Origin of the sequence: Streptomyces liliifuscus (assembly GCF_016598615.1) — a bacterium.
Taxonomy (GTDB): Bacteria; Actinomycetota; Actinomycetes; order Streptomycetales; family Streptomycetaceae; genus Streptomyces; species Streptomyces liliifuscus.
On the sequence record NZ_CP066831.1, the window covers coordinates 3450984 to 3508654 of the forward strand.

Below are 57671 nucleotides of genomic sequence, written 5' to 3' on the forward strand. Positions count from 1 at the left end.
AGCCGATCAGCGCGATGGCGATGACCTGGGCGAGGGCCGCGGAGCCGATGTCGTAGCGGTGCCGGATGGCCTCGACCGCGCCGTTGATCACGGCACTGTCGTAACCGAAGAGAAAACCGCCCATCGCGGCCGCCGCCGCGATGAAGATGACGTGCCCGAGGTGTTCGGGGTGAGCCTCGCGGGCTCCTGACTTGAGCGGCTGCGCTGAGCTGGTCACGTGTAACTCCTCGGGCCACCGGCCTCACTGCCGGGGGTGGGGGCGAGCCCTTCAGGACGGTGTTTCCAGTGGCGCACACGTTTACGCCGCCCACCACCTGAAGGTAAAAGCAACGCCGTCGAGACTATGCCTTCAAGTTTCGAAGTCAAGAGGGGGTGGATGTGACCAACGAGACCCATGGTGACGAGGATGTGTTCAACTCTTGAAGATACGGAAACGAGACGCTCCGTAGGGGGCGCGGGGAACTGCGCGACCAGCCACAACGAACCCGCACCCGAAAGACGACCGACCGCCCGGCGCTACCGCAACCGCTGACTGATCACCTTGGAAACACCATCCCCCTGCATGGACACGCCATACAGCGCGTCAGCGACTTCCATCGTCCGCTTCTGATGCGTGATCACGATCAACTGCGAAGCCTCCTGCAGCTCCTGCATGATCCGGATCAGCCGCTGAAGATTCGTGTCGTCCAGCGCCGCCTCGACCTCGTCCATCACATAGAACGGACTGGGCCGCGCCTTGAAGATCGACACGAGCATGGCCACGGCGGTCAGCGACCGCTCCCCGCCGGACAGCAGCGACAGCCGCTTGACCTTCTTCCCCGGCGGCCGCGCCTCGACATCGACGCCCGTGGTGAGCATGTTGTCGGGATCGGTGAGGATCAGCCGCCCGTCCCCACCCGGGAACAGCCGGCTGAAGACCCCTTCGAACTCCCGAGCCGTGTCCCAGAACGCCTGCGTGAAGACCTGCTCGACCCGCTCGTCGACCTCCTTCACCACCTGAAGAAGATCGGCACGCGTCTTCTTCAGGTCCTCCAGCTGCTCGCTGAGGAACTTGTGGCGCTCCTCCAGCGCGGAGAACTCCTCCAGGGCGAGCGGATTGACCTTGCCCAGCTGCTGGTAGGCCCGTTCGGCGGACTTGAGCCGCTTCTCCTGCTCGGCGCGGTGGAAGCGGCGGGGCTGGTTGCGCGGATGCTCGGGATCCTCCGGCAGCTCCTCGCCCTCGGCAGGCAGGGAGGGCGGTACGAGCTGGTCGGGCCCGAAGTCCGCGATCAGTCCCGCCGGTTCGACGCCCAGCTCCTCCAGCGCCTTGGCCTCCAGCTGCTCGATCCGCATCCGCTTCTCGGCCCCGAGTACCTCGCCGCGGTGCACCGAGTCCGTGAGCTTGTCGAGCTCGGCCTTCAGGTCGCGGCCCTCGTTCCGGGCGACGACGAGGTCCTGCTCGCGCCGCGCCTTGGCGCGCTCCGCGGCCGTACGCTCCTCGTCCGCCCGGGCGAGCGAGACCTCGACGTGCGCGAGGAGCTGCCGCGCACCGGAGGCGACGGCCCCGGCGACGGCGGCCTCGTGCCGCAGCCGTGCCTTGCGCTGCTCGGCACGCGCGCGTGCCTCACGTTCGGCGCGCGCGGCCCGGTCCAGCGAATCGGCCCGCCCGGCAAGCCCCTTGACCCGCTCCTCGTGCGTACGTGTCTGGAGCCGGGCCTCCATCTCGGTCTGCCGGGCGTTGGCCCCGTCGGCCGCGAGCCGGTCCCGTACGGAGGTGTCGGGCTCCTCCTCGAACGGCATCTCCTCGGCGACGGCGAGCCGTTCGGCCAGCTCCTCCGCCTCTTGCACGGCCCGTTCGAGGGCCTCCTGTGCACGGGCGGCCGCCGCGGTGCTCCGCTCGGCCTCTCCCGCGGCGCCCCGCGCCTGCCCGGCCAACCGCCCGAGCTGCTGGGCGACCTGGGACTTCTCCCGCTCACCGGCCCGTCGCCGTTCGCCCAACTCCTCGACGAGCGCGGTCCGTTCCCTGCGCAGCTCGGCGGCCCGGTGCTGCTCCTCGGTCAACTCCTCGCACAGCACGCCCAGTTCTTCCAGCTCGGCCGCCGCCTCGTCGACGGAGGCCTGTACTTCGAGCAGGCTCGGCGCCCCGGCGGAACCGCCCTGGGCGAAGTGCGCCCCGAGCAGATCCCCCTCGGCGGTCACCGCGGTCAGCTCGGGCCGGGAGTAGACGAGATCCTCGGCGTCCTCCAGCGTCCCGACCACGACGATGCCCCGCAGCAGCCGGCGTACGGCAGGCATGAGATCGGAGGGCCCACGGACAAGATCGGCGGCGAACGGCGGACCGCCGCGCTCCGGATCTCCCCCGGAGAACGTCCCACGGGCGCCCTCTCCGGCCCCTCCCGGTACGCCGCCGGTGTCGCCGGACGCTTCCCCGGCGGCGGGAGCGTCCGGCGCCCCCGCCAGCAACAGCGCCGCCCGTCCCCCGTCCTGCTTACGGAGCAGGCGGATGGCGTCCGCCGCCGCGGACGGGCTGGTCACCGCGATCGCGTCCGCCGCCGCACCGAAGGCCGCCGCGACCGGAACCTCGTGGCCGGGTGTGACGGAGAGCAGTTCGGCCGCCGGACCCAGCAGACCCGTCAGCCGGTCCTTCGCCACGAGCAGCGCCCCGGTGCCGTCCTTCCGGCGAAGCCCCAGGGACAGCGCCTCGTGGCGGGCCTGCGTGGCCGCGCGCTTGCGTTCGGCCGCGGTGGCGGCCTCACGGGCCTCGGTCAGGGCGGACTCGGCGTCGGCGAGGGCGCGCTTGGCCGTCTCGTGCCGCTCGGCGAGTTCCTCGTCGCCCGCGTCCAGGCCGTCGACCTCGGCCTTGAGCTGCTCGTACTCCTCCTGGGCGGCGACAGCCCGTTCCTGCGCCTCGTCGCGGGCGGAGGCGAGCCGGTCGATCTCCGCCTGGGCGGAGGCGGCGCGTGAACGGGCCGCGTTGACCTGCCCGTTCAGCCGGGCCAGACCTTCGCGGCGGTCGGCGATGGCGCGGGCCACGTCCTTCAGGCGACGCTCCTCCACGGCCAGTTCGCGCTCGAGGTCGGCCCGGTGGGAGACGGTGTCCTCCAGGGCCCGCTCGGCGGCCTCCAGGGCGGCTTCGAGCTCGGCCTCCTGCTCACGGATCCGGGCGGCCTCGCGCTCCATGTCCTCGGGGTCGCGCCCGCGCCGCTCCTCCGGCGGCTGGGCGGTCGCGCTCTTGACCCGGGCGTCCGCCAGGGAGATCGTGCCGCGCACCCGCTCGGCCAGCTGCGACAGCTCGTACCAGGTCTGCTGTGCTCTCTGCAGGCGCGGGGTGAGCCGCCGTACCTCGTCCTCCAGCATCGCCTCCCGCTGGAGCGCCTTCTTCAGCTCGGCCTCGGCCGCCTCCTTGCGTTCCTTGAGCGCGGCCTCGTCGGCGACCTCGGCCCGGAGCGCGCCCCGGAGCCGTACGAGATCGTCGGCGAGCAGCCGGAGGCGGGCGTCGCGGAGGTCGGCCTGGATCACGGCGGCCCGGCGGGCGACGGCGGCCTGCCGGCCCAGCGGCTTCAGCTGGCGCCGCAGTTCGTCCGTGAGGTCCTGCACACGCGCGAGGTTGGCCTGCATCGCGTCCAGCTTCCGCAGCGCCTTCTCCTTGCGCTTGCGGTGCTTGAGAACGCCCGCTGCCTCTTCGATGAAGGCGCGGCGGCCCATCGGATCGGCGTGCAGGACGGAGTCGAGCTGGCCCTGTCCGACGATGACGTGCATCTCGCGGCCAATGCCGGAGTCGGAGAGGAGTTCCTGGATGTCGAGGAGGCGACACGTGTCGCCATTGATCTGGTACTCGCTGCCGCCGTTGCGGAACATGATCCGCGTGATGGTGACCTCGGCGTACTCGATGGGCAGCGCGCCGTCGGAGTTGTCGATGGTCAGGGACACCTCGGCGCGGCCGAGCGGGGGCCGCCCGGTGGTGCCGGCGAAGATGACGTCCTCCATCTTGCCGCCGCGCAGCGACTTGGCGCCCTGCTCACCCATGACCCAGCTGAGGGCGTCCACGACATTGGACTTGCCCGAGCCGTTGGGGCCCACGACACAGGTGATGCCCGGCTCGAACCGCAGCGTGGTCGCCGAGGCGAACGATTTGAACCCGCGCAGGGTCAGGGCCTTGAGGTGCACGCAGCCGGACTCTACCTTCCGGGTGGGTCTCACTCCATGACCGCGCGGTTTCACCCTTGAACGTGCAGGGCACACCAAACGTTAAAGACAGTGAAAGAGTGCGCGGGGGCAAGAAAGACAAGAAAGAAGGGACGCCGAAGCGTCCCTTGCAACTCTGTCAGCGGCTGACACGGGCAGCCTGTTCACTGGTGGCGCGATGCGATTCAGTGATCAGGTGAGCGCAGGCTCCGCCTGGGGTACGTCGATGCTTTCGAGAAGCGAGTCGTGAGAAGCGGCAGCCGCGAGCGCGTCGTTCTCGGCCTGGATCCGTACGAGCTCGGATTCCAGGTCCTGGACGCGCTGCTGGAGCCGTCGCATCTCGGCAATGAGTCGCGGGTCGGAGCCGCCGACGTAACCGAGAAGCGCCTTTGCCATGATGGATGGTCCTCCACACTGAGTGACCGACCGAAGCGGTGTGGGTCGTGAGGGAATCGCACCCGCGATGCTTGGCACTGACGAGTTTTTGCTGCCGCTCTTACATGCCAAACAGCTAAGGTGCGCGGGGACTTTCAGCGTCTCACCAAAAAGTTTGACGGTCAACACGATCACGCCCCGTATTGGGGGCCAACCCGGGGCGCGCGGCTTGAGAACGGGCGGCGCGGCCACTGTTTCGGGGCCCTGGGGGCGTAGAGATCATCCTTACTCGCGGAGCCTGCCACGACAAGCGATTCTTGGCAACCACCAGGCGCTTTCTGCCTGTGGCAGGTGCCCGGCGCACGCCCCGCGCCCGCTGCCAGGGGTGTTGCGACCGGTGGAGCGGAGTGGATCTCACCGGATGGCGAAGCCGTCGTAGCCGCCGCGGGGGGTGTCCCAAATCTCAGTGACTCCGTCGACGCGGCCCGGCGTGTCGTCCCCCTGGAGCCAGTCGAGGAGTCGCTGGCATCCGGCGCGAGGGCCTTCGGAGACCACTTGGACCCGTCCGTCCCCCAAATTGAGAGCAAAACCACTCAGGCCGCCGATCTCCAGCGCCTTGGCCCGCGTGTACCAGCGGAAACCCACACCTTGGACCCGTCCGCGTACCCACGCGACCAGCCTTACATCCTCGCTCATGGCTGCACGCTAACCGGCCAAATGCTCTCGGAGCACTTCCTCCCCTTGCGCCATGGGGTACCGTCCCGACCCAATGAGCCTCACTCGTTCGGGTGAGGAACGTTGACCGCAAGGATGAGGAAGGCCAGGAGATGGGACGCCACCGACGCTCCGCCGCCGGCCGCGCCGCCACAGGCCGCGCCACCGGGGTCACACAAACGTACGATACATACGCGGGCGGTTACGCGGCGGCAGACTCGGGTGATTACGCGGGTGAGGGCGACTACGCGACCGCGGGTGACCACCTGACCGCCGGGGACTACCTGAACGGCAGCCCCTACGCGACCGCGGGCATGTACGACTCGCCGGGCGGCATACACGAGACCGGCGACCTCTACTCGAAGAGCGACACCTACCTCTTCGCCGCGGACCCGGCCACCCACGCCACGACCGGCTATGCGCCGGACGGCGGCTCCGGGCGCGGCCACCGCCGCCGCAAGAAGAACGTGACGCCCGTACGCACCGGTCTGCTCGGTGTCTCGGCCGCCGTCGCGATGGGTGCCGTCGCGGTCGCCTCCGGGCTGATACCGGGCAGCGACAGCCTCTCGATCGGCGGGGGCAACGCGGACAAGGTCCGCGCCCAGGACACGCCGAGCGACGTGCAGACCCAGGGCGGCACGGACGGCACCACGGACGAGCGCGAGGACTCGGGCACGAGCCGTGACCTGGAGCGCTCCGCGTCCCCGTCGGTCTCGCCGACGAAGGCCCCGGAGAAGACCGAGACGAAGACTCCCTCCGCGAAGCCGTCGACCAAGGCTCCCGTCAAGGAGAAGCCGAAGACCGAGCCGACCACCAAGGCGCCGGAGAAGAAGGCACCCGAGAAGGCTCCGTCGAAGGCCGTGTCCACCGCGTCCAAGGCCGAGGCCGAGGTGTTGTCGCTGGTCAACGAGGAGCGGGCGAAGGCCGGCTGCAGCCCGGTGACCGCGTCCAGCACGCTGGCGGCGCTGGCCGAGTCATTCAGCGAGGACATGGCCGCGCGGGGCTTCTTCGACCACACGGACCCGAGCGGGGCCTCCCCCTGGGACCGCGCGGAGAAGCTCGGCATAGCGAACCTCGGCGGGGAGAACATCGCCCGCGGCCAGGCCGACGCCGCCGCGGTGATGGAGGCCTGGATGAACAGCCCCGGCCACCGCGCGAACATCCTGAACTGCGACTTCAAGACCCTGGGCGTCGGCGCGCACTTCGCGTCGGGCGGCCCCTGGTGGACGCAGGACTTCGGCTATTAGCCGCGCGGAACCACAGAAGGACACCGGAGGGGACGCTAACGAAAAGTTAGCGCCCCCTCTGTAGTTTGCGCTGCGGCGAGTATTCTGGGCGCATGGACCTGACGGAACAGCCGACCTTCGCGTTCGACGTGTTCTCCAAGGCGTGCCCGTCCCGGGGCACGCTGGAGCACGTGACGGGGCGCTGGGGCGCGCTCACGCTGGGGGCGCTGTACGAGGGCTCGTTCCGTTTCAACGAACTGCGCCGGCGCGTCGACGGCGTCAGCGAGAAGATGCTGTCCCAGACCCTGCACGCGCTGGAGCGCGACGGCCTGGTGCACCGCGAGGCACAGCCGACGAATCCGCCGCGGGTGGACTACGAACTGACGCCGCTGGGCCGCGAGGTCGCCGAGCGGCTGCTGTCCCTCATCCACTTCGTGCAGGGACACATGGACGGCATTCTGGAAGCGCGCGAGCGTTACGACACGGCGCGCGGGGGCCGCTGACAGCGCGGGCAGAAGTAGCTGGACCGGTTCATCCAGGGCCTGCGCCGCATCAGGGTGCCGCAGCGCCGGCACGGCTCGCCCTCCCTGCCGTACGCGTCGAGCGAGCGGTCGAAGTACCCCGACTCCCCGTTCACGTTGACGTAGAGGCTGTCGAAACTGGTGCCGCCGACGGCGAGGGCGGCGTTCATCACATCCCGTACGTGGCCCAGGAGTTCGGCCGTGCGCGGGCGTGTGAACCCGGTGGTGGGGCGCTCGTAGTGCAGCCGCGCACGCCAAAGCGCCTCGTCCGCATAGATGTTGCCGACGCCGCTGATCAACGACTGGTCCAGCAGGGCGCGTTTGACCGTCGTACGCCGACGCCGCAGCGCCTCGTGGAACGCGTCGTCGTCGAACAGCGGGTCCAGCGGGTCGCGGGCGATGTGCGCGATGACGTCGGGCAGCCCGTCGGGCGACGTCTCGTGCAACGACAGCCCTCCGAAGGTGCGTTGGTCGACGAAACGGAGTTCGGTGTGGAGCTCGTCCTCGAACCGGACGCGGATCCGCAGATGCTTCTCGTCGACAGCGTCCTGCGGCTGGACGAGGAGTTGTCCGCTCATCCCGAGGTGCGCGAGAACGGCACTCGGGGAGTCCGCGAGCGGCAGCCAGAGGTACTTGCCACGACGCTGGGCCAGTCCGATCCGGTGCCCCTTGAGCCGGGCCCCGAAGTCCTCACCGCCCGCGATGTGCCGGCGCACCGCGCGCGGGTGCAGCACCTGCACATCGGCGACGATCCGTCCGCTGACCCAGCGTTCGAGGCCCCGTCGTACGACCTCGACCTCGGGCAGTTCGGGCACGGCTTCTCCTCCGGATGCGTGGGCCGACGACTCGGGCGCCCCGGACCGGGGCCGCGCGCCCGCAGCGTACCGCCGGCGCCCCCGAACGCGATCGCCCGCCCCCTCGGACGGGGGACGGGCGATCGGTCACAGCGCCGAACTGCGGATCGTTCAGGCGGAAGCGGTGTCGGATGCCGCCGTCGAGGGAGCCTCGACGGCTTCATCGGCCACCGCGGCCTCCTTGGTGGCTGCGGCCTTCTCGGCTGCCGCGGCCTTCTCGGCCTCCGCGGCAGCTTCGGCTGCCGCAACGGCCTCGGCCTGCGCGGAGGCCTTGGCGGCGGACGCCTCGGCCTCCGCCGCGGCCTTCGCCACCTTCGCGCGTTCGTCCGCGGCGGAGCGGATCGCACGCCACGCGGACTCCGCGGCCTGCTGCTCCGCCTCCTTCTTGCTGCGGCCGGTGCCGGTGCCGTACGAGACGCCTCCGACGCGGGCAGCAGCAGTGAAGGTCTTCTCGTGGTCCGGGCCGGTCTCGGTGACCAGGTACTCGGGCACGCCGAGCCCCTCGGTCGCCGTGAGCTCCTGGAGACTGGTCTTCCAGTCCAGGCCCGCTCCCAGATTCGAGGATTTCTCGATCAGCGGGTCGAAGAGACGGTGGACGAGTTCGCCCGCCGCGTCGAGACCCTGGTCGAGATAGACAGCGCCGATCACCGCTTCAAGGGTGTCGGCGAGGATGGACGCCTTGTCCCGGCCGCCCGTGCCCTCTTCGCCCCGGCCGAGCCGGATGAAGGAGCCGAGTTCGAGCCCGCGGCCCACCTCCGCAAGCGCACGCGAATTGACCACCGCGGCCCGCAGCTTGGCCAGTTGGCCTTCAGGCAGGTCGGGGTGGGTTCGGTACAGCGTGTCCGTGACCACGAGGCCGAGCACGGAGTCCCCGAGGAACTCCAGGCGCTCGTTGGTCGGCAGACCGCCGTTCTCGTACGCGTACGAACGGTGGGTCAGTGCACGCACCAGAAGGGCGGACTCGAGCTTGTACCCGAGCCGCCCTTCCAGAAGCGTGTGGGACGAGGCTGTGTTGTCCGCCTTTTTCTTGGCGTTTACGTCCGCCTTGGCGTCAGACATGAAGCCTCTCACCAGCCGCTCAGACCTCGAGGACCTGGCGCTTGTTGTAGGTGCCGCAAGCGGGGCACGCGATGTGCTGCAGCTTGGGCTCGTGGCAGCGCTCGCACGCAACCAGGGTGGGGACCGCAGCCTTCCACTGCGACCGGCGGTGGCGCGTGTTGCTGCGCGACATCTTCCGCTTCGGAACAGCCACGGCTACTTCTCCTGCTTCTCGTTGGCGCGCGCCGGTCGAGGCGCTTCGCCACTGATCTCGTCCTTCTCGCCATCTTCGAGTGAACCGGCGAGTCCCTGCAGTGCCGCCCAACGGATGTCGACGGCGTCGTGGTGGTGGTCCGGGTCGTCCGCGAGCCGGGCTCCGCACTGGGAGCACAGGCCGGGGCAGTCGTCCTGGCACACCGGCTGCATCGGCAGTGCGAGCACCACCGCATCACGCAGCACGGGTTCGAGGTCGAACAAACCGTCCTCGATGAAGAGCGTGTCCTCGTCGTCCTCGGCGTCGTCGGCCGGCTCCGCTTTCACACGGCCCCGGTCGTCGGCGTCAGGGTACGGGAACATCTCCTGGAAATCCGCTTCGAGCTGCTGCTCGACCGGCTCCAGACACCTTACGCACTCCCCCTTGGCCTGTGCACGGGCGGTGCCTGTGACAAGCACACCTTCCATGACCGACTCGAGGCGGAGGCCGAGCTTCACCGGGGCGCCTTCCGGCACTCCGATGACTCCCTGGATACCGAAATCCTTGGGAGCGTCGATCTCACGGGTCAGGCGCTGCAGCGCGCCAGGACGCCGCCCCAGCTCGTGTGTGTCGAACACGAGAGGGTTGCGGTGGTCGAGGCGGGCGTTCAGGGCCATTCCTGCTTTCGATCTTGAAACTCTGTGGGGCGCTGCCCTTCGGTGCTTCCCGGGCAGCGTTGATCGCGGACGTACACGCGACCGAAGAACCAGGGTACTGGACCTTTCGCTCTCGGCCCAATCCGGCCTCAGCGCCCCTGTTCGTACGCCCTGAGCTGCTCCGCGCTGATCATGGTGGTGTCGAAGAGACTGGTCTCGTCGAGGGCGTTCGCCTGCGCCTGCTGCGGCTGGGGCGCCTGCGGGGACTGGCCGTACGCCTGCTGAAGGTTCGGGTCGTACGCGGCCTGCTGGTCGTAGCCCTGCTGCTGCGGATAGGCGGCGTACGGATCGGCGGTCTGCTGCTGGTAGCCGTATCCGTCCTGCTGCGCGTACTGCTGCTGGTACCCGTACGGATCGGCGGTCTGCTGCTGATAGGCGTACGCGTCCTGCTGGGCGTACTGCTGCTGGGGCACGGGCTCCGGGGCCTGGGGCTGGACGGCCGGCTGGGCGGGCCGCTCGGAGAGGTCCGAGAGGCCGTCCAGGTACTCGGCGTCGGTGGTGTGCTGCGCGTTGCCGTCCTCGGCGAAACCGCCCAGGTCGCCGAGGTCGTCGCTGGCGATCCGGCCGTGCAGCTTCTGGCGGCCGCGGCCGACGGCGTCCAGGGTCTTGGCGAGCACCGCCTCGAAGGCGCCGAGCTTGACGTCGACGTACTCGTCGGCGTTGCGGCGCAGGGTCTCGGGGTCGTGGCTGCGCTCGGGAGCGTCCTCGTCCTCGTAGCCCTGCTCGTCGGTGCCGGGGCCCGTGCCGAGGAGCTTCTCGCGACCGCGGCCGACGGAGCCGAGGGTCTTGGTGAGGACGACCTCGAAGTTGGCGAGCTTGGAGTCGACGTACTCGTCGGCCTCGGCGCGGACGTCCTCGGCCTCCTTGCGGGCCTCGGAGAGGATGCGGTCCGCCTCGTTCTGCGAGCGGCGGGCGACCTCGGTGTCGGAGATCAGGCTGCCGCGCTCGGCGTGCGCGGACTCGATGATCCGCTCGGCCTCCAGGCGGGCCTGCTCGACCATCTGCTCGCGGCCGCCGATCAGCTCCTCGGCCTGGGCGAGGGAGCCGGGCAGCGCCTGGCGCACCTCTTCGAGCAGGGAGAGGAGCTCGGCGCGGTTGACCACGCACGAGGCCGACATGGGCATGGAACGGGCGCTGCCGACCGCCGAGACGATCTCATCGAGCTTCTTCTGCACGTCCACCGTGTGCTCGCCACTCTCTACAGCTGTGATGGAGACGGACGCCTCGACTGTACGACCACACCCGCCCCTCCCGACACCGGGTGACGCACTGTCAGGTGCCCGGGGCTCCGTCAGTCCTTCTTGAGCCGCTCCCTGAGCGCTTCCAGGACCACCGGCGGCACCAGGTGGGCGACGTCGCCGCCCCAGGTCGCGACCTCCTTGACCAGCGAGGAGGACAGGAAGCTGTAGGTGGGGTTGGTCGGGACGAAGAGGGTCTCGACACCGGAGAGGCCGTTGTTCATCTGGGCCATCTGCAGCTCGTAGTCGAAGTCGCTGACCGCGCGCAGGCCCTTGACGATGGCCGGGATGTCGCGCTCCTTGCAGAAGTCGACGAGGAGGCCGTGGAAGGACTCCACCTCGACGTTGCCGAACTCCGCGGTGACCTGGCGGATCAGGTCGATCCGCTCCTCGATCTCGAACAGGCCCCTCTTGGACTGATTGATCATCACCGCGACGTGCACGACGTCGTACAGCTTGGAAGCTCGGGCGATGATGTCGAGATGTCCGTTGGTAATCGGGTCGAACGACCCGGGACAGACGGCGCGGCGCACTTGAGATCCCTCGCTCTCCGGTCCGGTCATCGTGCGTCTTCGCACGTAGAGGCGGCGCGACCGTACCAAAACGTTCCCTCGCCGTAGCGACGGGACCTCAATGCCTCGAAGCCGTCGGGCCACCGGAATTCGCCGCCTCTAGTACTGCGCTCAACGGTGACGAGCGCTTCGCCCGCGAGCCAGCCCCCGGAGCGGAGTGTGAGCAGGATCTCGCGAAGATCGTCGTCCGTGACGGCGTACGGCGGATCGAGAAAGACGAGGTCGTACGGGGCTGCCGGCGCCGCCGCGCGGATGATCTGTTCCGCTTTGCCCGGTCTGACCTCGGCGCCGGGGAGGCCCAGTGCCTTCACGTTCTCCCGGATCGTGCGGGCCGCGCGGGCGTCGGCCTCCACGAGGAGGGTGTGTCCGGCGCCGCGGCTCAGCGCCTCCAGGCCGACGGCGCCGGAGCCCGCGTACAGGTCGAGGACGCGGTCGCCTTCCAGGGGGCCGCCGAGCAGGGACTGCCAGGTGGAGAAGAGTCCCTCCCGGGCGCGGTCGGAGGTGGGGCGGGTGCCGTTTCCCGGCGGGACGGCCAGGCGGCGTCCGCCGGCCCGGCCCGCGATCACGCGCGTCATCTCTTCTCGTTCTGTCGGTGCGCTGGGTGGGACACCTCCAGTCTCTCAGAGCCCGTGTCCGCCGGCCGGGGCCGCCGGGCTCTCGTGTTCCGCACGTGAGGTCTTCCGTCACCTCGCCATCAGCTGCTTGAGAATCCTGCTGCGCAGCGGGTCCGTGTCCGGTAGCCCGAGTTCCTCGGTGATGACCCGGGCCCGGGTCCAGGCGGTGCGGGCGGCCTCGGGGTCGGCGGCGGTGTCGTGGGTGTCTCCGAGGTAGGCGAGACCGGTGGCCTCGCTGTGGCGGTCGCCGGTTCTGCGGAACAGGGCGAGTGCCTGCCCGTAGCAGTCGACGGCCTCCTCGTACCGACCGAGGTGGTGGAGGATGTAGCCGAGGCTGTCCCAGGTGTGGCCCTGGCTGTGGAGATCCCCGGTCTCCAGGGTGAGTGCGAGGGCCTGCCGACAGTCCGTGAGGGCCCGGTGATGGTCTCCCAGCCGAGCGCGGAACCAGCCGATGTGATTGAGAGCGGCCGACTGTCCGGCCCGGTCGTCGGCGGCCCGGGAGTGACCGAGGCTGTGGTGGGCGTGTCCGAGTGCCTGCCGGGAGTCTCCCTGGGCCCCGGACAGCCGGGCGAGGTGCAGATGCGCGCGGGCCTGACCGGGGTGGCTGCCGAGTTCACCGAACAGGTCCAGGGCGAGCTGGTAGTGGGTGCGGGCGTCGTCCGGGTGGTCCAGCCGGTCCTGGGCGATCCCGAAACCCCGGTGGGCATTGGCCTGTCCGGCCCGGTCTCCCCGGCGCCGTGCGGAGTCCAGAGCAGTGGCCTGGGCGGCCGCCAGCGCCGGCCAGTACCCGTGCCGGTCGAGAAAGCTGGTCAGCGTCGAGGCGAGCTGCCAGGCGTGGGTGTCGAAGCCGGTGGCCGGGGCCCGTTCGATCGCGGCGAGCAGGACGGGGTGCTCGGCGACGAACCAGGCCTTCGCCTCCTGGTGGTTCGAGGGTTCCTCGGGGACGGCGCCCGGCAGGGCAGGAGGCAGGGTGATCAGTTTTCGCTCGTAGGGCGTCAGCAACGCGTCGGCGGTGCGGGCGGTGTGCAGGTAGTGGTCGAGCATCCGGTGCGTCGCCGCGTACCGGTCGGTCTCGGTGTCCACCGTGTCCACCAGTTCGGTGGCGTAGGCGCGCAGCAGGTCGTGGCAGGCGTACCGGCCCGGAGCGTGCTCGGTGAGCAGGTGCGCGCGGGTCAGTTCGGCCATCAGCGCACGCGCGCGCCCGGCCGGGACCCCCGCCAGGCCGGCCACGCCCGGCAGGGCGATGTCCGGTCCCGGGTGGAGGCCGAGCAGCCGGAAGAGCCGGGCGGCGTCGGCGCTCAGCGTCCGGTAGGACCAGGAGAACACGGCCCGCACCTGAGTGGCCGGGTCCCCGCCGTCCAGGGCGTCCAGCGGGCTGCCGGCTTCCCGCAGCTCCCCGGCGAGCGCGGCGAGCGGCAGGTGGGGCTGGGCGGCGGCGCGGGCCGCCACCACCGCCAACGCCAGCGGGAGCCCCGCGCACCGGGCGACGATCTCCTCCACGGCAGCGGGCTCGGCGGCCACCCGGTCCGCACCGAGGCGGCCGGTCAACAGATCCCGGGCCTCCGCGCGGGCGAGCAGGTCGACGGTCAGCAGCTGGGCGCCCTCGACCGCGACCAGGCTGGTGAGCCGGTTCCGACTGGTGACCAGTGCCAGACATCCCGGCGCACCGGGCAACAGCGGACGGACCTGCTCCGCGTCGCGGGCGTTGTCCAGCACCACCAGTACCCGTCGGCCGGCCAGCAGACTCCGGTACAGACCCACCTGCGCCTCCAGACCGGCCGGGACGCGGGCCGGTGGGACCCCGAAGGCGTCGAGGAAGCCCCGTACCGCCTCCGCCGGGTCCATCGTCGAGCCGCCGGGGTCGAACCCGCGCAGATTCACATGGAGTTGCCCGTCGGGAAAGGTCTCCCGCACCCGATGCGCCCAGTGCACGGCCAACGCGGTCTTGCCCACCCCCGCGGTGCCCGACACGGCGGAGATCACCACCGCGGCCGACTGCTCCGCCGCTGCGGCCAGGACCGCCTCCAGACGGACGAGTTCTTCTCCGCGGCCGGTGAAACCACGTACGCCGATGGGCAGTTGCGCCGGGATCTCGGTCGGCCACGTCGCCGGCGATGCAGGCCACCGGGTCGTGGGAGGCGCGACCGGAGTCTGCGCGGACAGGACCTGTGCCTGTGCCTGTGCCTGTGCCTGTGCCTGTGTGAGCAGCGATTGCGGCTGCCCCCGGGTTCCCCGCGAAGAGGGCCTGGACGGGTGCCCCTGGAGGATCGCTCGGTGGGCCTCCCGCAGGCCCGGGCCCGGGTCGGCGCCCAGTTCCTCCGCCAGACGCTGCCGGATCGCGGCGTAGTGGTCCAGCGCCTCCGCGCCGCGCCCGACAGCGTGCAGAGCCCTCATCAGTACCTCGGCCAACGGCTCCACCAGGGGATACTCACCCAGCAAGTCGGGCAGCAGGCCGATCACGGCCAGGGGATCCCCGATGCGCAACTCCGCGTGTGCCCACCCGATGGCGGCGTCCACCCGCCGACGCCGCCATGCCTCGCGCACCCGCACCGCCCATGGCCCGTCCAGACCGGCCAGCGGCTCGCCACGCCACAGGCCGAGCGCCTCACGCAGCAGTAGGGCTCGCTCGCCGTCCGGCTGCCCGGGTCCCCGAGCCCGGTCGATCAGCCGGCGGAACCGATGTACGTCCACCTGCTCCGGAGCCGCGTCCAGCAGGTAGCCGCCGGAGCGGCGCACCAGGCATAAGAGGGGCTCGTCGGCACCACCGGTCTGCTCGCACACGCGCCGGATCCGGGCGATGTGGGCGTACACCGCGCGCCGGGCTCCCTGAGGCGGATCCATGCCCCAGACCCGCTCGAGCATCACGTCCGTCGTGACGGGTCGGCCGACGTCCACCGCCAGCGCCGCCAGTACCGTACGGCGCTGCGGAGGCCCCACCTCCACCGCCCGGCCCCCCACGGCCAGCTCGATGGGGCCCAACATCCGTAGTTCCACCATGATTTCGGTACTCCTTGAGCAGCCCTGCCCCCATCGGACATCCACAGATTCGCCCCGGCGACAACCTCTCGACAAGGTCCCGATCCATACCCGGGCCCGAACCTGATGACGTCCGCTTGTCGGCTGTGCAACGGGGGGCGATGGACGTGAACGGACCTTGGGCGGGAGCGGGTGGGACGGGTACGCCGGGCGTCGGCGGACGGGGCGTGCTGGAGGGCGCGTTCGCATTGCTGGAGGCGGTGGAACGGGCCACGGAGGCAGGGCTCACCGCCCTGTCCTCGGAGTGCGGGCTGCCCAAGACGACCGCATACCGGCTGCTGGAGCAGTTGGTCGCGCTGGGGGCCGTGGAACGGCGGGGAACGGGCTACCGGATGGGGCACCGGATGTTCCGGCTCGGGCACTCGTGGCAGCCGTATCCCGGGCTGCGGGCCGCTGCGCGCGGACCGGCCCGGCAGCTGGTGCGTGCCACCGGTACGACGGTCGGGGTCGCCGTGTTGCGGAGCGGCCGGACGATGGTGCTGGACTGGACGCCCGGCGAGGCCGGTGAGGCACTCGGCTCGCTGCGCGAGGGCATGACCTGGCCCTGGTTCACCGCGGCGGGCAAGGTGCTGGTGGCACAGGCACGGCCCGGCCTCCCGCTGGGGCCGCTCCCGACGGCCTGGCGGCAGCAGGCGGCCACGATCCGGGACCGCGGCGTCGCGTTCGACCGGGAGGAGCTGGCGGAGGGAGTGTGCTGTGTGGCCGTGCCGCTGTACGGGGCGGGCCACGTCCCGGTCGCGGCCCTGTGTGTCCTGACCGACCCGGCGCACCACCTCGAACGGCTCGGCGAAGTCGCCAGGGGAACCGGCCACGCCATCAGCGCGGCGCTGCGCGGCCGGTGACCTCGGCTCGCGGCTGCGCGGCTCCCGGCGGACGGGAGCCGCGCAGCTCATTCACGACATGGACCTCTGAGGACCGCCGACAGACCTCTGACGGACCTCTGGCAGCCCTCTAGAGGTGGTGGAACCAGTGCTGGGCGATGCGACCTTCGCACGACGCCACGACGACAGCGCCGCCCTTCTTGTCCTGGACGGTGTCGAGGCACAGCCCGGAGTAGATGTTGACGATCTCGCCGTTCGGCCTGAGGTCCCAGCTCTGCGCCTGGGCGTACTCGTAGCACGCCTGCTGCGTGACCCGAGCCCCTGCCGGGCCGGCGCTCCACAGGCATTTGCGCGCGCTCTGGGACCTGATCGTCCACTGCCCCGGGACCGGCCCGTCCCCCCTGTCGGACGCCACGAGGATGAACTTCTGCTCGGGAGTGTTCGTGCAGTTCCACAGTTGGGCGCGGGCGCCCTCCGCCGGATCCTCGGCCTTCATGTCCAGGCAGTACTGGTGAATGTTCGCGTTCTTGAGCTCCTCGTACGTGCGGGTGTTCAGGGCCGCCGCCGACGTCGCGGTGACCCCGACCGCGACCGTCGCGATACAGGTGGCCAGGCCCAGCACACGCAGTCCCAGGCGTGAACGGACACTTTTCACGATGATTCCTTCCCCGTTCGGTCGGTGTTCGGTCGTTGCTTCCACCGATGGCCAGGGTGGTTCTCCCGCGTCCGCCTGTCGCGTGCTGTTCCGCTCAGCGGTCCGGACGGGGGCTGCGTTCAGGGCAGGACTGACAGGACTAACAGGACGGGTTCCGCGGACTCCCGGCGCCCCGCCCGAGCGCGCTCAGCCCTTGTCGAGGTACTGCTCCCTCTCCTCGTCCAGCAGAGCCTGGAGTGCTGTGCGCAGGCCCGGGAGGTGTTCCAGGTCCGGGTCGGACGCGACCACCGCGGTCGCCTCGTCGCGGGCCTCGGCGATGATCTCCTCGTCCTCGATGACGGCGAGCATCCGCAGTGAGGTGCGGGCGCCGGACTGGGCCTGACCCAGGACATCGCCCTCGCGGCGCTGTTCGAGGTCGATGCGGGAGAGCTCGAAGCCGTCGAGGGTGGAGGCGACCGCGGTCAGCCGCTGGCGGGCCGGGCTGGCCTCGGCCATCTCGGTGACCAGGAGGCAGAGGCCCGCCGCCGAGCCACGGCCGACGCGGCCGCGCAGCTGGTGGAGCTGGGAGACGCCGAAGCGGTCGGCGTCCATGATCACCATCGCGGTGGCGTTCGGCACGTTCACCCCGACCTCGATGACCGTCGTGGCGACCAGGACGTCCGTCTCCCCCGCGGCGAAGCGGCGCATCACGGCGTCCTTGTCGTCCGGGGGCATACGGCCGTGCAGGACCTCGACCTTGAGGCCCTGGAGCGGGCCCTTGGCGAGCTGGTCGGCGATGTCGAGGACCGCGAGGGGCGGGCGCTTCTCCGCCTCGTCCTCGGGGGACGGCTTCTTCCTGGACTTCTTCGGGTCGTCGTCCTCGTCGCCGATGCGCGGGCAGACCACGTACGCCTGATGGCCGTTGGACACTTCCTCTCGCACGCGCTCCCACGCGCGCGAGAGGAAGTGGGGCTTGTCGGCGGCCGGGACGACATGGCTGGCGATGGGAGAGCGGCCGGCGGGGAGCTGGTCCAGGACGGATGTCTCCAGGTCGCCGAAGACGGTCATGGCGACCGTGCGCGGGATCGGCGTGGCGGTCATCACGAGGAGGTGCGGGGGCTGTTTGCCCTTGCCGCGCAGGGCGTCGCGCTGCTCGACGCCGAACCGGTGCTGCTCGTCCACCACGACCAGGCCCAGGTCGTGGAACTGCACCTTGTCCTCGATCAGCGCATGCGTCCCGATGACGATCCCCGCCTCCGCGGTGACCAGGTCGAGCAGTGCCTGCCGCCGCCCGGCCGCCCCCATGGACCCGGTGAGCAGCACCACCTTGGTGGAGTGCTCGGCACCACCGAGCATGCCGCCCTCGGCCAGCTCCCCCATCATCTCCGTGATCGACCGGTGATGCTGCTGGGCGAGCACCTCGGTGGGCGCGAGCATCGCCGCCTGCCCACCCGCGTCGACGACGGCGAGCATGGCGCGTAGCGCGACCATCGTCTTTCCGGAACCCACCTCTCCCTGCAGCAGCCGGTGCATCGGATGTTCCGTGGCCAGGTCGTCGAAGATCTCCTTGGAGACCTTCTGCTGGCCCTCGGTGAGGGTGAAGGGGAGCTTGGCGTCGAAGGCGGAGAGCAGGCCGTCCTTCTTGGGCCTGCGGGCCACGGCGGGCAGTTGGGCGTCCGCGTGACGGCGGCGGGCCAGGGCCACCTGGAGGACGAAGGCCTCGTCCCACTTGAGGCGGGAGCGGGCGTCATCGATGTCCGCCTTGGTGTGCGGGCGGTGGATCTTCAGCAGGGCCTCGGGGAGGGGGACCAGACCGCGGCCGGCCCGCAGGGAGTCGGGCAGCGGATCGGTGGCCTCCTGGGCGCTCGGCAGCACCGTCTGCACCGCCTTGGCGATCTTCCAGGACTCCAGCTTGGCGGTGGCGGGGTAGAGCGGGATGAGGGCGCCCGCCCAGGTGTCCACCGTCTCGGTCACGTCGTCGCCGCGCAGCAGCTCGTACGCCGGGTGGGCCAGCTGGAGGCGGCGGTTGAAGACGGAGACCTTGCCCGCGAACAGCGCGCGGGTGCCGGGCAGGAGCTCCTTGTGGGGCTTGTGCACGCCGTTGCCGAAGAAGACCAGCTTGAGCTGGCCGCTGCCGTCCGTGATGGTCACTTCGAGGCGCTGGCCCTTGCCCCGGGGGGCCTTGGAGGAGGCGAAGGTGAGCAGGCGGGCGTCGGCGACCTGGGCGACCACCGTGACGTGCTCGTCCATGGGGAGGTCGGCGAGGTGGGTGAGCTGGCCGCGCTCCTCGTACCTGCGGGGATAGTGGTGCAGCAGGTCGCCGACGGTGTGCAGGCCGAGGTGCTCGGCCATCACCTTCGCGGTGGCGGGTCCGAGCACCTTCTTCAGTGGTTCTTCGAGCGCGGGCACGAGATCCATTGCACACCACCGCACTGACAATGCCGTATACGTCCCAGAAATCCGCTGGTCAGACGGCTGGTTCGGGGCCTAGGATGTCCGGCTCCGGCCCTGTTCGCGGTCACCTCGTCTTGGGACCGCCCGACCCCGCGCCGTCGCACGTCCCCCCACCGGCGCAGCGACGATGGACTCCCAGATCTCACAGTCAGCTCAGGCATCCCAGTCACCCCATACGTTCCAGGTCGACCTGCGCGGCCTCGTGGACCTTCTCTCCCACCACCTCTACTCCAGCCCCAAGGTCTATCTGCGGGAGCTGCTACAGAACGCCGTGGACGCGATCACCGCCCGGCGTGCCGAGCAGCCCGACGCGCCTGCCCTGGTGCGGCTGTTCGTCGAGGGCGCGGGCGGCGCCCTTCGTGTGGAGGACTCCGGGATCGGGCTCACCGAGACGGACGTGCACAGCCTCCTGGCGACCATCGGCCGCAGCTCCAAGCGGGCGGAGGGCCTGGAGTCGGCGCGCTCCGACTTCCTCGGGCAGTTCGGCATCGGCCTGCTCGCCTGCTTCGTGGTCGCCGAGCGCATCCGGGTGGTCAGCCGCAGTGCCCGTACGCCCGACGCGCCCCCCGTGGAGTGGACGGCGGCCGACGACGGCTCGTACACCGTCCGTACGCTGCCGCACGAGGCCCGCGCCGAACCGGGTACGACCGTGTACCTGGTGGCGCGTCCGGGCGCCGCCGACTGGCTGTCCGAGGAGCGGGTCCTCTCGCTGGCCCGGGACTTCGGATCGCTGCTTCCGTACGACGTACGGGTGGGCGACGAGGCGGTCACGGACCTCCCGGCGCCCTGGGACCGCGCGTACCCAAGCCCCGCCACCCGAAGGGTGGCCCTGGGGCGGCACTGCCACGAGCTGTTCGGGTTCACGCCGCTGGACTCGATCGACCTGGACGTGCCGCTCGCCGGGATCCGCGGGGTGGCGTACGTGCTGCCGTCCGCGGTCAGTCCCGCCCAGCGCGCCGGTCATCGCGTGCACCTGAAGGGCATGCTGCTCACCGAGCGGGCCGAACAGCTGCTGCCCGACTGGGCGTTCTTCGTGCGCTGCGTCCTGGACACGGACAGCCTGCGGCCCACCGCGTCCCGGGAGGCGCTGTACGAGGACGAGGCCCTGGCGGGCGTACGGGAGGCACTGGGCGAGCGGATCAGGGCCTGGCTGACGGGGCTCGCGGCCGGTGATCCCGAGCGGCTCGCGGCCTTCCTTTCGGTGCACCACCTGGGCGTGAAGTCCCTGGCGCGGCACGACAGCGAGATGCTGCGCACGATGCTGCCGTGGCTGCCCTTCGAGACGACCGACGGGCAGCTGTCCCTGGAGGAGTTCGCGCAGCGGCACCCGGTGGTGCACTTCACGCGGTCCGTGGAGGAGTACCGCCAGGTCGCGCCGATCGCGTCCGCGCAGGGCGTGGGTGTCGTCAACGGCGGCTACACGTACGACAGCGAGCTGGTCGAGGCGCTGCCCTCGGTGCGGCCCGGGACGGTCGTGGCGGAGCTGGACGCCGACACGGTGACCGCGCATCTGGACTCGGTCGACCCGGCGGTGGAGCTGGCCCTGTCGGCCTTCCTGGGGGCCGCGCGGGCCAAACTCGACCCCCTGGGGTGCGATGTGGTCCTGCGCGCCTTCCACCCCCTCTCCGTGCCCGCGCTGCACCTCGACGACCGGGCGGCCCGCCACGAGCAGGCACGCGCGGAGGCCGAGGAGCAGGCCGACGACCTGTGGGCGGGCATTCTCGGCTCGCTGCGGGGCAGCGCCCCGCGCGCGCGGCTGGTGCTCAACCACCTCAACCCGCTGATCCGGAAGATCAGTTCGCTCGACGACCGGGAGCTGATCGGGACGGCGACGGAGTCCCTCTACGGCCAGGCCCTGCTGATGGCGCAGCGTCCGCTGCGACCGGCGGACTCGGCGCTCCTGAACCGGGCGTTCATCGGCCTCCTGGAGTGGGCCACCCACAGCGACACCCCGGAGGAGGGCCACCGATGAGCGGGACCGGTGAAAACTTGGACTTCGACGCGCTGCGCCAAGCGATGCAGGAGAACTACGAGCAGCCGGAGGGCCCGGCCCGCAACGCGCGCGCGGAGGTGCTGCTCGCCGAGGCCGAGAAGCTGAACATCCCGCTCGCCGTGATCGAGGCGCTCGGCCACCAGCTGAAGGTCTACAACTACAGCTCCGAGAAGGACAGGATGTTCGTCCCCTTCGCGCGCCTGCTGCGCATGTGGGACGAACGGCCCGAGGACTTCGACGAGTACGAGACCCACTCCCTGCACTGGGTCTTCAAGTGGGTGTCCTCCGGAATGGTCGGCCAGCCGCACGTTCCGCTCGCCTCCATCGAGAAGTGGCTCGGCGAGATGGAGCACCGCTACCGGCTCGCCGGTCACTCCGAACGGGCGGTCCGCAGCACCGAGTTCACGGTCGCGCGGTCCATCGGGGACCTGGCGCGGGCCGAGCGGGCGTACACCGCGTGGCTGGCCGCGGACCGGGACAGCATGGCCGACTGCCACGCCTGCGAACTGCACGACCAGGGCTGGTGGCTGGCCGAGCGGGGCGCCGACGCGGAGGCCCTGGAGCTGTGGCGGCCCGTCCTGGAGGGCGAGTACACCTGCGCCCACGAGCCGCACGCGGTCCTCGCCTCCTCGCTGCTGCCCCTGCTGCGGCTGGGGCGTCTGGACGAGGCGCGGGCCCACCATCTGCGCGGCTTCCGGCTCGTACGCCCCATGGAGAGCATGCGGGGCGCGTACGCGGACCATGTGGAGTTCTGCGCGCTCACCGGCAACGAGGCACGGGCCCTGGAGCTGCTGGCGGAACGTCCCGCCTACTTCACGGACGCCGGGGAACCGCGCAGCCGGATGGACTTCCTGGCCGTGGTCGCCCTGCTGATGGACCGCCTGACCTCGCTCGGGCTGGGCGCGCAGACCGTGCCGGGACCGGCCGGCCGCACCTGGACCGCGGGCGAACTCGCCTCCCACGCGCGCGTGGAGGCCCTTTCGCTGGCGGACCGCTTCGACGAGCGCAACGGCACGGCGTACGTGAGCGGACGCGTCCGGGAGCGCATGGGCCAACCGCCACTGGTGGAGCGGCTGCCGCTGGGCGTACGCGCGACACCGACCGTGGCCGCTCCCGTGCGGCCCGCGCCCGCCGCGTCCGCGGATGCCACCGCCGACGACGGGCCGGACCTGGCCGCGCTGCTCGCCGAGGCCCGCCGGCTCTCGGCCGCCCTGCACCCGGATTCCGTCGCGGCATGGGCCGCGGTCGCGGAGGCGGCCGGTGACGAGGAACTGACTCCCCGCGACCGCGCGGAACTGACCGACCACGAGGCGATGGGCCTCGGCCCCGAGGGCGTGGAGCTGTTCGCCCGCGCAGCCGAGCTGTACGAGGCCGCGGGCGACCCGGGCGAGGCCCTGGCGGCACGCGCGCGTGGAGCGTACGTACTGGCCCTCTCCGGCCGGACCCGCGAGGCGCTGGCCGCGGTCTCGGAGCCGTACGAGCGGGTGCTCGCCCTCTTCGCGGAGGGCGGGACAGAGGTCCCGCAGGCCGCCTCGGTGCTGGTGGGACGGGCGCGCATCCTGCTGCAGCGGGTGCACGAGGCCGCGGAGGTGAACGGGGCGGGAGACGGCTCCGACGTCCTGGCCGCCGCGGAGACCGCCGCACGGGAGCTGCTGGCCCTCGCAGGACCGGAGGCCGGGAACGACGTCCTGGTCGCCTCCCGGGCCGCGGAGGCACAGGCCATGCTCGGAGAGCTCGCGGCGCACGCCGGGGACGCGGAGAGGGCCGCGGAGCTGCTCACGCGGGGCTCGGAGGCGTTCGTGGCGGCCGGGCTGCCGTGGTTCGCGGTGGAGTACGAGGCCCGGCTCACCGGAATCGCACGCCATCTGGGCGACGCCGAGGCGGCCGAGCGCGCGGCCCGGGCGGCGCTGGAGCACGGTGCGGCTTTCCTCGAACCGACCGGTCACGCCCAACTGCACCTCCAGCTGGCCGAGATACTGGGCGCCACCGGACAGTTCGGGCCCGCCGCCGACCACGCCCTGGAGGCGTCGCACTGGGCCGACGAGGCCGGTGACGGACCCACGCTCGGTGCCTGGGCCAGACATCAGCTCGGCGGCTTCCTGCTCCGCCAGGACCACTGGGCCGAGGCCGCGGAGGTCCTGGAGTCGGCGCTGCCGGAGCTGAGCGCGCAGACGCACGGCGACGGGGCGATCGTGCAGACCCATTGGTGGCTCGGCGACTGTCTCACCGAGCTGGGCGAACACCGCGAGGCCGCCGAGCACTGGCTCCAAGCGGCCGAGATCGCCCGGCACTGGCCCGAGCAGCGCGACCACGCGATGCTCGCCCATCTCGCCGCCGAGGCCCTCGGCCACGCGGAGCTGCTCCCTCAGGCCGAGCAGGCCTACGCGCGCGCCGGTGACCTCTGGCGGTCCCTCGGCAACGTCCACGGGCTGATCCGCTCCCTGCGGGCGCGCGCATGGCTCGCGGTGCGCGAGGAGGGCTCGGGGCTCGACACGGCACGTGAGTTGATGGGCGAAGCGGTCCGCGCGTGCGAGGACGAGGTGCCCGAGGACCACGAGGAACGCGAGCAGCTCGTCGCCGAACTCGCCCAGACGCACCGGCAGTTCGGCGACCTGGTCGCCCGTTCCGCGCCCGACGACGCCGAGGACGAGCTGATCTACGCCCTGTTCGAGGAGGCCCTGGCCCACGTCACGCTGGCCGTCGCGGGCTTTCTCTCCCTCGGCGAGGACGCCCTGCACAGCCGCACCGGCGCCCAACTGGCCGCCGGCTGGCTGGAGGCCGACCTGGAGCACCCCGACTGGGCGGCCGCACGCGCGCGTGAGGTTCTCGCCGCGTACGCCGAGGGGGATGCCTCGGACGAGACGGTGGTGGCGCGGCGTGGTGAGGCTGAGCGGTTGCTGCGGGCGACTGAGTCGAGCGCGTAGCGCTCCGCGGGCGGTCAGGTTGAGGGTCGGTCCTTGTCCGCGGGTCCGCTGTGGCTGGTCGCGCGGTTCCCCGCGCCCCTTCTGGCGCGGAAACGGCCGCCTATTCCACGCCGATCAGCAGCAGCGCCCCCTGGCGGCCGCCCCGGTACACGACCGTGTCGACGGCCAGGTAGGACTCCCGGACGCGGGCTTCGAGGTGGGCCGCGATCGTGTCGGGGGCCTCGTCGCCCAGGACCAGGGTGACCATCTCGCCGCCCGCCGCGAGCATGCGGTTCAGGACCGCCTCGGCGGTGGCCGTGATGTCGGAGCCGATCACGGCGACGTCGCCCTCGATGAGACCGAGGATGTCGCCGGCCTGGCAGATGCCGGCCATGGTCCAGGACTGGCGTTCCGCGACCTCGACCTCGGCGTACCGGGTCGCACCGGCGGCCGAGGTCATCGCGACCACGTCCTCGTCGAAGCGCCGCCCGGGCTCGTGCACGGCCAGCGCCGCGATGCCCTGCACCGCGGACCGGGTGGGGATCAGCGCGACCCTGACGCCCTCGGCGCGGGCCTGCTCGGCCGCCGCGGCCGCGGTGTGGCGCAGCTCGGCGTCGTTCGGCAGCAGCACCACCTCGCGCGCGTGGGCCCGTCGTACGGCCTCGACGAGCTCCCCGCTGGCGGGCGGCTCCCCGGGGCGCGCGAGGACGGTGGTGGCCCCCGCCTCGGTGTAGAGCCCCGCGAGGCCCTCTCCGGGGACGACGGCCACGACCGCGCGCTCGGCCCGTTCCCGGACCGGCCGGCTCCCGGCGCCCGTCGTGTGCGCGTCGTCGAGCCCGAAGTGTGTGATGCGGATCCGGTAGGGCCGCCCGGCCTCGACGCCCGCCTCCACGGCGGCGCCGGCGTCGTCGACGTGCACATGGACGTTCCACAGGCCGTCCCCGCCGACCACGACGAGCGAGTCGCCGAGCGCGTCGAGCCGGTCCCGCAGCCGCGTCACCGCCGCGTCCTCCGCCTCCAGGAGGTAGATCACCTCGAAGGCGGGCCCGGCCTCGTCGGGAGCGGGGGTTCCGTCCGCGCACTCCCCCACCTCTTCGAGGGGTCCCGTCACAGCGTCGTCCACGCGCGCGTGGAGCCCCGTCGCGTCCGAACCCGCCCCCACGCGCGCGTGGCCCGCGAGAACCGGCACCGCCGACGCGGCGGGCGCCTCGCCCGTGAACGTCTCCACCAGGGCCCCCAGCACGGCCACGAGGCCGCGTCCGCCCGCGTCGACCACCCCGGCCCGCTCCAGGACCGCCAGCTGCCCGGGAGTCGCCGCGAGCGCCGCCCGCGCGCCCTCGTACGCCGCCCGCGCGACCGCCCCGCAGTCGCCCTCGGCGCCGGAGGCCGCGTCGGCGGCGGCAGAGGCGACCGTGAGGACCGTGCCCTCGACCGGGTGCACGACGGCCTGCCGGGCGGCGTCGGCCGCGCGCCGGAGGGCGAGCCCCAGACCCTGCCCGTCGGTGTGTGTCGCGTCACTGTCGGCGGCGAGCACCTGGGCCATGCCCCTCAGGAGCTGCGCGAGGATCGTCCCGGAGTTCCCCCGGGCCCCTATGAGCGCGCCGTGCGCCATCGCGTGCACCGCGTCGGCGAGGGCGGGCCCCTCGGGCGCCCGGCCGGAAGAGACCCCCTGTCCGGCGGCGGTTTCCTGCCCGTCGAGGATCTCCCGGCCGTCGAAGGCCGCCCGGTCCTCGAAGACTTCCCGGCCGCCCGCAAGTGCGGCATGACCCGCGAAGACGGCCTCCACGGCCGCGGCCGCCGACTCCACGGTCAGGTACAGATTGGTGCCGGTGTCCCCGTCCGCGACGGGATACACGTTGATCGCGTCGATCTCCTCGCGCGCGCGGCCGAGTGCCCGCAGCGCGAGGCCGCACCATGCACGTACCGCGGACGCGTCCAGTCTCTGCGGCACCTGCGGCACCTGCGCCTCCTTGAACAGCCGAACGTCCGACGCAGCGTAGACCCCGGTCAGGCCCCTACCGGAAGAGGGCCGGGCCAGGTCCCCGGGCCAGCCATGGTAGTTTCGTTGTACGGACGCAGTCGTTGTATGCTGCTCCGGTTGCCCGATCCGATCGGGCCTTCCTCCTGGCACCGCCACTCAGATCCTAGATCTTGATCCCGGCATGCCGGGATCATCCGTAAGAGCATCTGAAGTCTTTGGAGTGACCCGTGGCTGCCAACTGCGACGTCTGCGGCAAGGGGCCGGGCTTCGGCAACAACATCTCGCACTCTCACCGCCGTACGCCCCGTCGCTGGAACCCGAACATCCAGCGCGTTCGTACCGTGGTGGGCGGGACGCCGAAGCGCGTGAACGCTTGCACCTCGTGCATCAAGGCCGGCAAGGTCTCGCGCTGACGATCTGCTAGCGCGCGGCCACTGCTGGTTCGCTGCTCAAAGCCGGTCCACTTCACGGTGGACCGGCTTTTTGCTGTGCCCGCAGAGTTCGCTGTGCCCGCTGTGCCCGCAGAGTTCGCTGTGCCCGCCGAGTCGGCTGAGTCCGCAGACCGGCGCGCGACTGCCTCGCCTGCGGACGTAAACGATTGCGCAAGCGTTTACGCGTCGCCCGCCCCGAACCGCCAGCCATGATCCACCGGCCCGATCCCGCCGCCGAGCGCGAAGCCGGCCGCGATCGCCCCGGTGACGTACTCCTTCGCCGCCGCGACCGCCTCCGGCACCGTCTGCCCCTTCGCGAGCCCCGAAGCGATGGCGCTCGCGAGGGTGCACCCCGTCCCGTGCGTGTGCCGGTTGTCGAACCGGGGAGCCCGCAGCCAGTGCTCCTGAGAGCCGTCCGTGAGGAAATCGACGGCGTCCCCGCCGAGGTGACCGCCCTTGATCAGCACCCACGTCGGCCCGTACGCCAGCACGGCCGCCGCCGCCCGCCGCATCCCGTCCTCCGACTCGACCCGCAGGCCGGTCAGCTGGGCCACCTCGTCGAGGTTCGGCGTCGCCACCGTCGCGACGGGCAGCAGCTTCGTACGTACGGAATCCAGCGCGGACGCGGCGAGCAGCGAGTCGCCGTGCTTGGAGACGCCGACCGGGTCGACGACGGAGGGCACGGCCGTGCCGCCGATCAACTCGGCAACGGTCTCCACGAGTTCGGCCGAGGAGAGCATGCCGGTCTTCACGGCGTCCACGCCGATGTCGTCGACCACACTGCGGTACTGCGCGCGCACCGCCTCCACCGGCAGTTCCCAAGCGCCTTGTACGCCAAGGGAGTTCTGCGCGGTGACGGCGGTGAGCACACTCATGCCGTGCACGCCGAGCGCGAGCATCGTCTTCAGGTCGGCCTGGATCCCGGCCCCGCCACCGGAGTCGGAGCCGGCGACCGTCAGCACCCTGGGCGGGGCACTCGCACGGGACGAGGCACTCATGACTCGATGTCCGCGAAGTGGTCCCAGCCGCCCTTGCTGGTCCATGGCGCCCCGTCCACCGTGACCTGCGGCAGCGCCGACGGGTTGAGGACCTCGCCGATCACCTTCCAGCGGGCGGGCAGTTTCACGTCCGGCGGGAAGGTCGCCACGATCGCGTGGTCCTCGCCGCCGGTGAGCACCCACTGGAGGGGGTCGACGCCGACGGCCTGACCGATGTCGTTCATCTGCGAGGGGATGTCGACGGCGCCGGAGCGGACGTCGATACGTACCTTGCTGGCCTCGGCGATGTGCCCCAGGTCGGCGATCAGCCCGTCGCTGACGTCCGTCATCGAGGTCGCGCCGAGCCCGGCGGCGGCGGGGCCCGCGTGGTACGGCGGTTCCGGACGCCGGTGGGCCTCGACGAACGCGCGCGGCGAGCGGAAGCCGCGGGAGAGCACGGCGTGCCCGGCCGCGGACCAGCCCAGCCAGCCCGTCACGGCCACCACGTCACCGGGCTGGGCACCCGCGCGCGTGACCGGCTCATGGTTGCGCAGATCGCCGAGCGCGGTGATCGCCACGGTGATCGTGTCGCCGCGTACGACATCGCCGCCGACCACCGCCGCGCCGGCGACCTGGCACTCGTCGCGGATGCCGTCCATCAGCTCGGACGGCCAGGTGGCCGGGAGTTCCGCCGGGACGACCAGGCCGAGCAGCAGCGCGGTCGGCACGGCGCCCATCGCGGCGATGTCCGCGAGGTTCTGCGCGGCCGCCTTGCGACCGACGTCGTACGCCGTGGACCAGTCACGACGGAAGTGCCGACCCTCCAGGAGGATGTCGGTGCTCGCCACGACCCTGCGGTCGGGGGCGGCCACCACGGCGGCGTCGTCGCCCGGCCCGACGCGTACCGCCGGAGTGGTGGTGAGCCGTGAGGTGAGCTCCTTGATGAGCCCGAACTCCCCCAACTCGCCCACGGTGCCCTTCATCGTTGTACGTCTCCTTTTGTTGCTGCGTCCGCCCGGTCGCGGGCCGCCTCCGACCTGGGTACGGTCGATTCGACCGTCAACCTGCGCGGTCCGTGCACCCCTTCGCGGGGGCCCCTGCCCCCGCGGGTCTCCCCGCGGCGCGCGGCGACGCGATACCGTGGCGTTCCTTTTCCCCACATGATCCTCGTGGCCGCCCTGGAGGTTCCGTGGTACAGGCGTACATCCTGATCCAGACGGAGGTTGGCAAAGCGTCGACCGTCGCCGAAATGATCAGCAAGATACAAGGGGTGATCCAGGCCGAGGATGTGACAGGACCGTACGACGTGATCGTGCGGGCCCAAGCCGACACAGTGGACGATCTCGGCCGCATGGTGGTCGCGAAGGTCCAGCAAGTGGACGGCATCACGCGTACCCTGACCTGCCCGGTCGTGCACCTGTAGCCCCCGTCTACCCTTGGCCGGTGGACTTCTTCCGTCACCGGCGCTTCTCTCATCCCGGGCTGCCCGCCCTCGTTCTGCTGATCGCGGCCACAGGCTGCTCCTCAGCAGACGACAACACCCGGACCGCGGTTCCCAGTCCGGGCACGAAGGCCACCGAGCTGTGTCAGAACCTGGACAAGTCGCTGCCGCGGAAGGTGGACGGACTCGACCGGGAGGATCCCGAGCCCCGGTCCGCGCTGACCGCGGGCTGGGGAAGCCCGGCGATCATACTGCGCTGTGGTGTACAGCGGCCGCCCAAGATGGTCGACCCCAAGGTCGCCGAGGGCGGTGACCCCGACGCGGTCGGTGGCGGGGTGAACGGGGTGGGCTGGCTGATGGAGAAGCGGGACGACGGGGCGACCCGCTTCACCTCCGCTCAGCGTCTGGCGTATGTCGAGGTGACTGTGCCCGGGGGGCGGGACACTGCCTCTGTGCTTGTCGACTTGGCCGGGGCCATCAAGAAGGCGATTCCCGAGGGGATCGCCGACTGAGATGGCCTCGGCTGCTGGTCGGCTGCGGGTGCGTCGTGGCTGGTCGCGCGGTTCCCCGCGCCCCTAAAAGCCCCCGGCACCCTCAGAAAAAAATGCCCCCGCACCCTCGGACGAGAGGGAGCGCGGTCTAGCGCAAGCCCGTGGACCTGCGCAGGGCCGCCTGGATCAGGCGGTCCACCAGTTCCGGGTAGGGCACTCCCGTCGCCTCCCACATCTGTGGGTACATGGAGATCGGGGTGAAGCCGGGCATGGTGTTGATCTCGTTGATGACGAAGGTGCCGTCCTCGGTGAGGAAGAAGTCCGCGCGGACCAGGCCCTCGCAGGAGGCGGCGTCGAAGGCCTCGACGGCCAGGCGCCTGACCTCGGCGGTCTGCTCAGGGGTCAGCGGGGCGGGCACGATGCCGGGCGTCGAGTCGATGTACTTCGCCTCGAAGTCGTAGTAGTCGTGCGACTGCACCGGCGGGATCTCGGCCGGTACGGAGGCTCGCGGGCCGTCCTCGAACTCCAGGACCCCGCACTCGATCTCGCGGCCGCGCAGCAGCGCCTCCACGAGGAACTTCGGGTCGTGCTGCCGGGCCGCCGCGATCGCCTCGTCGAGGCCGGACAGGTCGTCGACCTTGGTGATGCCGATCGAGGACCCCGCGCGCGCGGGCTTCACGAAGAGCGGCCAGCCGTGCTCCCCCGCGAAGTCGATGATCTTCTTGCGGGCGGCCGACTCGTCGAGCTCCCACTCGCGGGGCCGGATCACCACGTACGGGCCGACCGGCAGCCCGAAGGAGATGAAGACCCGCTTCATGTACTCCTTGTCCTGGCCGACGGCCGAGGCGAGCACGCCCGAGCCGACATACGGGACGCCGGAGAGCTCCAGGAGGCCCTGGAGGGTGCCGTCCTCGCCGTACGGGCCGTGCAGCATCGGGAAGACGACGTCGACCTCGCCGAGTGCCTTGGGGACCGATCCGGGCTCGCTGTAGACGACTTCGCGGTTGGCGGGGTCGACGGGCAGGATCACGCCGCCCTCGCTCGACTCGGCGAGTTCCTCGACGTCGGGCGTACGACGCTCGGTGATCGCCATGCGCTCCGGTTCGTCCGCGGTGAGCACCCAGCGGCCTTCCCGGGTGATTCCGATCGGCAGGACGTCGTACTTGGTCCGGTCGATGGCCCGCAGTACGGCTCCGGCGGTGACCATGGAGATCCCGTGTTCGGAGCTGCGCCCGCCGAAGACGACGGCCACGCGCGGCTTGCGAGGCGGCTGCTGCTCAGGGCTCTGGGGAAGGTTCTCAGTGCTCATATCGCGTTGAGAGTACCCGTTGGTAAGGCCCTGAGTCAGCGTGCCTCGACGGGGTTGCTCAGCGTCGTTCGGGCTTGGCGCTGCGCGACATCATTTCCTTGAGGGCGACGACCGGGGGCTTGCCGTCGTGGACGATGTCGACGACGGTCTCCGTGATGGGCATGTCGACGCCGTGCCTGCGCGCCAAGTCCAGTACGGATTCACAGGACTTGACGCCCTCGGCGGTCTGCTTGGTGACCGCGATGGTCTCCTGGAGGGTCATGCCCTTGCCGAGGTTGGTGCCGAAGGTGTGGTTGCGCGAGAGCGGCGAGGAGCAGGTCGCCACCAGGTCGCCGAGGCCCGCGAGCCCGGAGAACGTCAGCGGGTCGGCGCCCATGGCGAGACCGAGCCGGGTCGTCTCCGCCAACCCCCGTGTGATGAGGGACCCCTTGGCGTTGTCGCCGAGCCCCATGCCGTCCGCGATGCCGACGGCGAGACCGATGACGTTCTTGACGGCGCCGCCCAGTTCGCAGCCGACCACGTCGGTGTTGGTGTAGGGGCGGAAGTACGGCGTGTGGCAGGCGGCCTGGAGCCGCTGGGCCACCGCCTCGTCGCTGCACGCGACCACCGCGGCGGCCGGCATGCGGGCGGCGATCTCACGGGCGAGGTTGGGCCCGGTGACCACGGCGATCCGGTCGGCGCCGACCTTCGCGACGTCCTCGATCACCTCGCTCATCCGCATGGCGGAGCCGAGTTCGACGCCCTTCATGAGGGAGACGAGGACCGTGCCGGGTGCGAGCAGCGGCGCCCAGTCGGCGAGGTTCCCGCGCAGCGTCTGGGAGGGCACCGCGAGCACCGTGAAGTCGGCGTCGTGGGCTGCCTCGGCGGCGTCCGTGGTGGCCCGCAGGTTCTCCGGGAGTTCGATGCCCGGGAGGTAGTCGGGGTTCGTATGGGTGGAGTTGACCGCTTCGGCGAGCTCGGCCCGCCGTCCCCACAGCGTCACGTCGCACCCGGCGTCGGCGAGCACCATGCCGAAGGCCGTGCCCCACGATCCGGTCCCGAAGACGGCCGCCTTGACGGGCTTGCCGGATGTCGTCACTTGCCGTGCCCCTTTTCGTGCTCAACCTCGGTCATTTCCCGCACGGCGTTCTCCGGCGCGGTGTTTCCCTGCGCCGTTTTCTTCCGCACGGCCGTTTCCTGCTCTTCCTGCACTCGCGTCTCTTCCTTGCCCCGCGTCCTGCGCCGCTGCTCGATGCGCACCTGGCGCGGGTCGTACGGCGTCGCGGGCGCCTTCTCGCCGCGGATCAGCTCCAGCTGCGCGGTGATCGCCGCCATGATGACCTCGGTCGCCTCCTTGAGGAGTTCGGGGGTCATCTCCTCGTCGTAGAAGCGCGTGAGATCCACGGGCGGGCCCGCGAGCACCTGGTGCGTCTTGCGCGGCAGGAAGTCGGGCTTCTTCGCGTACGGGGCCAGCAGGTGGTTGGCGCCCCACTGGGCCACCGGAATCACCGGGCACCTGGTCTGCAACGCCACCCGCGCGGCACCCGTCTTGCCGGTCATCGGCCACAGGTCGGGGTCACGGGTCAGGGTGGCCTCGGGATAGAACGCGACGCACTCCCCGCGCTCCACGGCCTCGATCGCGGCGCGGTAGGCGCTGAGCGCGTCGGTGCTCTCGCGGTACACCGGGATCTGCCCGGTCCCGCGCATGGCCGCCCCTACGAAGCCCTTCTTGAAAAGACCGCTCTTGGCGAGGAATCGCGGAACCCGGCCCGTGTTGTACTGAAAGTGCCCGTACGCGAACGGATCCACGTGGGAATTGTGGTTCACCGCGGTGATAAATCCGCCCTCGGCAGGAATGTTCTCCATTCCGCGCCAGTCCCGCTTGATCAGAACCATCAGCGGCGGTTTGCAGAGAACCGCTGCGAAGCGGTACCAGAAGCCGATTCTGCGGCGGGACACGCGTACACCTTCCTTCTAGGGCCTGGGGGGCCGCACAAGTGTCGCTCCAGGCCGCCGGTCTGTCGAGAACACCGTACGCCCCGGCCACCGGCCCGCCAGGGTGCCCGGGTCACAATGGGCGCGACGAGGGAGGGACGGAGCGCGCGTGCAGTGGACCTTGGTCATACCCCTGAAAGCCCTGTCGCGGGCGAAGAGCAGGCTCTCGGACACCGCGGCCGACGGCCTGCGCCCGGGGCTCGCCCTGGCGTTCGCGCAGGACACGGTGGCCGCGGCGCTGGCCTGCCCGGCGGTCGGGGATGTGGCCGTAGTCACGGGTGATGTGCTGGCCGGACGCGAGCTGGCCGCCCTGGGCGCCCGCATCGTCCCGGACGAGCCCGGGGGCGGCCTGAACGCCGCTCTGACGCACGCCGCCTCGGTCGTACGCGCCAGAAGCCCGCAAAGCCCGCTGGCGGCCCTGAACGCCGATCTGCCCGCACTGCGCCCTCTTGAATTGGCCCGGGTCCTCGACGCGGCCGCCGAATTCCCCCGCGCTTTCCTTCCTGACGCCGCCGGAATCGGTACCACTCTCCTGGCCGCGTCCCCGAACCGTGAATTGCTTCCCGCATTCGGCCCCGATTCCCGCTCCCGCCACCGCACCTCGGGCGCCGCGGAACTCCTCCTGCCAGACGTATCCTCCGTACGCCAGGACGTGGACACGGGCGCGGACCTCCGAGCGGCATTGACACTTGGAGTGGGCCCGCGCACTGCGGCGGTGGTCGAGCGCCTCAATGCCGCGTAAGCGGTTTTGAGGGGCGCGGGTAACTGCGCGACCGGCCCACGACCACCCGCGCATGCACACCGCCCTCGGATCCCCGCCCCGGAACAAACCGCATACCCTTCCCCCATGCAGGCGACCGCGTACACATACGACCCAGAAACCCGCACAGGCCAGGTACTGCTGGACGACGGCACCCCCGTCCCCTTCGACGCCCCGGCGTTCGACAAGGGCGGCCTCCGACTGCTCCGCCCGGGTCAACGCGTGCGGATCGAGGTCGAGGGCGGGGACGGCGAGGACTCGGCCCGGCGCATCACACTCATCACACTGCAAACGTTCTGAACACGCCGCGGGCCGGGCTCCCCAGAGGGAGCCCGGCCCGGCGCGTGAGTATCCCAGCGCCCCTGTCTACCTGCGGGCGGTGGCCTTCTTGGCGGTGGTCTTGCGGGCCGCCGACTTCTTGGCCGGCGCCTTCTTCGCCGCGGCCTTCTTCGCCGGGGCCTTCTTCGCCGCCGCCTTCTTCGCGGTGGTCTTCTTGGCCGTGGTCTTCTTGGCGGCCGCCGAGGTCTTCTTGGCGGTCGTCTTCTTGGCCGTCGCCGTGGTCTTCTTGGCCGTCGTCTTCTTCGCGACGGTCCTCTTGGCGGTGGTCTTCTTCGCCGCGGTCTTCTTGGCGGTGGCCTTCTTGGCGGCGGCCTTCTTGACCGTCGCGGAGGCGCCGCCGGACAGGCTGCCCTTCGGGGCCTTCTTGACCGCGACCTCGCCACCGCGCGGCAGCTTCTTCGAGCCGCTCACCAGGTCCTTGAAGCCCTGGCCGGCACGGAAGCGCGGCACCGAGGTCTTCTTGACCCGAACGCGCTCCCCGGTCTGCGGGTTGCGGGCGTAACGGGCCGGACGGTCCACCTTCTCGAAGGAACCGAAGCCGGTGACCGAGACCCGGTCCCCGCTGACAACTGCACGCACGATGGCGTCCAGTACGGCGTCGACCGCTTCCGCGGCCTGCTGACGCCCGCCGACCTTGTCGGCAATCGCTTCTACGAGCTGCGCCTTGTTCACGTCTTCCCCTTCGGAGACATTGCCAGAACGAAAGTGTTCAAGCTTTTTCGCACGTTAGGCAGATATATACCGCAAATCAAACACGAAACGGGCTAATCACCCTTGTGCCGCAACGAACTGGGGCTGTGGCGAAGTTCCTCAGCGTTCCTCTTCGGGGATTCGGTCCTCGTCGAGGTCCGTCGTGAACCGCTCCAGCCGCCTTGTCGCATCGGCGAGATCGTGCTTGGCCACGGCCGTAATGACCAGCAGCTTCCGGGTCAGCGCCATCCGTACGCCCTCCGGGACTTGCAGTGCGCGCACCCTTGTGTGCGCTTCCTTGAGTTGGGACGCGACTGCCGCATAGAGCTCGAGTTGGCCGTCGTGTTCCATGCACAGATTGTGCCATCTGGGGCGAGTTGTCGCCTGCGCAGGGGGTAACTACCGCCTCCCGAGGGCCTCCTGCGCACCTCCCCACAAGGCTCTGCCGAGAGTCGGCTACCCCATCAAAACCCCTTGAAACAAGGGCAGTTGAGGCCAATCACAAAGTCCTGAACACCCCTTCCGGAGGCAGACACAGATGTACCCCCAACCGTCCACGATTGGGGGTACAGAGGCCTGTTGCGCTGGCTGGAATCAGCCTTGTGGGGTGCGACTCCGATCGGATCCGAAGGGGTCCGGAGCCCCGAAGGCGATCACACCTGAACGGTCCGCGGCTTGTGGGAGGGCCGCTTGGACTCGTACGCGGAGATGTCCGCCTCGTTCTGCAGGGTGATGGAGATGTCGTCCAGCCCGTTCAGCAGCCGCCAGCGGGCGTTCTCGTCGAGCTCGAAGGGGGCCGTGATGCCCTCGGCGCGCACCTCACGGGCCTCCAGGTCGACCGTGACCGGGGCCTTTGGGTCCTTCTCGGTGAGCTCCTGCAGCGCGTCCACGATCTTCTGCTCCAGAACCACTGTGAGCAGGCCGTTCTTGAGCGAGTTGCCACGGAAGATGTCCGCGAAACGGGACGAGATGACGGCCTTGAAGCCGTAGTTCTGCAGCGCCCAGACGGCGTGCTCGCGCGAGGAGCCCGTACCGAAGTCGGGTCCGGCGATCAGGACCGTGGCGCCCGTGCGCTCGGGCTGGTTGAGGACGAAGGACGGGTCCTTGCGCCAGGCCTCGAAGAGCCCGTCCTCAAAACCGTCCCTGGTCACCTTCTTGAGCCAGTGAGCAGGGATGATCTGGTCGGTGTCGACGTTGCTGCGGCGCAGCGGGACGGCCCGGCCGGTGTGCGTGGTGAATGCTTCCATGGCTCTCAGACTCCAGCGGGCGTGCGGGCGGCAGACGACTGGTCGTTCAGGTCGGCGGGAGAGGCCAGATGGCCCAGCACGGCGGTGGCGGCGGCGACCTGCGGCGAGACCAGGTGCGTACGACCGCCCTTGCCCTGCCTGCCCTCGAAGTTGCGGTTGGAGGTGGACGCGGAGCGCTCACCGGGCGCCAGCTGGTCGGGGTTCATGCCCAGACACATCGAGCAGCCCGCGTGCCGCCATTCGGCGCCGGCCTCCTTGAAGACCAGGTCCAGGCCCTCGGAGACGGCCTGGAGACCGACGCGCGCGGAGCCGGGGACCACCAGCATCCGTACGCCGTCGGCGACTTTGCGGCCCTCGACGATCGAGGCGGCCGCGCGCAGGTCCTCGATACGGCCGTTGGTGCACGAACCTACGAAGACGGTGTCGACCTTGATGTCGCGCAGCGGCTGTCCGGCCTCCAACCCCATGTATTCCAGGGCCTTTTCGGCGGCGTGGCGCTCCGAAGCGTCCTCGTACGAAGCAGGATCGGGGACGGACGCCGAAAGCGGCGCTCCCTGGCCGGGGTTGGTGCCCCAGGTGACGAACGGCGCGAGGGAGGCGCCGTCGATGACGACCTCGGCGTCGAATTCCGCGTCCTCGTCCGTCTTGAGGGTCTTCCAGTACGCGACGGCGGCGTCCCAGTCCTCGCCCTCGGGGGCGTGGGCGCGGCCCTTGATGTACGCGAAGGTGGTCTCGTCGGGGGCGATCATGCCCGCGCGGGCGCCGGCCTCGATCGACATGTTGCAGATGGTCATCCGGGCCTCCATCGAGAGTTTCTCGATGGCGGAGCCGCGGTACTCCAGGATGTAGCCCTGGCCGCCGCCCGTACCGATCTTGGTGATGATCGCCAGGATCAGGTCCTTGGCCGTGACGTCCTCGGGCAGTTCGCCTTCGACCGTGATGGCCATGGTCTTGGGGCGGGCCAGCGGCAGCGTCTGGGTTGCCAGCACATGCTCGACCTGGGAGGTGCCGATGCCGAACGCCAGCGCGCCGAAGGCGCCGTGCGTGGAGGTGTGGGAGTCACCGCACACGACCGTGGTGCCGGGCTGGGTCAGGCCCAGCTGCGGGCCCACGACGTGCACGACACCCTGCTCGACATCGCCCAGCGAGTGCAGGCGCACACCGAACTCGGCGGCGTTCTTGCGCAGCGTCTCCAGCTGGACGCGGGAGACCGGGTCCGCGATGGGCTTGTCGATGTCGAGGGTCGGGGTGTTGTGATCCTCGGTCGCGATGGTGAGGTCGAGACGGCGCACGGGGCGCCCCGCCTGGCGGAGACCGTCGAAGGCCTGCGGGCTGGTCACCTCGTGCAGCAGGTGCAGATCGATGAAGAGAAGGTCGGGCTCGCCCTCCGCGCGCCGGACGACATGGTCGTCCCAGACCTTCTCCGCGAGTGTCCTACCCATCGCTTTCCCTCCGGCCGGCCTGTGTGGCGCCGGCCCAACTAGAGATTTCCGATGCGGCGCGCCCGTACCCCTCGTACCGGACGCTCTCCGCCGGGCCCGTTGGTCCGCGGGCCGCTGTACCTACCAGGGTGGCGCGTTCCACGGAAAATTGAACTTGCGTTTCACAGAGTGAGACGCGAGTATCGTTTCATGGACAACAGTAGCGGCGTCGGCGTTCTGGACAAGGCAGCCCTTGTCCTGAGCGCCCTGGAGTCCGGTCCGGCCACCCTCGCAGGGCTGGTCGCGGCAACCGGGCTGGCACGACCCACGGCACATCGCCTCGCCGTGGCACTTGAACACCACCGGATGGTGGCGCGCGACATGCAGGGCCGCTTCATTCTCGGCCCCCGCCTCGCCGAGCTGGCCGCGGCCGCGGGCGAGGACCGCCTCCTCGCGACGGCGGGCCCGGTGCTCACCCACCTCCGCGATGTCACGGGCGAGAGCGCGCAGCTCTACCGCCGCCAGGGCGACATGCGCATCTGCGTCGCCGCGGCGGAGCGCCTGTCGGGCCTCAGGGACACGGTCCCGGTCGGCTCGACGCTCACCATGAAGGCGGGCTCCTCGGCCCAGATCCTGATGGCCTGGGAGGAGCCGGAGCGTCTGCACCGCGGCCTCCAGGGCGCCCGCTTCACGGCGACGGCCCTCTCGGGTGTACGGCGCCGGGGCTGGGCGCAGTCGATCGGCGAGCGCGAGCCGGGCGTCGCGTCCGTCTCGGCCCCGGTGCGCGGGCCGTCGAACCGCGTGGTCGCCGCCGTCTCGGTCTCCGGTCCGATCGAGCGCCTCACGCGTCACCCCGGCCGGATGCACGCCCAGGCGATCATCGACGCGGCCACCCGCCTCTCGGAGGCCCTGCGCCGCACCGGCTGACGTGCGTCGCAGGCTTACGCCCGATCCGACTTCCTCCCACCGGTCGCTTCAACGCCGCAGCGACCGACCGGAGTTGACGTCGGCCCGACGGCCAACACGAAGAAGCCCTCCCCTGTTGGGGAGGGCTTCTTCAATGACGTACCCCCGACCGGATTCGAACCGGCGCTACCGCCTTGAGAGGGCGGCGTGCTAGGCCGCTACACAACGGGGGCCCAGGATCTTGCGTTTCCGCAGATCCGAGCTGGTCTACCAGGACTCGAACCTAGAATGACGGTACCAGAAACCGTAGTGTTGCCAATTACACCATAGACCAATGTGGTTCATACCAGTTCGTACCCCCGACCGGATTCGAACCGGCGCTACCGCCTTGAGAGGGCGGCGTGCTAGGCCGCTACACAACGGGGGCCCTAGCGATCCTGCATGAGAATCAGCGGGTGCGACCCGGACTGTCTCCCTGGGAAGGATCTGTACCCCCGACCGGATTCGAACCGGCGCTACTGCCTTGAGAGGGCAGCGTGCTAGGCCGCTACACAACGGGGGCTTTGCGGAGTTGATCTCCGCGGTTGCAGATGAGCTCTGCGAGCTGGCCTACCAGGACTCGAACCTAGACTAACGGAACCAGAAACCGTCGTGCTGCCAATTACACCATAGGCCACTGAAACACAAACCCCCGCAGGGATCCTGCTTTAGCGTGCGCCTCCGGTCCGGCCTTTCGGCCCGCTCTCCGGCGGCGCAGGAAGAACATTACCTGAAGGTGGACGGCGCTCCAAAACGGGTATGGGGCCGGAGGATCGCGGGGAGTTCGGCCAGCGAGGCGATCCGGCGCAGGCCGGTGAGCCGATCCGGCACCCCGCCCGGTGCGGCGTCGGGGTCCGGGGCCGTGACGGCCCTCACTCCCCCGCGGTCGATCCAGACCGAGAACATTCCCGCGTCGGCCGCGCCCTGTCCGTCGATCTCCGGGTGGTCCCCGACGTACGCGACCTGGTGCGGCGGCAGCTCCAGGGCCTCGCAGGCCGCGTGGAACGCCTCCGCCGCGGGCTTCGAGACACCGAGCTCGGCCGCGCAGAGCACGGACTCGAATCGGTCCCGTACGCCGAGAACCCGCAGCTTGTGGTCCTGGACCCGGATGCTGGAGTTGGACAGCACGGCGTGGCGGTGGCTGCCGGCCAGGGTGTCGAGGACGGGCAGGACGTCCGGGAACAGCGCCCAGGCCGCCTCGTAGTGCCCGAGATACCGGAGGAACCAGTCCTCCGCCTCCGGGTCGGTGAGGGGCTTGCCGAGAAAGGCCCGTACCCGGTCCCGGCGGCCCTGCTCCCAGTCCACCTCCCCCGCCGCGTACCTCGCCCACTGCTGGTCGGTGAGGTCGCGCCAGTGGCCGAGGGCCTGCTCGACGGAGGCGTACCCGTCGAGCAGGCCCTCGGCCGCGAGATGTCCGCGCATACCGGCCCGGTCGGCCGTGGTGTAGTCGAAGATCGTGTCGTCCACGTCCCAGACCACGGCTCTGATCGTCATGGTTCGACGGTAACCCGATGGCGGTGGGCGCGTCCCTCAGTTGACCGTGGTCGTGCCGGTCAGGGCCAGGTCGGGGCCCTGGCCGTCGCGGGCCTTGGCGGTCAGGCGCCATGTGTACGTTCCCGCGACCCGGTTGCCGTCGCCCCACTTGCCGTCCCAGGAGGCGCGGACTGCGGCGGCCCTGGAATCGCCGGTGAGGTTGCGCACGACGTTGCCGCTCGCGTTGGTCAGGGTCAGGGTCCACGTCGAGGGCTTGCTCAACTGCCAGACGGGCTGCCAGGGGTCCTGGGTCGTGGGGCCCGCGGCGGCGTCGGTCTGGGCCTCCATCTGCGCGAGCGGCGAGGTGGGGACGCCCGCGGTGACGAGCGCAACCTGGCCCTGGGCGGTGAGGTAGGCGACGTTGCCGCCGAAGCGGTCGACGGCCCAGCGGCCGGTGTTGCCGCCGGTGTTCTGGTCCGCGGTGGGCAGCACGGCCGCGGTCCGGGTGGTCGCCGTACCGGTGTGGAAGTCCGTGAGCAGCAGTTGGTGGGTGGTGCGGTCCTCCCGGACGAGGTAGCCGTCGGCGAGCCGGGACGGGCCGGCCGGGACCGTGATGTTCCGGCCCGTGGCCCGGTCGTGGACACCGGCGGGTCCGGCGCTGCCGCAGCTCCAGTAGAGCCAGGTGTTGACGGCCTGGATCTCGCTGGGGGTGCAGGGGGCGCCGGTGTTCACGGTGGCGACGTTCCGCTTGGCCTTGAGGTCGTACGCGACGACGCTGCCCTGGGTGGTGCCGGGGGTCCACAGGCGCTGGCCCCAGATCGCGGCGGCGCTGCGGGTGCGGTCGAGGGCGGTCTCCCCGTCGGCTCCGCGGGGGAAGTCGGCGACCTTCTGGGTGGCGGGGGTTCCGCCGTTGTAGAGGACGTAACGGCCGGTGCCGGTGCCGATGCGACCGCCGGCGGAGCCGGTGGGTTCGGCGCTGTAGGTGTCGGTGCCGAGCCCGGCGACGTGCACGGACTCCTTGCCGTCCGTGCCGGTGAACAGGTAGGCGAAGCGGCCGTCGCCGAGGGCCTCCAGCTGGGGGCAGGCGGCGTCGCCGCCGAGGCAGGGCGACGAGTCGACGTACGGGCTGCGGCGGACCTGCGGGCCGGTGGGCTTCCCCGAGGCGTCCAGCGGAACGGCGTACGCGGCGTCCCAGCCGACGCTGGTCGCGTTGCCGAACATCAGCAGTTCGCCGCCGGCGAGCATCAGTCCGTCCACCGCGGCGCGACCGGGCGGCACGGTGAACACCGGCTGGGCCGAGACGTCCCCGTCGGCGGTGGGCAGGACGCGGTACACGTGCCGGTCGCTGCTCGACTTGCCGGCGTCGGCGAGCAGGCCGCCGTCCGCGGTCACCTGGTACGCCCCGTCCGCGTGGTCCAGGACCGTGCGCCTGGCCCCGGTGACGAGCGAGACGGCGGTGAGCGCCAGATCGGCGTCCGAGGAGGTGAACTCGGGGTTGCCGCTGAGGATCTGGTCGCCCACGACCCCGAGGGCGTTGTAGGGGAAGGTGACCGTGGCGGGTTCGGTGCCGGGCGCCGAGTCCACCCGGATCGCCTTCCTGTTCACCACGACCCAGCGGTCGTTGAAGGTGATCACCGGTTCGGCGCCGACGCCTGCGACGTACGTACGGAATGTGCCGTCCGCGAGGTCGACGAGACCCACGGAGGTAGCGCCCTCCAGGGTGTAGGCGACGGCGAGGCGGCGGACCGAGCCGCCGGTCACATACGTGCCGGTGGGCTGGGCGCCGGGCGGCAGGCCGGTGACCGGGAGGTCGGTGGTCGTGCCGCCGGCGGCGGCGCGCAGGACGTGCAGGGCGCCGTCGGCGTCCTGGGTGAGCACGCTCCAGCCCGACATGGCCTTGTACGTCTGACCCGCCGGGATCGTGACGGTGGCGGTCACGCCGGTGGAGCGGTGCTCCTGGGCGACGGTGCTGCCCGACCTGCTGCTGATCACGACGTCGGTGCCGGTGGCCAGGTCGTCCGGGCCCGCGTGCTGCGGCGGCGTGACGCCCGGGAAGTCGGACCAATGGGGGTTGGCGAGCCACCCGATCTCGTACTGGAATCCGGAGGCCCCCGCCCACCTGAACCGGACCTCGGTCGGCTTGGTGTAGTTCAACTGCGTGGTGGCGACCGGGGTGTCGGCATTCGGCGCGGCCTCGGCCGGTGCGGTCAGCACGGCCCCCGACAACGCCATCGCCCCACTTACGGCGATTCCCACAAGTCTTCGTGAACGGGTCACGTTCCCCTCCCCTGAAACATGGTGAACACGCGCATCATGTGCGCCCGAAACATCCAATGTCCGCGGGGAGAGCGGGAGTTGGCCGGAGGGGTGAACTCCGGGTGTCGACTCCGTGTACGCGAGAGGGGCGGCGCCCGAACCGGACGCCGCCCCTCTGTGTGTGCGCTGTGTGGCCGTGCGCCTAGGCGGTCAGCTTCGCCAGCGCCGCGTCGATACGGGCCAGCGTCTTCTCCTTGCCCAGGATCTCCAGGGACTCGAAGAGCGGCAGGCCGATCGTGCGGCCCGTGACGGCGACGCGGACCGGGGCCTGCGCCTTGCCGAGCTTGAGGCCGTGCTCCTCGCCGGCGGCCAGGACGGCCTCCTTGAGGGAGTCGGGCGAGGTCCAGTCGGCCGCGTCCAGCTTCTCGCGGGCCGTACGGAGCAGCGCGTCGCTGCCCTCCTTCATGGCCTTCGTCCAGGACGCCTCGTCGAAGGCCGGCTCCGGCAGGAACAGGAAGTCGACGTTGTCCGTGATCTCGGAGAGGACCTTGAGGCGGGTCTGGGCGTGCGGGGCGATCGCGTCCCACTGGGCCTGGTCGAAGTCCTCGGGCGCCCAGGGCGCGAAGGGGGCCTTCAGCCAGGGGGCGCAGCGCTCGGCGAAGTCCTTCACGTCGAGCAGGCGGATGTGGTCGGCGTTGATCGCCTCGGCCTTCTTGAGGTCGAAGCGGGCCGGGTTCGGGTTCACGTCCGTGACGTCGAAGGCCGCGACCATCTCGTCCATCGAGAAGATGTCCTGGTCGGCGGAGAGCGACCAGCCGAGCAGGGAGAGGTAGTTGAGCAGGCCCTCCGGGAGGAAACCGCGCTCCCTGTAGAGGTTCAGCGAGGACGACGGGTCGCGCTTGGAGAGCTTCTTGTTGCCCTCGCCCATCACGTACGGCAGGTGCCCGAAGGCGGGCACCGACTTGGCGACGCCCAGCTCGGCGAGCGCCTTGTAGAGGGCGATCTGGCGCGGGGTGGAGGAGAGCAGGTCCTCGCCGCGCAGGACGTGGGTGATCTCCATCAGGGCGTCGTCGACGGGGTTCACGAGCGTGTAGAGCGGGGCTCCGTTGGCTCGTACGATCCCGTAGTCCGGGACGTTCTCCGGGAGGTACGTGATCTCGCCGCGGACCAGGTCCCTGAAGGTGATCGTCTCGTCGGGCATGCGGAAGCGGACGATGGGGGCGCGGCCCTCGGCCTCGTACGCGGCCTTCTGCTCGGCGGTCAGCTCGCGGCAGTGGCCGTCGTAGCCGGACGGCTTGCCGGCGGCGCGGGCGGCGTCGCGGCGGGCGTCCAGCTCCTCCGTGGAGCAGTAGCAGTGATAGGCGCGGCCCGCCTCCAGGAGCTTGGCCGCCACATCGCGGTAGATGTCCATCCGCTGCGACTGGCGGTACGGCTCGTGCGGGCCGCCGACCTCGGGGCCCTCGTCCCAGTCGAAGCCCAGCCAGCGCATCGAGTCGAGCAGCTGGCCGTACGACTCCTCGGAGTCGCGGGCCGCGTCGGTGTCCTCGATGCGGAAGACCAGGGTGCCCTCGTTGTGCCGGGCGAACGCCCAGTTGAACAGGGCGGTGCGGACCAGGCCCACGTGGGGGTTGCCGGTCGGGGACGGACAGAAACGTACGCGGACGGTCGCGTTAGCCACGCTTGATCACCTTGTTGGTGAGAGTGCCGATGCCTTCGATGGTGACGGCGACCTCGTCGCCGACAGTGAGCGGGCCGACCCCCGCGGGGGTGCCCGTGAGGATCACGTCGCCGGGGAGCAGCGTCATGGCCTCGGTGATGTTGACGATCAGGTCCTCGACGGAGTGGATCATCTCGCTGGTGCGGCCCAGCTGGCGCTGTTGGCCGTTGACCGTGCACATGATGGTCAGGTCGGACGGGTCGAGGTCCGTCTCTACCCAGGGGCCGAGCGGGCAGGAGGAGTCGAAGCCCTTGGCCCGCGCCCACTGCTTCTCGCGCTTCTGGACGTCACGTGCGGTGACGTCGTTGGCGCAGGTGTAGCCGAGGATGACGTCCTTGACCCGCTCGCGCGGGACCTCGCGGCACATCCGGCCGATGACGACGGCCAGCTCGGCCTCGTGGTGCACCTCGTTGGAGAAGGAGGGGTACGCGATCTCGTCGCCGGGGCCGATCACCGAGGTGGACGGCTTGAAGAAGGCGAACGGGGCGTCGGGCACCTCGTTGCCCATCTCCCTGGCGTGCTCCGCGTAGTTGCGGCCGAAGGCCACGACCTTGTTGGGGAGCATGGGCGGCAGGAGCCGGACCTTGTTCAGCGGGACCTTCGTGCCGGAGAGCTCGAAGTCCGTGAACGGGATGCCCTTGATGATGTCGAGCACGAGCCCGCCGGTCGACCCAGGAGGGCTCTCGCCCTCGACCGCGCCGAACGCGACGTTGCCGTCGATGGAGAACCTGGCGATGCGCACGAGATGCCTGCGCCCCTCACTGAGCTGGCTGGAGTCTGACGCTCCAGGCTAACGCGGGAGAGGGGCGCGACCTCGCGGAACTGCGGCTGGATGGGGCGTGGGACCGTTACTCCGCCGCCATGGCGGCGACCGGGGCGTCCATCAGGATCGTGCGCCGGGGGTTGGCGGTCTGTGCGGGGAGCTCGACGGAGTGCTCCTGCTGCTCCGGCGTACGCAGTTCTTCGGCGTCCTCGAGGTGCGCCAGCGTCGTGCGTCGCGGGTTGGCTATGTTGAGGAACATCATCGTCGTCTTCATCTGCGGTTTCGGACCCTGTCGGTATGGGCGCCGGGCGGCTTCGGAAACCGCCGCGCGGGCGCGGGTTGTCGGATTTGCCATCCCTGTAAAGCGTCAGGCTAAACATGCGCTTCCCTGTGGAACGCGTGAAGGCGACGTGATCGTCGTGTGAGTTTCCTCACTCACAGGTAGACAATCCGGTCAATGTGGACTCTCAACTCGCCCTACCGAAACGGACATTGCTCCACTGAAGCCCCTATTCCGCTCCTGATCATGGCGACTGGGACACCGCTTGCAGGCGAATGACTCGTGCACCTGTGTCCGATATAAACGGAATCGCTTTCCACATGCCGTAACACCGCCTTCACTAGGTGTCACGATGGTCACAGCATGACCCATGGGCCTTGTTGGAGATCCGGCACTGTGCTGGAATTCCACGGAACCGCCGCGGGATCGAACCGGCGCGCAAGGGGCGCGAACGCAGCGCCGAGTGGCGGCGGGAAGGGGGGCCTGCGCCGGTCACTCACGACCACACATGGGGGCGCGTTCAGGGCGCTCCCAAGACGCCGACACCGTCTCGCCGTTCACGCGGAGAGGCGCCTGGTCCAGAGGTTGCGACGCTAGTGCAGGGACGTTTCAAGAGGGATGGCAGCGCTTCGGCGGAGCCGGAGCCGCACGGCGGGACCGGCACCGGTTCCTCGCCCCAGCACGCCCAGAACCAAGGACCGGCAGGGGCCGGCGACGGGGGTGAGCGCTCTTCGCGCCCCGGTGCGCCCAAGGGTGCCCAGGGCAAGGGCGGTCCGACCGCGGTGACCGGTGGCCCGGGGGCCCCGCCCGCCGCACCGCCCAAGGCCAAGAACCCCAGTGGCCCCGGCTCGCGAATAGCTCTGCGCAACTGGCGCATCTCCACGCGTCTGGTGTCGCTGCTCGCGCTGCCCGTGGTCGCCGCCACCTCGCTGGGCGCCCTGCGCATCAGCGACACGATGGACGAGATCCAGCAGCTCGAGAACATGAAGCTGCTGACCGACATGACGAAGCAGGCGACCGAGCTCGCCGCCGCGCTCCAGGAGGAGCGCGACAAGTCGGCCGGTCCGCTCGCCAACGGCACGAAGGCGTCCGACTTCACCGTCAAGGGCGTCCGCGACAAGACGGACCGTGCGCGTGCCGCCTTCATGGAAGGCACCCACGAGCTCGACGACGCGGGCAACAACGAGAACCTCGACGGCGTCCGGGACAACGTGGTGGCCATCGCCACCCAGCTGAACACCCTGAGCGGCATCCGCAACAACGCCTTCCAGGACGAGAAGAACTCCTCCCAGTCGGTCGAGTCGTACCACCGGCTGATCGAGCAGCTGCTCGGCCTCTCCCAGGACATGGCCGAGGCGACCAGCAACCCGGAGATGATCCAGCGCACGCGCGCCCTGGCGGCCTTCTCCACCGCCAAGGAGTACGCGTCCATCCAGCGTGCGGTCATCGCGGCGGCCCTGCCGGCCACCGACGCCACGTACGGCGATCTCTCCGAGAACGACCGGCAGTACGGCCTCTCGGCCTTCGAGAACCAGAAGGCCGAGCTCACCAGCTTCGCCAGCATCTACGAGGGCAACTCGCGCGAGCTGACGAAGCCGCTCGACGAGCCGAGCCCGACCATCAAGGCGGCCGACACCTACGCGGAGCGTGTGCTCCGGCGTGAGAACGGTCTGCAGCTGCGTGACAAGCGCTCGTACCTGGACTGGGTGGACGCCGACTCGTCCAAGATCCAGGAAATGTCGAAGATCGAGCTCACGCTGCTCAACGAGATGGAGCAGAAGGCCCGCGAGCTGCGCAACGAGGCCGAGCAGGAAGCGATCATCTCCGGTGCGCTGATCCTGCTGGTGCTCGGTGTCTCGCTGGTCGGCGCCTTCGTGGTGGCCCGCTCCATGATCCGCTCGCTGCGCCGCCTCCAGGACACCGCGACGAAGGTCGCCCAGGACCGGCTGCCCGAGCTGGTCAAGCAGCTCTCCGAGTCCGACCCGCAGGACGTCGACACGTCCGTCGAGTCGGTCGGTGTGCACTCCAAGGACGAGATCGGCCAGGTGGCCGCGGCCTTCGACGACGTGCACCGCGAGGCCGTACGACTCGCCGCCGAGCAGGCCCTTCTGCGAGGCAACGTCAACGCGATGTTCACCAACCTCTCGCGCCGCTCCCAGGGCCTCATCCAGCGTCAGCTCTCGCTCATCTCCGAACTGGAGTCCCGCGAGGCCGACCCGGACCAGCTGTCCTCACTGTTCAAGCTCGACCACCTCGCGACCCGCATGCGCCGTAACGGCGAGAACCTCCTCGTCCTCGCCGGTGAAGAGCCCGGCCGCCGCTGGACCCGTCCGGTCCCGCTGGTCGACGTGCTCCGCGCCGCCGCCTCCGAGGTGGAGCAGTACGAGCGCATCGAACTGTCGGCGGTGCCCACCACCGAGGTCGCCGGCCGCGTGGTCAACGACCTCGTGCACTTGCTCGCCGAGCTGCTGGAGAACGCCACGTCGTTCTCCTCCCCGCAGACCAAGGTCAAGGTCACCGGTCACGCGCTGCCCGACGGCCGCGTACTGATCGAGATCCACGACACCGGTATCGGCCTCTCGCCCGAGGACCTCGCGGCGATCAACGAGCGGCTCGCCTCGCCGCCCACCGTGGACGTCTCGGTCTCCCGCCGCATGGGTCTGTTCGTGGTCGGCCGGCTGTCCCAGCGCCACGGCATCCGCATCCAGCTCCGCCCGTCCGACTCCGGTGGTACGACCGCGCTGGTCATGCTGCCCGTCGATGTCGCCCAGGGCGGCAAGAAGGTTCCGGGCAACAAGCAGGGCCAGGGCGTTCCCAACAGCGGCGGCCCCGCCGCCGCGCAGGCCGCGGCCGGTGTCGCGGCGGCCCGCCGGGGCGGCGCCGGAGGCGGTCCCGCCCTCGGCGCGGGTGCTCCCACCGGCGGCAACGGCGGACGGCTCAACGCCGGTCCGCAGCGCGGCCAGGTCGGTGCCGGCACCGGAGCGCGTGCCGCGCTGCCCAGGCCGGACGCGGGCGGCCGCCCGGGCGGACCGGGTGGATCGCGTGGCCCCCAGCAGCCCCCGCAGGGCAGGCCGGCCCCGGCCGGTGCCGGTGCCCCGCAGGCCTTCAACGACTTCGGCGGCAACGACTCCGGCCGGCAGGACGCATTCGGCGGCGGACGCCAGGACACGATGGGCGGCAACAACCGCGGCCCCGTGCCCCCGCAGCCCCAGCAGCGTCCGACCGGTGGCGACCAGGGCCGCCGTCCGCCCCAGCAGCCGCAGCTGCCGCCGCGCGGTGGTCCGCGTGCCGAGCTGCCCGGCGGAAACCCGCAGCCGCGGGTGCCCAGCTGGAGCGACGACAACGCGCAGCCGCCGGTGCCGCGTTCCTCGATGGACGCCCCGCGCGGCCACGAAGAGCCGGACGCCACCTCGCAGATGCCCCGGATCAACGACCGGCAGGGACCGGGTGGACCCGCGTCCACCTCGGAGTTCCCGCGGATCGACGACCGTCAGGGTGCCGGTTCCACGGGCGAGTACCCGCGGCCGGACTACGACGCCCCGCGTTCCGGCGCGGGTGCGCAGCAGGGCAACGGACAGTTCGTCCGCCCGGACGTCTTCGGTACGCCGAATCCTTCCGGCGCCGGCCAGAACCCGTCCGCGGGCGGCCAGTACAACCGCCAGGACCCCGCCGCCACCGGCCAGTTCCCGATGCCCGGCTACGACGGTGGTTCCACCGGTCAGTACGCGGCACCGGGTCAGGACGTTCAGCAGAGCCACACCGGCCAGTTCCCGGCGCCGAACCACGGCGAGCGGCAGGGCGGCGGCACCGGGCAGTTCGAGCGTCCCGGCGCCAATGGCTCGAACGGCACCAACGGCTCCCGCCCCCAGCGTCCGCAGTCGCGTCGGCGTCCCGCGCTCCCCCAGGAGCCCGAGGCACTGCCGCCGGCGACGGGTCCCGGTGACGGGCGTACACCGCTGTACGACACCCTGGAGACCAACTGGTTCAACCAGGCCCAGGCGGGCAACGGCGAGCAGGCACCGCAGCAGCAGCCCGCACAGGCTGCTCCCGCGGCACCGCAGCGTCCGGCGCCCGCCGCATCAGGGTCCGCCTCCTGGCGGACCACCCCCAATGACGAACTCGGCCGGCAGGCCGAGCGGGTACGCCAGCCCTCCGCGGGTGGCGTGACCGTCTCGGGTCTGCCGCGCCGGGTCCCCCGCGCGAACCTCGTCGCGGGGACGGCTCAGCAGCAACAGCACCAAACCGGTCCGCAGGTCTCGCGTGCGCCCGATGACGTACGCGGCCGGCTGACCAATCTTCGTAGGGGCATCCAGCAGGGCCGGCAGGCCGGCAACGGCCAGACCGGCAGCTTCCCCAGCCCCACTCACCAGCAGGAGCGTTAGTTGAGCCAGATGAGCCAGGCGGCACAGAACCTCAACTGGTTGATCACCAACTTCGTTGACAACACCCCCGGGGTGTCCCACACCGTCGTCGTTTCCGCCGACGGACTCCTTCTGGCGATGTCCGAGGGCTTTCCGCGCGACCGCGCCGACCAGCTCGCGGCCGTCGCCTCCGGACTCACTTCACTCACGGCCGGTGCCTCCCGGATCTTCGAGGGCGGCACCGTCGCCCAGACGGTCGTCGAGATGGAACGCGGCTTCCTCTTCCTGATGTCCGTCTCGGACGGATCGTCCCTCGCGGTCCTCTCCCACCCGGACTGCGACATCGGCCTTGTCGGATACGAGATGGCTCTGCTCGTCGACCGTGCGGGTGCGGTGCTCACGCCGGATCTGCGGGCCGAACTTCAGGGCAGCCTGCTTCACTAGTCAGGTTTTACGTACGTCCGAATTTCACCGAACGTCCGCACAATCCGTCGGCCGCCCTCCCCCCACCGGCCCCGTCAGACGGCACGACTGACCGACCTGCTGTCCCGCCCGGAGGATCAATGACCCCGCCCACCGCCTCTCATGATCCGTACGCACAGCCGTACGAGGATGAGGGCGACCAGCCGCTGGTACGTCCGTACGCGATGACCGGCGGCCGGACCCGGCCGCGCTACCAGCTCGCCATAGAGGCACTGATCAGCACAACGGCCGACCCGGCGCAGCTGATGGGGCTGCTCCCGGAGCACCAGCGGATCTGCCACCTCTGCCGTGAGGTGAAGTCGGTGGCCGAGGTGTCGGCCCTGCTGTCCATGCCCCTGGGCGTGGCACGGATTCTCGTCGCGGACCTCGCGGAGGCCGGACTCGTCGCGATCCACCAGCCGGGTGGCGACGAGAGCAATGGCGGCGCCCCGGACGTGACACTGCTCGAAAGGGTGCTCAGTGGACTTCGCAAGCTCTGACGGAGGTCGGGCGACCACCTCCGCGAAGATCGTGGTGGCGGGTGGCTTCGGCGTCGGCAAGACCACGTTCGTGGGTGCCGTCTCCGAGATCAACCCGCTGCGCACCGAGGCCGTCATGACGTCCGCCTCGGCGGGCATCGACGACCTCACCCACACCGGGGACAAGACGACGACCACCGTCGCCATGGACTTCGGCCGTATCACCCTGGACCAGGACCTGATCCTGTACCTGTTCGGTACGCCCGGCCAGGACCGTTTCTGGTTCATGTGGGACGACCTGGTACGCGGCGCGATCGGTGCCGTCGTGCTCGTGGACACCCGCCGTCTCGCCGACTGCTTCCCCGCGGTCGACTACTTCGAGAACAGCGGACTGCCGTTCGTCATAGCCCTGAACGGCTTCGACGGACACCAGCCGTACACCCCCGACGAGGTCCGCGAGGCCCTGCAGATCGGCCCGGACGCCCCGATCATCACGACGGACGCCCGCCACCGCGCGGACGCCAAGTCGGCGCTGATCACCCTGGTCGAGCACGCCTTGATGGCTCGTCTGCGCTAGGGATCGTCGTGCGAAGGGCTATGTCCTGGCAGGCCTGGCACACAAGTTGGCAACGCCGTACGGCAGTTGTCGTAGACGCACTGGAGCCGGCTGTGTCGTTTGACACGGTCGGCCTTGGTGTTCATAACGTTTCGACAGAGATATCGAGTGGCACCGACACGCGTCGCGGTCGTCTGATGCCGCTGTGCTCACAAAGGCCCCGCCTTTTGGCGGGGCTCGCTCTTTATGACCGTTTTATCTAGGGCTTACATCACTCGGAATCCTTGGTTCCGAGTGTTTGGACGAGCACACCCTGACGTGCTGGAATGCCAGAACTGCCCAGTAGTAAGGGCCGGAAGACACACGCGGCACGACGAAGGTGCACACGCCGAGAGGTTGTTGGTCGAGTGAGGCGTAGCAAGAACGGTCCCGAGCCGTCGGCACGGGGCAACTTCACCCCGCCGCCGCGCGGAGCGGCACCCGCACATGTGTCCGGCTCGGAGCCGGCGGCCCCACCCCCGAAGAGCGGCGGACGTCTGTCCCCGCGCAACTGGCGTGTGCCGACCAGGCTGAACGCCATTCTCCTCATACCCGTGATCGTCGGGCTCGTCATGGGCGGCTTCCAGGTGAAGAGCTCCATCGACACCTGGCAGGAGGCGCAGGACGCGGAGAAGGTCGCCAAGATCGTCGACGCGGCCGGGCAGTACGCCGAGGCGCTCCTCAACGAACGTGACGTCTCCGCCCAGCCGCTGCTGGAGGGCGACCGCGACAACGCGACGGTCAAGCAGGCCCGCGCCTTCACGGACGCGAAGCAGGACGCGTTCCACAAGGAAGTCGTCGGAATGCCGGCCGGTCAGGGCCTGGAGCGCCGGCTGAACCTGGTGGAGCAGGCCGAGCCGACGCTGCCCCAGGTCCGCAAGACCGCCTTCACCACCGCGATGGACCCGACGAAGACCGAAGAGGGCTACGTCACCGTCGAGCACCTCCTCATGGAGTTCTCGAACGAGCTGGGCCTCGGCACGGGCAACATCACGAGCTACGGCCGCACCGTGTACGCCGTCGCCCTGTCGAAGGGTGCCGCCTCGCTGCAGCGCTCGATCGGCATGCACCTCCTGGTGAAGCCCAGCAGCAACGAGAAGATCCGCAGGCAGCAGGTCACGGCCTTCACGTCGTACGCCTATCTCGAGAACGTGGCCGTCCAGGAGTACGTCTCCGGCGGTACGGCGCAGGACGCGGCGCGTCTCAAGCAGGTCATGGCCGAGAAGGAGGCCGACGGCAAGAAGCTCGCCGCCGAGGCCAAGAGCAAGACCGAGGCGGCCGGCGGCACCTACAAGGCCCCGCCCTCCATGACCGGCATGATCCAGGCCATCGCCACCGGGGCCTCCCCCAGCGACCTGGCCCAGCAGGGCGTCACGCCCGAGACCTGGATGGCGGCCTCCACCCTCAAGTTCGACGGCTACAGCGAGGTCGAGCAGGAGCTCATCAACCGGGCGGTGAGCGACGCGGGCGACATCGCCACCGACGCCCAGCGCGACGCCTTCGTCAACGGCGCCATCGTCATCGTGGCCCTGCTCGCCGCCTTCATCATCGCCGGCCTCATGGCACGCCAGATGAGCCGCTCGATGCGCCAGCTGCGCAACGCGGCCTTCGGTGTCGCCGAGCAGCGCCTGCCGATGCTGGTCGACCAGCTCTCGCGCACCGACCCGGGCCGGGTCGACACCCGGGTCACGCCCATCCCGATCACCACCACGGACGAGATCGGCGAGGTCGCCCGCGCCTTCGACCAGGTCCACCGCGAGGCCGTACGACTGGCCGCCGAGCAGGCCCTGCTCCGTGGAAACATCAACGCGATCTTCACCAACCTGTCGCGCCGCAACCAGTCCCTGATCGAGGGCCAGCTGACCCTCATCACCGAGCTGGAGAACAACGAGGCCGACCCGGACCAGCTGGAGAACCTCTTCCGGCTGGACCACCTCGCGACCCGTATGCGCCGCAACGGCGAGAACCTCCTGGTCCTCGCCGGCGAGGAGCCTGGCCGCCGCTGGGACCAGCCGGTCCCGCTGGTCGACGTGCTGCGCGCCGCCTCCTCCGAGGTGGAGCAGTACGAGCGCATCGAGCTCTCCGGCGTACCGGAGGCCGAGATCCACGGCCGCGCGGTCACCGACCTCGTGCACCTGCTGGCCGAGCTCCTGGAGAACGCGACCACGTTCTCCTCGCCGCAGACCAAGGTCCGCGTCACCGCGACCCGTCTCCCGGACGGCCGCATCATGGTCGAGATCCACGACAAGGGCATCGGCCTCACCGCCGAGGACTTCGCGGACATCAACCACAAGCTGGCCAACCCGCCGACCGTCGACGCCGCGATCTCGCAGCGCATGGGTCTGTTCGTGGTCGGCCGGCTGTCCGACCGGCACGGCATCCGCGTCCAGCTGCGTCCCTCGGGCGAGCAGGCCGGTACGACCTCGCTCGTCATGCTGCCCGACATCATCACGCACGGTGGTGGCGGCGAGCAGGCACCGCAGCGCGACGAGTTCACCGTCTCGCAGATCATCCCGGAGCAGCAGCCCTTCGGCGGCGAGGAGTTCCAGAGCGCCGGCCAGCAGCCGATGCGTACGGCCGCGGAGCTGGGCTTCGACGACAGCCGCTACGCCGAGGTCCCGGACGACATACGCGAGCTGGACCCCGTGGGCCGTTCGCTGATGCGTGAGGAGCGCCGGGCGGCCCTGGAGGCCCAGACGCACGGCGAGCTGGAGGGCGCGTCCCCGTCGTTCAACGGCGAGTTCGACCCGCAGCAGGGCTACGACAACGGTCAGCAGGCCTTCGACAACGGCGCAGCGGCGTACGACAACGGCGCGGCCGCGTACAGCGAGGCGCCCGCGTACGACCAGCAGACGCCGTACGAGGAGCCGCAGCAGGCGTCGTACGACGAGACGTACTTCCCGGCCAATGGCGGGTACCCGGAAACCCCCTATGCGGAGCCCGTCCAGGAGGAGCCCCAGCCGGCCCACGCTCCCGCGCGGGACAGCTTCTCGGCCTTCGAGGAGCAGTCCTACCAGGACGACTGGCCGCAGCAGGACACGTACCAGAACGGCTACCGTTCCGAGTACGCTCCCGAAGCGGAACCCGTGCAGGCCGCTGACGTGGCCGAGCAGGACCGCGTAGGCTTCGAGCGTCCGGGAACGGCCTCTCCCGCCGCCCACGCGCTGACCGACGCCGGGCTTCCGCGCCGCGGATCCACCGACGCCGGGCTTCCCCGCCGCGGCTCCACCGCGAGCGCGGGCGGCCAGCAGTCCGTGGGCCAGGAATCGCCGGCTCCCTTCGGTGGCGGCAACGACGGCAACTCGAGCGGCGGCAAGGGCGACTGGCGGTCGAACAACGACCAGATGTGGCAGCGCGCCGAGCAGCTGAAGAAGCCCAAGGCGGGCGGGGTCACCTCCTCCGGCCTGCCGAGGCGTGTGCCCAAGGCCAATCTGGTCGAGGGCACCGCGGAATCGACCCCACAGGGCGGCCCCCAGGTCTCCCGCGCTCCCGAGGACGTCCGGGGCAGGCTGAGCAACCTGCGCCGAGGGGTCCAGAGGGGGCGTAACGCAGGAAGCGAAACGAACGGCCAGGGCTTCGGTCCTGACAGCACCTACAACCAGGAGCGTTAGTGTGAGCCCGATGAGCCAGGCGGCGCAGAACCTGAACTGGTTGATCACCAACTTCGTGGACAACACCCCCGGGGTGTCCCACACGGTGGTGGTCTCCGCCGACGGACTCCTTCTGGCGATGTCCGAAGGGTTCCCGCGTGACCGTGCCGACCAGCTGGCGGCCGTCGCGTCGGGTCTCACCTCGCTGACCGCGGGCGCGTCCCGCATCTTCGAGGGCGGGAGCGTGAATCAGACGGTTGTGGAGATGGAGCGGGGATTCCTGTTCATCATGTCCATTTCCGATGGATCGTCGCTCGCAGTACTCGCACATCCGGAAGCGGACATCGGTCTCGTCGGGTACGAGATGGCCCTTCTGGTGGACCGTGCCGGTACGGTCCTGACGCCTGATCTGCGTGCGGAGCTCCAGGGGAGCCTTCTCAACTAGCAGACAAGCGATGCTTTTTGGCGTCCCGTGGCCTTAAGGTTTCGGGACGCGGCTCCACATTGATGGGCCCGGCACAGTCGGAGGAGGAGAAAGTGGCAACACCCCCAGGCGGTTCGTCTTCGGGCAACTGGTCCTATGGCCCTGGCCAGGGCCAGGGCGGGAACGACTCGCCGAACCGGTACAACTTCCCCTCCGCACCGTCTCCGCGGCGCCAACAGCCCTACGCACCCCAGGGCCCCGGGCCCTCCCCGTACGACCAGCCGTCGGCGCCGCGCATCCAGCCCGTGCAGCCGCAGCGGCGCTCTCCCGAACCGTCGCCCGCGGGGGGCGCCAGCAACCCGCTGGTCCGCCCCTACGCCATGACGGGCGGCCGCACCAGGCCTCGGTATCAGCTCGCCATCGAGGCACTGGTGCACACCACCGCGCAGCCGCACCAGATGCAGGGCCAGCTGCCCGAGCATCAGCGGATCTGCAACCTCTGCCGGGAGATCAAGTCGGTGGCCGAAATCTCGGCCCTCCTGACGATCCCTCTCGGCGTGGCCAGGATCCTCGTCGCCGACTTGGCGGAGGCGGGCCTGGTCGCCATCCATCAGCCCGGCGGCGACGAGAACGCCGGCGGTCAGCCAGACGTGACTTTGCTCGAAAGGGTGCTCAGTGGACTTCGCAAGCTCTAGCGGAGGGCCTTCCCGCTCCACCACGTCCGCGAAGATCGTGGTGGCGGGCGGCTTCGGCGTGGGCAAGACCACGTTCGTCGGGGCCGTCTCGGAGATCAACCCGCTGCGTACCGAGGCCGTCATGACGTCCGCTTCGGCGGGCATCGACGACCTCACCCACACGGGAGACAAGACCACCACCACGGTGGCCATGGACTTCGGCCGTATCACCCTGGACCAGGACCTGATCCTGTACCTGTTCGGTACGCCCGGCCAGGACCGTTTCTGGTTCATGTGGGACGACCTGGTACGCGGCGCGATCGGCGCGATCGTCCTGGTCGACACCCGCCGTCTCGCCGACTGCTTCCCCGCGGTCGACTACTTCGAGAACAGCGGACTGCCGTTCGTGATCGCCCTGAACGGCTTCGACGGCAACCAGCCGTACAACCCGGACGAGGTCCGGGAGGCGCTCCAGATCGGGCCCGACACCCCGATCATCACCACGGACGCCCGCCACCGCGCGGACGCCAAGTCGGCGCTCATCACCCTGGTGGAACATGCGTTGATGGCCCGCCTGCGGTAGCCGACGGCGCTCAGCCGAACGAAAAGGGGGCCCCTTCCTTTTGGGAGGGGCCCCCTTTGTGTTCGGGCTCCAGGTACGTCTTCGGCTGCGGGTGCGTCGTGGTTGCTCGCGCAGGTCCCCGCGCCCCTTAAAAACACCGGTCTGCCCCTTGTCCTTGAGGGGCGCGGGGAACTGCGCGACCAGCCCCCACCCACCCGCAGCCGACACACACGCGAAAGGGCCCCCTCCGGCGTGGAGGGGGCCCTTTCACAAAGACTCAGTGCCAGCTGTGCGGAGCGCGGAAGCCGGGCTCTCGTTCCAGGCGGCGCCAGCCTGCCTTCGCTCGGCCTCGGTGGGTCGGGGCCGCGGCCGGGGCGGAGGCGGCGCGGGCCAGGAGGATGGCCGTGATGGCGGCGACTTCCTCGGGCTCGGCGTGGCCCTTCTCGACGCGAATATCAGGGATGTCCATGTGTGTGAGTCTCCGTGAGAGAGGGGTCCGCGGGGTTGCCGCGATGGGTCCGTCGAGTTACTACTGCGGCGGGTTTCCGTGCTTGCGGGAGGGCAGGTCCGCGTGCTTCGTGCGGAGCATCGCCAGGGAGCGGATCAGGACCTCTCGGGTCTCGGCGGGGTCGATGACGTCGTCGACCAGACCGCGTTCGGCCGCGTAGTAGGGGTGCATCAGCTCGGACTTGTACTCCTTGACCATGCGGACGCGCATCGCCTCGGGGTCCTCGGCGTCGGCGATCTGCCGGCGGAAGATGACGTTCGCGGCGCCCTCGGCGCCCATCACGGCGATCTCGTTGGTGGGCCACGCGTAGGTGAGGTCCGCGCCGATGGACTGGCTGTCCATGACGATGTACGCGCCGCCGTAGGCCTTGCGCAGGATCAGTGAGATCCGCGGCACGGTCGCGTTGCAGTAGGCGTAGAGGAGCTTCGCGCCGTGGCGGATGATGCCGCCGTGTTCCTGATCGACACCCGGAAGGAAGCCCGGAACATCCAGCAGAGTGACGATCGGGATGTTAAAAGCGTCGCACATCTGGACGAAACGCGCAGCTTTCTCCGACGCCTCGATGTCCAGCACCCCGGCCAGGCTCTGCGGCTGGTTGGCGACGATGCCCACCACCTGGCCGTCGAGACGGGCCAGCGCGCAGATGATGTTGCGGGCCCAGCGCTCGTGGATCTCCAGGTAGTCGCCGTCGTCGACGAGCTCCTCGATGACCTTGGTCATGTCGTACGGACGGTTGCCGTCCGCCGGGACCAGGTCCAGCAGCACGTCCGAGCGGCGGTCGGCCTCGTCCTCGGAGTGGGTCACCGGGGGGTTCTCGCGGTTGTTCTGCGGGAGCATCGACAGGAGGTAGCGGACCTCCGCGATGCACGTCTCCTCGTCGTCGTACGCGAAGTGCGCCACCCCGGACGTCTCGGCGTGCACGTCCGCGCCGCCCAGGCCGTTCTGGGTGATCTCCTCGCCGGTGACCGCCTTGACGACGTCGGGGCCCGTGATGAACATCTGCGAGGTCTCGCGGACCATGAACACGAAGTCCGTCAGGGCCGGGCTGTAGGCCGCGCCGCCCGCGCACGGGCCGAGCATCACGGAGATCTGCGGGATCACGCCGGAGGCGCGGGTGTTGCGCTGGAAGATGCCGCCGTACCCGGCGAGCGCGCTGACGCCCTCCTGGATCCGGGCGCCCGCACCGTCGTTCAGCGAGACCAGCGGGGCACCGGCCGCGATGGCCATGTCCATGATCTTGTGGATCTTCGTGGCGTGGGCCTCGCCCAGGGCGCCGCCGAAGATCCGGAAGTCGTGCGCGTACACGAAGACCGTGCGGCCCTCCACCGTGCCCCAGCCGGTGATCACACCGTCCGTGTACGGCTTCTTGGTCTCCAGGCCGAACCCGGTCGCCCGGTGCCGGCGCAACTGCTCGACCTCGTTGAACGAGCCGGTGTCCAGCAGAAGCTCGATCCG

General features: G+C 70.4%; 50 protein-coding genes and 5 tRNA genes (2 of these 55 cut by a window edge). 19 read left to right on the plus strand and 36 right to left on the minus strand.

Annotated elements, in window-relative coordinates:
- The 4 genes from JEQ17_RS14475 to JEQ17_RS14490 form a co-directional block, all read right to left on the minus strand.
- A protein-coding gene (locus JEQ17_RS14475) for a sugar porter family MFS transporter (RefSeq protein ID WP_200395648.1) crosses the window boundary here: on the minus strand, positions 1-217 show its 5' end (the start). It extends 1202 nt beyond the left edge of the window; 217 of the gene's 1419 nt are visible here — the first part of the coding sequence; it begins with the start codon at positions 215-217; its stop codon lies beyond the left edge, outside the window.
- A 299-nt stretch (positions 218-516) separates the two neighbouring features.
- The gene (smc, locus tag JEQ17_RS14480) at positions 517-4146 is read right to left on the minus strand and encodes a chromosome segregation protein SMC (protein WP_200395649.1); all 3630 of its coding nucleotides are present in this window, start codon (positions 4144-4146) and stop codon (positions 517-519) included.
- A gap of 210 nt (positions 4147-4356) precedes the next feature.
- Positions 4357-4560, minus strand: coding sequence for a hypothetical protein (locus JEQ17_RS14485; protein ID WP_028802434.1), 204 nt, complete (start codon positions 4558-4560; stop codon positions 4357-4359).
- A gap of 393 nt (positions 4561-4953) precedes the next feature.
- Complete coding sequence (locus tag JEQ17_RS14490; RefSeq protein ID WP_143640652.1) at positions 4954-5235, minus strand: acylphosphatase; 282 nt, start codon at positions 5233-5235, stop codon at positions 4954-4956.
- Between the two features lie 131 nt (positions 5236-5366).
- Here JEQ17_RS14490 and JEQ17_RS14495 point away from each other — a divergent pair, with 131 nt between their 5' ends.
- Both JEQ17_RS14495 and JEQ17_RS14500 read left to right on the plus strand, forming a co-directional pair.
- Positions 5367-6500, plus strand: a complete 1134-nt coding sequence (locus tag JEQ17_RS14495; RefSeq protein ID WP_200395650.1) for a CAP domain-containing protein — start codon at positions 5367-5369, stop codon at positions 6498-6500.
- A 92-nt stretch (positions 6501-6592) separates the two neighbouring features.
- Positions 6593-6982, plus strand: a complete 390-nt coding sequence (locus tag JEQ17_RS14500; RefSeq protein WP_200395651.1) for a winged helix-turn-helix transcriptional regulator — start codon at positions 6593-6595, stop codon at positions 6980-6982.
- Here JEQ17_RS14500 and mutM read toward each other — a convergent pair.
- The 8 genes from mutM to JEQ17_RS14540 form a co-directional block, all read right to left on the minus strand.
- A complete protein-coding gene (mutM, locus tag JEQ17_RS14505) occupies positions 6955-7815 on the minus strand; it encodes a bifunctional DNA-formamidopyrimidine glycosylase/DNA-(apurinic or apyrimidinic site) lyase (RefSeq protein WP_200395652.1) in 861 nt (286 codons plus the stop codon). The two genes, JEQ17_RS14500 and mutM, sit on opposite strands and share 28 nt — an antisense overlap.
- A gap of 150 nt (positions 7816-7965) precedes the next feature.
- Positions 7966-8913, minus strand: a complete 948-nt coding sequence (gene rnc / locus JEQ17_RS14510; protein ID WP_200395653.1) for a ribonuclease III — start codon at positions 8911-8913, stop codon at positions 7966-7968.
- A 19-nt stretch (positions 8914-8932) separates the two neighbouring features.
- A complete protein-coding gene (gene rpmF, locus JEQ17_RS14515) occupies positions 8933-9106 on the minus strand; it encodes a 50S ribosomal protein L32 (RefSeq protein WP_006139588.1) in 174 nt (57 codons plus the stop codon).
- Between the two features lie 2 nt (positions 9107-9108).
- Positions 9109-9762 (minus strand): YceD family protein, encoded by a 654-nt coding sequence (locus JEQ17_RS14520; protein WP_200395654.1) that lies wholly within the window; start codon positions 9760-9762, stop codon positions 9109-9111.
- A 128-nt stretch (positions 9763-9890) separates the two neighbouring features.
- Positions 9891-10982, minus strand: a complete 1092-nt coding sequence (locus JEQ17_RS14525; protein WP_200395655.1) for an ATP synthase F0 subunit B — start codon at positions 10980-10982, stop codon at positions 9891-9893.
- Positions 10983-11092: 110 nt separating this feature from the next.
- A complete protein-coding gene (gene coaD / locus JEQ17_RS14530) occupies positions 11093-11572 on the minus strand; it encodes a pantetheine-phosphate adenylyltransferase (RefSeq protein ID WP_055616180.1) in 480 nt (159 codons plus the stop codon).
- A gap of 26 nt (positions 11573-11598) precedes the next feature.
- Entirely contained in the window at positions 11599-12186 is a 588-nt protein-coding gene (gene rsmD / locus JEQ17_RS14535; RefSeq protein ID WP_200395656.1) for a 16S rRNA (guanine(966)-N(2))-methyltransferase RsmD, read from the minus strand.
- 108 nt (positions 12187-12294) lie between these two features.
- Positions 12295-15222 carry an AfsR/SARP family transcriptional regulator gene (locus tag JEQ17_RS14540; protein WP_200395657.1) on the minus strand — a complete coding sequence of 976 codons (2928 nt, stop codon included), beginning with the start codon at positions 15220-15222 and terminating at the stop codon, positions 12295-12297.
- 146 nt (positions 15223-15368) lie between these two features.
- On the opposite strand from JEQ17_RS14540, the gene JEQ17_RS14545 reads away from it, so the two are divergent.
- A complete protein-coding gene (locus JEQ17_RS14545; RefSeq protein ID WP_234048202.1) occupies positions 15369-16103 on the plus strand; it encodes an IclR family transcriptional regulator in 735 nt (244 codons plus the stop codon).
- 109 nt (positions 16104-16212) lie between these two features.
- Here JEQ17_RS14545 and JEQ17_RS14550 read toward each other — a convergent pair whose 3' ends face one another.
- On the minus strand, positions 16213-16737 hold the full coding sequence (locus JEQ17_RS14550) for an RICIN domain-containing protein (protein ID WP_200395659.1): 525 nt from the start codon (positions 16735-16737) through the stop codon (positions 16213-16215).
- Between the two features lie 186 nt (positions 16738-16923).
- On the minus strand, positions 16924-19134 hold the full coding sequence (gene recG / locus JEQ17_RS14555) for an ATP-dependent DNA helicase RecG (RefSeq protein ID WP_200395660.1): 2211 nt from the start codon (positions 19132-19134) through the stop codon (positions 16924-16926).
- Between the two features lie 163 nt (positions 19135-19297).
- Between recG and JEQ17_RS14560 the strand changes: the two genes are divergently transcribed.
- Positions 19298-21142, plus strand: a complete 1845-nt coding sequence (locus JEQ17_RS14560; protein WP_200395661.1) for an HSP90 family protein — start codon at positions 19298-19300, stop codon at positions 21140-21142.
- The gene (locus JEQ17_RS14565; protein ID WP_200395662.1) at positions 21139-24087 is read left to right on the plus strand and encodes a tetratricopeptide repeat protein; all 2949 of its coding nucleotides are present in this window, start codon (positions 21139-21141) and stop codon (positions 24085-24087) included. Before JEQ17_RS14560 ends, JEQ17_RS14565 begins: the two co-directional genes overlap by 4 nt.
- Positions 24088-24187: 100 nt before the next feature.
- Here JEQ17_RS14565 and JEQ17_RS14570 read toward each other — a convergent pair whose 3' ends face one another.
- Positions 24188-26026: a DAK2 domain-containing protein gene (locus JEQ17_RS14570; RefSeq protein ID WP_200395663.1), complete on the minus strand. Its 1839-nt coding sequence runs from the start codon at positions 26024-26026 to the stop codon at positions 24188-24190.
- A 248-nt stretch (positions 26027-26274) separates the two neighbouring features.
- Here JEQ17_RS14570 and rpmB point away from each other — a divergent pair, with 248 nt between their 5' ends.
- Complete coding sequence (rpmB, locus tag JEQ17_RS14575) at positions 26275-26460, plus strand: 50S ribosomal protein L28 (RefSeq protein ID WP_004924906.1); 186 nt, start codon at positions 26275-26277, stop codon at positions 26458-26460.
- Positions 26461-26657: 197 nt separating this feature from the next.
- On the opposite strand, the gene thiD is transcribed toward rpmB, so the two are convergent.
- Both thiD and JEQ17_RS14585 read right to left on the minus strand, forming a co-directional pair.
- On the minus strand, positions 26658-27476 hold the full coding sequence (thiD, locus tag JEQ17_RS14580) for a bifunctional hydroxymethylpyrimidine kinase/phosphomethylpyrimidine kinase (protein WP_200395664.1): 819 nt from the start codon (positions 27474-27476) through the stop codon (positions 26658-26660).
- Positions 27473-28438: a thiamine-phosphate kinase gene (locus JEQ17_RS14585; protein WP_143640639.1), complete on the minus strand. Its 966-nt coding sequence runs from the start codon at positions 28436-28438 to the stop codon at positions 27473-27475. The genes thiD and JEQ17_RS14585 overlap by 4 nt, the downstream gene beginning before the upstream one ends.
- Before the next feature lie 206 nt (positions 28439-28644).
- Here JEQ17_RS14585 and JEQ17_RS14590 point away from each other — a divergent pair, with 206 nt between their 5' ends.
- Together JEQ17_RS14590 and JEQ17_RS14595 are read left to right on the plus strand one after the other, a co-directional pair.
- On the plus strand, positions 28645-28878 hold the full coding sequence (locus JEQ17_RS14590) for an Lrp/AsnC ligand binding domain-containing protein (protein ID WP_055614017.1): 234 nt from the start codon (positions 28645-28647) through the stop codon (positions 28876-28878).
- A gap of 20 nt (positions 28879-28898) precedes the next feature.
- Positions 28899-29408 carry a DUF3515 domain-containing protein gene (locus JEQ17_RS14595; RefSeq protein ID WP_200395665.1) on the plus strand — a complete coding sequence of 170 codons (510 nt, stop codon included), beginning with the start codon at positions 28899-28901 and terminating at the stop codon, positions 29406-29408.
- A gap of 127 nt (positions 29409-29535) precedes the next feature.
- On the opposite strand, the gene JEQ17_RS14600 is transcribed toward JEQ17_RS14595, so the two are convergent.
- From JEQ17_RS14600 to JEQ17_RS14610, 3 genes are read right to left on the minus strand one after another with little or no spacing between them, the layout of a single operon-like run.
- The gene (locus JEQ17_RS14600) at positions 29536-30696 is read right to left on the minus strand and encodes a D-alanine--D-alanine ligase family protein (protein ID WP_200395666.1); all 1161 of its coding nucleotides are present in this window, start codon (positions 30694-30696) and stop codon (positions 29536-29538) included.
- Positions 30697-30754: 58 nt separating this feature from the next.
- Positions 30755-31774 (minus strand): NAD(P)H-dependent glycerol-3-phosphate dehydrogenase, encoded by a 1020-nt coding sequence (locus tag JEQ17_RS14605; RefSeq protein WP_200395667.1) that lies wholly within the window; start codon positions 31772-31774, stop codon positions 30755-30757.
- Positions 31771-32634: a lysophospholipid acyltransferase family protein gene (locus JEQ17_RS14610; protein ID WP_234048203.1), complete on the minus strand. Its 864-nt coding sequence runs from the start codon at positions 32632-32634 to the stop codon at positions 31771-31773. Before JEQ17_RS14610 ends, JEQ17_RS14605 begins: the two co-directional genes overlap by 4 nt.
- 145 nt (positions 32635-32779) lie before the next feature.
- Here JEQ17_RS14610 and cofC point away from each other — a divergent pair, with 145 nt between their 5' ends.
- Together cofC and JEQ17_RS14620 are read left to right on the plus strand one after the other, a co-directional pair.
- Positions 32780-33412 (plus strand): 2-phospho-L-lactate guanylyltransferase, encoded by a 633-nt coding sequence (cofC, locus tag JEQ17_RS14615; protein WP_200395668.1) that lies wholly within the window; start codon positions 32780-32782, stop codon positions 33410-33412.
- Positions 33413-33517: 105 nt separating this feature from the next.
- A complete protein-coding gene (locus JEQ17_RS14620; protein ID WP_200395669.1) occupies positions 33518-33730 on the plus strand; it encodes a hypothetical protein in 213 nt (70 codons plus the stop codon).
- Positions 33731-33796: 66 nt separating this feature from the next.
- On the opposite strand, the gene JEQ17_RS14625 is transcribed toward JEQ17_RS14620, so the two are convergent.
- From JEQ17_RS14625 to leuC, 4 genes are all read right to left on the minus strand, one after another.
- Positions 33797-34441, minus strand: coding sequence for an HU family DNA-binding protein (locus tag JEQ17_RS14625; RefSeq protein ID WP_200395670.1), 645 nt, complete (start codon positions 34439-34441; stop codon positions 33797-33799).
- 138 nt (positions 34442-34579) lie between these two features.
- Entirely contained in the window at positions 34580-34810 is a 231-nt protein-coding gene (locus tag JEQ17_RS14630; RefSeq protein ID WP_200395671.1) for an SCO5555 family protein, read from the minus strand.
- Between the two features lie 302 nt (positions 34811-35112).
- On the minus strand, positions 35113-35706 hold the full coding sequence (gene leuD / locus JEQ17_RS14635; protein WP_200395672.1) for a 3-isopropylmalate dehydratase small subunit: 594 nt from the start codon (positions 35704-35706) through the stop codon (positions 35113-35115).
- A 5-nt stretch (positions 35707-35711) separates the two neighbouring features.
- Positions 35712-37148 (minus strand): 3-isopropylmalate dehydratase large subunit, encoded by a 1437-nt coding sequence (gene leuC, locus JEQ17_RS14640; protein ID WP_200395673.1) that lies wholly within the window; start codon positions 37146-37148, stop codon positions 35712-35714.
- Positions 37149-37337: 189 nt separating this feature from the next.
- On the opposite strand from leuC, the gene ndgR reads away from it, so the two are divergent.
- A complete protein-coding gene (ndgR, locus tag JEQ17_RS14645) occupies positions 37338-38054 on the plus strand; it encodes an IclR family transcriptional regulator NdgR (protein ID WP_200395674.1) in 717 nt (238 codons plus the stop codon).
- 139 nt (positions 38055-38193) lie between these two features.
- Here the strand turns inward: ndgR and JEQ17_RS14650 are convergent.
- From JEQ17_RS14650 to JEQ17_RS14695, 10 genes are all read right to left on the minus strand, one after another.
- Positions 38194-38266 (minus strand) — tRNA-Glu (locus JEQ17_RS14650).
- 29 nt (positions 38267-38295) lie between these two features.
- Positions 38296-38367, minus strand: a tRNA-Gln gene (locus JEQ17_RS14655).
- Positions 38368-38387: 20 nt separating this feature from the next.
- Positions 38388-38460, minus strand: a tRNA-Glu gene (locus tag JEQ17_RS14660).
- Positions 38461-38522: 62 nt separating this feature from the next.
- Positions 38523-38595 (minus strand) — tRNA-Glu (locus JEQ17_RS14665).
- A gap of 42 nt (positions 38596-38637) precedes the next feature.
- Positions 38638-38709 (minus strand) — tRNA-Gln (locus JEQ17_RS14670).
- Positions 38710-38798: 89 nt separating this feature from the next.
- Positions 38799-39566, minus strand: a complete 768-nt coding sequence (locus JEQ17_RS14675; protein ID WP_200395675.1) for an HAD family hydrolase — start codon at positions 39564-39566, stop codon at positions 38799-38801.
- A 36-nt stretch (positions 39567-39602) separates the two neighbouring features.
- Positions 39603-41822 (minus strand): FlgD immunoglobulin-like domain containing protein, encoded by a 2220-nt coding sequence (locus JEQ17_RS14680; RefSeq protein ID WP_200395676.1) that lies wholly within the window; start codon positions 41820-41822, stop codon positions 39603-39605.
- A gap of 181 nt (positions 41823-42003) precedes the next feature.
- Entirely contained in the window at positions 42004-43479 is a 1476-nt protein-coding gene (gene gltX / locus JEQ17_RS14685) for a glutamate--tRNA ligase (RefSeq protein ID WP_200395677.1), read from the minus strand.
- Complete coding sequence (locus JEQ17_RS14690; protein WP_200395678.1) at positions 43472-44260, minus strand: fumarylacetoacetate hydrolase family protein; 789 nt, start codon at positions 44258-44260, stop codon at positions 43472-43474. Before JEQ17_RS14690 ends, gltX begins: the two co-directional genes overlap by 8 nt.
- A 106-nt stretch (positions 44261-44366) precedes the next feature.
- Positions 44367-44555, minus strand: a complete 189-nt coding sequence (locus JEQ17_RS14695) for a hypothetical protein (RefSeq protein ID WP_186001304.1) — start codon at positions 44553-44555, stop codon at positions 44367-44369.
- Between the two features lie 602 nt (positions 44556-45157).
- Here JEQ17_RS14695 and JEQ17_RS14700 point away from each other — a divergent pair.
- From JEQ17_RS14700 to JEQ17_RS14735, 8 genes are all read left to right on the plus strand, one after another.
- The gene (locus JEQ17_RS14700) at positions 45158-48943 is read left to right on the plus strand and encodes a sensor histidine kinase (RefSeq protein WP_200395679.1); all 3786 of its coding nucleotides are present in this window, start codon (positions 45158-45160) and stop codon (positions 48941-48943) included.
- Between the two features lie 9 nt (positions 48944-48952).
- Positions 48953-49366 (plus strand): roadblock/LC7 domain-containing protein, encoded by a 414-nt coding sequence (locus tag JEQ17_RS14705; RefSeq protein ID WP_044471908.1) that lies wholly within the window; start codon positions 48953-48955, stop codon positions 49364-49366.
- Between the two features lie 119 nt (positions 49367-49485).
- A complete protein-coding gene (locus JEQ17_RS14710; protein WP_055614003.1) occupies positions 49486-49884 on the plus strand; it encodes a DUF742 domain-containing protein in 399 nt (132 codons plus the stop codon).
- Complete coding sequence (locus JEQ17_RS14715) at positions 49865-50440, plus strand: GTP-binding protein (protein WP_055614002.1); 576 nt, start codon at positions 49865-49867, stop codon at positions 50438-50440. Before JEQ17_RS14710 ends, JEQ17_RS14715 begins: the two co-directional genes overlap by 20 nt.
- A gap of 386 nt (positions 50441-50826) precedes the next feature.
- The gene (locus JEQ17_RS14720) at positions 50827-54069 is read left to right on the plus strand and encodes a sensor histidine kinase (RefSeq protein ID WP_200395680.1); all 3243 of its coding nucleotides are present in this window, start codon (positions 50827-50829) and stop codon (positions 54067-54069) included.
- A 10-nt stretch (positions 54070-54079) separates the two neighbouring features.
- Positions 54080-54493 (plus strand): roadblock/LC7 domain-containing protein, encoded by a 414-nt coding sequence (locus JEQ17_RS14725; protein WP_033321188.1) that lies wholly within the window; start codon positions 54080-54082, stop codon positions 54491-54493.
- A 92-nt stretch (positions 54494-54585) separates the two neighbouring features.
- Positions 54586-55167 (plus strand): DUF742 domain-containing protein, encoded by a 582-nt coding sequence (locus JEQ17_RS14730; protein ID WP_200395681.1) that lies wholly within the window; start codon positions 54586-54588, stop codon positions 55165-55167.
- Positions 55148-55729 carry a GTP-binding protein gene (locus tag JEQ17_RS14735; protein WP_026248371.1) on the plus strand — a complete coding sequence of 194 codons (582 nt, stop codon included), beginning with the start codon at positions 55148-55150 and terminating at the stop codon, positions 55727-55729. Before JEQ17_RS14730 ends, JEQ17_RS14735 begins: the two co-directional genes overlap by 20 nt.
- A 256-nt stretch (positions 55730-55985) precedes the next feature.
- On the opposite strand, the gene JEQ17_RS14740 is transcribed toward JEQ17_RS14735, so the two are convergent.
- Together JEQ17_RS14740 and JEQ17_RS14745 are read right to left on the minus strand one after the other, a co-directional pair.
- A complete protein-coding gene (locus tag JEQ17_RS14740; protein ID WP_055614000.1) occupies positions 55986-56177 on the minus strand; it encodes an acyl-CoA carboxylase subunit epsilon in 192 nt (63 codons plus the stop codon).
- A gap of 60 nt (positions 56178-56237) precedes the next feature.
- Positions 56238-57671: the 3' portion of an acyl-CoA carboxylase subunit beta gene (locus JEQ17_RS14745; RefSeq protein ID WP_200395682.1), read on the minus strand. 159 nt of this gene lie beyond the right edge of the window; the window shows 1434 of its 1593 coding nt (coding positions 160-1593); its start codon lies off the right edge, out of view; the stop codon is at positions 56238-56240.

What these genes read in the sequence shown, in the direction of transcription:
- JEQ17_RS14600 (WP_200395666.1), bottom strand. Translation starts at nt 30,696, where the DNA reads ATGAGCACTGAGAACCTTCCCCAGAGCCCTGAGCAGCAGCCGCCTCGC.
- leuD (WP_200395672.1), bottom strand. Translation starts at nt 35,706, where the DNA reads ATGGAAGCATTCACCACGCACACCGGCCGGGCCGTCCCGCTGCGCCGC.
- JEQ17_RS14630 (WP_200395671.1), bottom strand. Translation starts at nt 34,810, where the DNA reads ATGGAACACGACGGCCAACTCGAGCTCTATGCGGCAGTCGCGTCCCAA.
- JEQ17_RS14585 (WP_143640639.1), bottom strand. Translation starts at nt 28,438, where the DNA reads ATGAAGGGCACCGTGGGCGAGTTGGGGGAGTTCGGGCTCATCAAGGAG.
- JEQ17_RS14725 (WP_033321188.1), top strand. Translation starts at nt 54,080, where the DNA reads ATGAGCCAGGCGGCGCAGAACCTGAACTGGTTGATCACCAACTTCGTG.
- JEQ17_RS14705 (WP_044471908.1), top strand. Translation starts at nt 48,953, where the DNA reads ATGAGCCAGGCGGCACAGAACCTCAACTGGTTGATCACCAACTTCGTT.
- rnc (WP_200395653.1), bottom strand. Translation starts at nt 8,913, where the DNA reads ATGTCTGACGCCAAGGCGGACGTAAACGCCAAGAAAAAGGCGGACAAC.
- thiD (WP_200395664.1), bottom strand. Translation starts at nt 27,476, where the DNA reads ATGAGTGCCTCGTCCCGTGCGAGTGCCCCGCCCAGGGTGCTGACGGTC.
- ndgR (WP_200395674.1), top strand. Translation starts at nt 37,338, where the DNA reads ATGGACAACAGTAGCGGCGTCGGCGTTCTGGACAAGGCAGCCCTTGTC.
- JEQ17_RS14540 (WP_200395657.1), bottom strand. Translation starts at nt 15,222, where the DNA reads ATGGTGGAACTACGGATGTTGGGCCCCATCGAGCTGGCCGTGGGGGGC.
- JEQ17_RS14710 (WP_055614003.1), top strand. Translation starts at nt 49,486, where the DNA reads ATGACCCCGCCCACCGCCTCTCATGATCCGTACGCACAGCCGTACGAG.
- JEQ17_RS14490 (WP_143640652.1), bottom strand. Translation starts at nt 5,235, where the DNA reads ATGAGCGAGGATGTAAGGCTGGTCGCGTGGGTACGCGGACGGGTCCAA.
- JEQ17_RS14485 (WP_028802434.1), bottom strand. Translation starts at nt 4,560, where the DNA reads ATGGCAAAGGCGCTTCTCGGTTACGTCGGCGGCTCCGACCCGCGACTC.
- JEQ17_RS14695 (WP_186001304.1), bottom strand. Translation starts at nt 44,555, where the DNA reads ATGAAGACGACGATGATGTTCCTCAACATAGCCAACCCGCGACGCACG.
- JEQ17_RS14740 (WP_055614000.1), bottom strand. Translation starts at nt 56,177, where the DNA reads ATGGACATCCCTGATATTCGCGTCGAGAAGGGCCACGCCGAGCCCGAG.
- JEQ17_RS14520 (WP_200395654.1), bottom strand. Translation starts at nt 9,762, where the DNA reads ATGGCCCTGAACGCCCGCCTCGACCACCGCAACCCTCTCGTGTTCGAC.
- JEQ17_RS14495 (WP_200395650.1), top strand. Translation starts at nt 5,367, where the DNA reads ATGGGACGCCACCGACGCTCCGCCGCCGGCCGCGCCGCCACAGGCCGC.
- recG (WP_200395660.1), bottom strand. Translation starts at nt 19,134, where the DNA reads ATGGATCTCGTGCCCGCGCTCGAAGAACCACTGAAGAAGGTGCTCGGA.
- JEQ17_RS14565 (WP_200395662.1), top strand. Translation starts at nt 21,139, where the DNA reads ATGAGCGGGACCGGTGAAAACTTGGACTTCGACGCGCTGCGCCAAGCG.
- JEQ17_RS14675 (WP_200395675.1), bottom strand. Translation starts at nt 39,566, where the DNA reads ATGACGATCAGAGCCGTGGTCTGGGACGTGGACGACACGATCTTCGAC.
- leuC (WP_200395673.1), bottom strand. Translation starts at nt 37,148, where the DNA reads ATGGGTAGGACACTCGCGGAGAAGGTCTGGGACGACCATGTCGTCCGG.
- JEQ17_RS14560 (WP_200395661.1), top strand. Translation starts at nt 19,298, where the DNA reads ATGGACTCCCAGATCTCACAGTCAGCTCAGGCATCCCAGTCACCCCAT.
- JEQ17_RS14620 (WP_200395669.1), top strand. Translation starts at nt 33,518, where the DNA reads ATGCAGGCGACCGCGTACACATACGACCCAGAAACCCGCACAGGCCAG.
- JEQ17_RS14500 (WP_200395651.1), top strand. Translation starts at nt 6,593, where the DNA reads ATGGACCTGACGGAACAGCCGACCTTCGCGTTCGACGTGTTCTCCAAG.
- rsmD (WP_200395656.1), bottom strand. Translation starts at nt 12,186, where the DNA reads ATGACGCGCGTGATCGCGGGCCGGGCCGGCGGACGCCGCCTGGCCGTC.